This is a genomic window from Flavobacterium reichenbachii, from assembly GCF_002217435.1.
GTDB lineage: Bacteria > Bacteroidota > Bacteroidia > Flavobacteriales > Flavobacteriaceae > Flavobacterium > Flavobacterium reichenbachii.
Genome location: NZ_MUHF01000027.1, coordinates 1 through 57,671 on the forward strand (window position 1 = coordinate 1; position 57,671 = coordinate 57,671).

Annotated in this window: 53 protein-coding genes (1 of these 53 running past the window's edge); 35 read left to right on the top strand and 18 right to left on the bottom strand. The window is 34.0% G+C overall.

Annotated features, from left to right (window positions below; genetic code table 11):
* Positions 1 to 270 precede the first annotated feature (270 nt).
* The 5 genes from B0A68_RS20585 (at position 271) to B0A68_RS20605 (ending at position 8,715) form a co-directional block, all read left to right on the top strand.
* Positions 271 to 2,532 (top strand): acyl-CoA dehydrogenase family protein, encoded by a 2,262-nt coding sequence (locus B0A68_RS20585; RefSeq protein ID WP_035680554.1) that lies wholly within the window; start codon positions 271 to 273, stop codon positions 2,530 to 2,532.
* Positions 2,533 to 2,618: 86 nt separating this feature from the next.
* Positions 2,619 to 4,262: a DUF6377 domain-containing protein gene (locus B0A68_RS20590; RefSeq protein ID WP_035680551.1), complete on the top strand. Its 1,644-nt coding sequence runs from the start codon at positions 2,619 to 2,621 to the stop codon at positions 4,260 to 4,262.
* Positions 4,263 to 4,468: 206 nt separating this feature from the next.
* Positions 4,469 to 6,685: a glycoside hydrolase family 3 C-terminal domain-containing protein gene (locus B0A68_RS20595; RefSeq protein WP_035680548.1), complete on the top strand. Its 2,217-nt coding sequence runs from the start codon at positions 4,469 to 4,471 to the stop codon at positions 6,683 to 6,685.
* 128 nt (positions 6,686 to 6,813) lie between these two features.
* Positions 6,814 to 7,461, top strand: coding sequence for a DUF1349 domain-containing protein (locus B0A68_RS20600; protein ID WP_035680546.1), 648 nt, complete (start codon positions 6,814 to 6,816; stop codon positions 7,459 to 7,461).
* 126 nt (positions 7,462 to 7,587) lie between these two features.
* Positions 7,588 to 8,715, top strand: a complete 1,128-nt coding sequence (locus B0A68_RS20605; protein ID WP_035680543.1) for an acyltransferase family protein — start codon at positions 7,588 to 7,590, stop codon at positions 8,713 to 8,715.
* 251 nt (positions 8,716 to 8,966) lie between these two features.
* On the opposite strand, the gene B0A68_RS20610 is transcribed toward B0A68_RS20605, so the two are convergent.
* On the bottom strand, positions 8,967 to 10,073 hold the full coding sequence (locus B0A68_RS20610; protein ID WP_035680542.1) for an NADH:flavin oxidoreductase: 1,107 nt from the start codon (positions 10,071 to 10,073) through the stop codon (positions 8,967 to 8,969).
* A 7-nt stretch (positions 10,074 to 10,080) separates the two neighbouring features.
* Entirely contained in the window at positions 10,081 to 10,383 is a 303-nt protein-coding gene (locus B0A68_RS20615) for an ArsR/SmtB family transcription factor (protein WP_035680540.1), read from the bottom strand.
* A gap of 303 nt (positions 10,384 to 10,686) precedes the next feature.
* Here B0A68_RS20615 and B0A68_RS20620 point away from each other — a divergent pair, with 303 nt between their 5' ends.
* The 4 genes from B0A68_RS20620 (at position 10,687) to B0A68_RS20635 (ending at position 13,275) form a co-directional block, all read left to right on the top strand.
* On the top strand, positions 10,687 to 11,178 hold the full coding sequence (locus B0A68_RS20620) for a TlpA family protein disulfide reductase (protein WP_035680537.1): 492 nt from the start codon (positions 10,687 to 10,689) through the stop codon (positions 11,176 to 11,178).
* Positions 11,179 to 11,188: 10 nt separating this feature from the next.
* Positions 11,189 to 11,548 (top strand): hypothetical protein, encoded by a 360-nt coding sequence (locus B0A68_RS20625; protein WP_035680534.1) that lies wholly within the window; start codon positions 11,189 to 11,191, stop codon positions 11,546 to 11,548.
* Positions 11,549 to 11,603: 55 nt separating this feature from the next.
* A complete protein-coding gene (locus tag B0A68_RS20630) occupies positions 11,604 to 12,077 on the top strand; it encodes a hypothetical protein (RefSeq protein ID WP_035680531.1) in 474 nt (157 codons plus the stop codon).
* A 106-nt stretch (positions 12,078 to 12,183) separates the two neighbouring features.
* A complete protein-coding gene (locus B0A68_RS20635) occupies positions 12,184 to 13,275 on the top strand; it encodes a hypothetical protein (RefSeq protein ID WP_035680529.1) in 1,092 nt (363 codons plus the stop codon).
* A gap of 167 nt (positions 13,276 to 13,442) precedes the next feature.
* Here the strand turns inward: B0A68_RS20635 and B0A68_RS20640 are convergent, their stop codons facing one another.
* A complete protein-coding gene (locus B0A68_RS20640; RefSeq protein ID WP_035680527.1) occupies positions 13,443 to 13,826 on the bottom strand; it encodes a hypothetical protein in 384 nt (127 codons plus the stop codon).
* A gap of 206 nt (positions 13,827 to 14,032) precedes the next feature.
* Between B0A68_RS20640 and galA the strand changes: the two genes are divergently transcribed.
* On the top strand, positions 14,033 to 16,852 hold the full coding sequence (gene galA / locus B0A68_RS20645; protein ID WP_035680525.1) for a beta-galactosidase GalA: 2,820 nt from the start codon (positions 14,033 to 14,035) through the stop codon (positions 16,850 to 16,852).
* A gap of 101 nt (positions 16,853 to 16,953) precedes the next feature.
* Here galA and B0A68_RS20650 read toward each other — a convergent pair whose 3' ends face one another.
* Both B0A68_RS20650 and B0A68_RS20655 read right to left on the bottom strand, forming a co-directional pair.
* A complete protein-coding gene (locus B0A68_RS20650; protein WP_035680523.1) occupies positions 16,954 to 17,934 on the bottom strand; it encodes an SMP-30/gluconolactonase/LRE family protein in 981 nt (326 codons plus the stop codon).
* Positions 17,935 to 18,034: 100 nt separating this feature from the next.
* Positions 18,035 to 18,622, bottom strand: a complete 588-nt coding sequence (locus B0A68_RS20655; RefSeq protein WP_035680520.1) for a Crp/Fnr family transcriptional regulator — start codon at positions 18,620 to 18,622, stop codon at positions 18,035 to 18,037.
* Between the two features lie 110 nt (positions 18,623 to 18,732).
* On the opposite strand from B0A68_RS20655, the gene B0A68_RS20660 reads away from it, so the two are divergent.
* Together B0A68_RS20660 and B0A68_RS20665 are read left to right on the top strand one after the other, a co-directional pair.
* The gene (locus tag B0A68_RS20660) at positions 18,733 to 19,605 is read left to right on the top strand and encodes a helix-turn-helix domain-containing protein (protein ID WP_035680517.1); all 873 of its coding nucleotides are present in this window, start codon (positions 18,733 to 18,735) and stop codon (positions 19,603 to 19,605) included.
* 239 nt (positions 19,606 to 19,844) lie between these two features.
* Complete coding sequence (locus B0A68_RS20665) at positions 19,845 to 20,252, top strand: AraC family ligand binding domain-containing protein (RefSeq protein ID WP_035680514.1); 408 nt, start codon at positions 19,845 to 19,847, stop codon at positions 20,250 to 20,252.
* A 99-nt stretch (positions 20,253 to 20,351) separates the two neighbouring features.
* On the opposite strand, the gene B0A68_RS20670 is transcribed toward B0A68_RS20665, so the two are convergent.
* The gene (locus B0A68_RS20670) at positions 20,352 to 20,939 is read right to left on the bottom strand and encodes a DUF4142 domain-containing protein (protein WP_035680510.1); all 588 of its coding nucleotides are present in this window, start codon (positions 20,937 to 20,939) and stop codon (positions 20,352 to 20,354) included.
* A 291-nt stretch (positions 20,940 to 21,230) separates the two neighbouring features.
* On the opposite strand from B0A68_RS20670, the gene B0A68_RS20675 reads away from it, so the two are divergent.
* From B0A68_RS20675 to B0A68_RS20705, 7 genes are all read left to right on the top strand, one after another.
* Complete coding sequence (locus B0A68_RS20675; RefSeq protein WP_035680508.1) at positions 21,231 to 21,527, top strand: hypothetical protein; 297 nt, start codon at positions 21,231 to 21,233, stop codon at positions 21,525 to 21,527.
* 10 nt (positions 21,528 to 21,537) lie between these two features.
* Positions 21,538 to 21,909: a YbbC/YhhH family protein gene (locus B0A68_RS20680; protein ID WP_051892427.1), complete on the top strand. Its 372-nt coding sequence runs from the start codon at positions 21,538 to 21,540 to the stop codon at positions 21,907 to 21,909.
* Positions 21,910 to 21,933: 24 nt separating this feature from the next.
* On the top strand, positions 21,934 to 22,500 hold the full coding sequence (locus B0A68_RS20685; RefSeq protein ID WP_123947534.1) for a hypothetical protein: 567 nt from the start codon (positions 21,934 to 21,936) through the stop codon (positions 22,498 to 22,500).
* A 197-nt stretch (positions 22,501 to 22,697) separates the two neighbouring features.
* Positions 22,698 to 22,937: a hypothetical protein gene (locus tag B0A68_RS20690; RefSeq protein ID WP_035680501.1), complete on the top strand. Its 240-nt coding sequence runs from the start codon at positions 22,698 to 22,700 to the stop codon at positions 22,935 to 22,937.
* A 5-nt stretch (positions 22,938 to 22,942) separates the two neighbouring features.
* Positions 22,943 to 24,028 carry a DNA topoisomerase IB gene (locus B0A68_RS20695; RefSeq protein ID WP_035680499.1) on the top strand — a complete coding sequence of 362 codons (1,086 nt, stop codon included), beginning with the start codon at positions 22,943 to 22,945 and terminating at the stop codon, positions 24,026 to 24,028.
* A 77-nt stretch (positions 24,029 to 24,105) separates the two neighbouring features.
* A complete protein-coding gene (locus tag B0A68_RS20700; RefSeq protein WP_084678966.1) occupies positions 24,106 to 24,267 on the top strand; it encodes a DUF1328 domain-containing protein in 162 nt (53 codons plus the stop codon).
* A gap of 86 nt (positions 24,268 to 24,353) precedes the next feature.
* A complete protein-coding gene (locus tag B0A68_RS20705) occupies positions 24,354 to 25,001 on the top strand; it encodes a DUF5661 family protein (protein WP_051892426.1) in 648 nt (215 codons plus the stop codon).
* A gap of 77 nt (positions 25,002 to 25,078) precedes the next feature.
* Here the strand turns inward: B0A68_RS20705 and B0A68_RS20710 are convergent, their stop codons facing one another.
* The gene (locus tag B0A68_RS20710; protein WP_051892425.1) at positions 25,079 to 25,630 is read right to left on the bottom strand and encodes a hypothetical protein; all 552 of its coding nucleotides are present in this window, start codon (positions 25,628 to 25,630) and stop codon (positions 25,079 to 25,081) included.
* Between the two features lie 187 nt (positions 25,631 to 25,817).
* Between B0A68_RS20710 and B0A68_RS20715 the strand changes: the two genes are divergently transcribed.
* From B0A68_RS20715 to B0A68_RS20725, 3 genes are all read left to right on the top strand, one after another.
* On the top strand, positions 25,818 to 26,390 hold the full coding sequence (locus B0A68_RS20715) for a YciE/YciF ferroxidase family protein (RefSeq protein WP_035680496.1): 573 nt from the start codon (positions 25,818 to 25,820) through the stop codon (positions 26,388 to 26,390).
* A gap of 73 nt (positions 26,391 to 26,463) precedes the next feature.
* Positions 26,464 to 27,195 carry a DNA-formamidopyrimidine glycosylase family protein gene (locus B0A68_RS20720; protein WP_035680494.1) on the top strand — a complete coding sequence of 244 codons (732 nt, stop codon included), beginning with the start codon at positions 26,464 to 26,466 and terminating at the stop codon, positions 27,193 to 27,195.
* Complete coding sequence (locus B0A68_RS20725) at positions 27,192 to 27,932, top strand: DUF72 domain-containing protein (protein WP_035680492.1); 741 nt, start codon at positions 27,192 to 27,194, stop codon at positions 27,930 to 27,932. Before B0A68_RS20720 ends, B0A68_RS20725 begins: the two co-directional genes overlap by 4 nt.
* Before the next feature lie 84 nt (positions 27,933 to 28,016).
* On the opposite strand, the gene B0A68_RS20730 is transcribed toward B0A68_RS20725, so the two are convergent.
* Positions 28,017 to 28,517 carry a pyridoxamine 5'-phosphate oxidase family protein gene (locus tag B0A68_RS20730; protein ID WP_035680489.1) on the bottom strand — a complete coding sequence of 167 codons (501 nt, stop codon included), beginning with the start codon at positions 28,515 to 28,517 and terminating at the stop codon, positions 28,017 to 28,019.
* A 197-nt stretch (positions 28,518 to 28,714) separates the two neighbouring features.
* Here B0A68_RS20730 and B0A68_RS20735 point away from each other — a divergent pair, with 197 nt between their 5' ends.
* Positions 28,715 to 29,179, top strand: coding sequence for a response regulator (locus B0A68_RS20735; protein WP_051892424.1), 465 nt, complete (start codon positions 28,715 to 28,717; stop codon positions 29,177 to 29,179).
* 51 nt (positions 29,180 to 29,230) lie between these two features.
* Here the strand turns inward: B0A68_RS20735 and B0A68_RS20740 are convergent, their stop codons facing one another.
* Positions 29,231 to 32,437 (bottom strand): PAS domain-containing protein, encoded by a 3,207-nt coding sequence (locus B0A68_RS20740; RefSeq protein WP_035680482.1) that lies wholly within the window; start codon positions 32,435 to 32,437, stop codon positions 29,231 to 29,233.
* A gap of 202 nt (positions 32,438 to 32,639) precedes the next feature.
* On the opposite strand from B0A68_RS20740, the gene B0A68_RS20745 reads away from it, so the two are divergent.
* Together B0A68_RS20745 and B0A68_RS20750 are read left to right on the top strand one after the other, a co-directional pair.
* Complete coding sequence (locus tag B0A68_RS20745) at positions 32,640 to 32,981, top strand: hypothetical protein (protein ID WP_035680480.1); 342 nt, start codon at positions 32,640 to 32,642, stop codon at positions 32,979 to 32,981.
* A 292-nt stretch (positions 32,982 to 33,273) separates the two neighbouring features.
* Positions 33,274 to 34,104 (top strand): hypothetical protein, encoded by an 831-nt coding sequence (locus tag B0A68_RS20750; protein ID WP_035680477.1) that lies wholly within the window; start codon positions 33,274 to 33,276, stop codon positions 34,102 to 34,104.
* 77 nt (positions 34,105 to 34,181) lie between these two features.
* On the opposite strand, the gene B0A68_RS20755 is transcribed toward B0A68_RS20750, so the two are convergent.
* Together B0A68_RS20755 and B0A68_RS20760 are read right to left on the bottom strand one after the other, a co-directional pair.
* On the bottom strand, positions 34,182 to 34,442 hold the full coding sequence (locus tag B0A68_RS20755) for a SemiSWEET family sugar transporter (protein WP_035680475.1): 261 nt from the start codon (positions 34,440 to 34,442) through the stop codon (positions 34,182 to 34,184).
* 49 nt (positions 34,443 to 34,491) lie between these two features.
* Entirely contained in the window at positions 34,492 to 35,349 is an 858-nt protein-coding gene (locus tag B0A68_RS20760) for an SDR family oxidoreductase (protein ID WP_035680472.1), read from the bottom strand.
* A gap of 346 nt (positions 35,350 to 35,695) precedes the next feature.
* Here B0A68_RS20760 and B0A68_RS20765 point away from each other — a divergent pair, with 346 nt between their 5' ends.
* The 5 genes from B0A68_RS20765 to B0A68_RS20785 are packed head-to-tail and all read left to right on the top strand — an operon-like array spanning position 35,696 to position 42,279.
* Positions 35,696 to 36,904 (top strand): hybrid sensor histidine kinase/response regulator, encoded by a 1,209-nt coding sequence (locus B0A68_RS20765; RefSeq protein ID WP_035680470.1) that lies wholly within the window; start codon positions 35,696 to 35,698, stop codon positions 36,902 to 36,904.
* Positions 36,905 to 36,929: 25 nt separating this feature from the next.
* Complete coding sequence (locus B0A68_RS20770; RefSeq protein WP_035680467.1) at positions 36,930 to 40,493, top strand: response regulator; 3,564 nt, start codon at positions 36,930 to 36,932, stop codon at positions 40,491 to 40,493.
* A 17-nt stretch (positions 40,494 to 40,510) separates the two neighbouring features.
* Complete coding sequence (locus B0A68_RS20775; RefSeq protein ID WP_035680465.1) at positions 40,511 to 40,876, top strand: response regulator; 366 nt, start codon at positions 40,511 to 40,513, stop codon at positions 40,874 to 40,876.
* 18 nt (positions 40,877 to 40,894) lie between these two features.
* Entirely contained in the window at positions 40,895 to 41,704 is an 810-nt protein-coding gene (locus B0A68_RS20780; protein ID WP_035680464.1) for a CheR family methyltransferase, read from the top strand.
* On the top strand, positions 41,686 to 42,279 hold the full coding sequence (locus tag B0A68_RS20785) for a chemotaxis protein CheB (protein ID WP_035680462.1): 594 nt from the start codon (positions 41,686 to 41,688) through the stop codon (positions 42,277 to 42,279). The genes B0A68_RS20780 and B0A68_RS20785 overlap by 19 nt, the downstream gene beginning before the upstream one ends.
* Here the strand turns inward: B0A68_RS20785 and B0A68_RS20790 are convergent, their stop codons facing one another.
* Both B0A68_RS20790 and B0A68_RS20795 read right to left on the bottom strand, forming a co-directional pair.
* Positions 42,280 to 43,041, bottom strand: a complete 762-nt coding sequence (locus B0A68_RS20790) for a porin family protein (protein ID WP_035680458.1) — start codon at positions 43,039 to 43,041, stop codon at positions 42,280 to 42,282.
* Positions 43,042 to 43,053: 12 nt separating this feature from the next.
* Positions 43,054 to 44,175, bottom strand: coding sequence for a hypothetical protein (locus B0A68_RS20795; protein WP_035680453.1), 1,122 nt, complete (start codon positions 44,173 to 44,175; stop codon positions 43,054 to 43,056).
* 253 nt (positions 44,176 to 44,428) lie between these two features.
* On the opposite strand from B0A68_RS20795, the gene B0A68_RS20800 reads away from it, so the two are divergent.
* The 5 genes from B0A68_RS20800 (at position 44,429) to B0A68_RS20820 (ending at position 52,922) form a co-directional block, all read left to right on the top strand.
* Positions 44,429 to 44,752: a DUF6660 family protein gene (locus B0A68_RS20800; RefSeq protein WP_035680451.1), complete on the top strand. Its 324-nt coding sequence runs from the start codon at positions 44,429 to 44,431 to the stop codon at positions 44,750 to 44,752.
* 107 nt (positions 44,753 to 44,859) lie between these two features.
* Positions 44,860 to 47,997: an efflux RND transporter permease subunit gene (locus tag B0A68_RS20805; protein ID WP_035680448.1), complete on the top strand. Its 3,138-nt coding sequence runs from the start codon at positions 44,860 to 44,862 to the stop codon at positions 47,995 to 47,997.
* Between the two features lie 20 nt (positions 47,998 to 48,017).
* Positions 48,018 to 49,268: a TolC family protein gene (locus tag B0A68_RS20810; protein WP_035680445.1), complete on the top strand. Its 1,251-nt coding sequence runs from the start codon at positions 48,018 to 48,020 to the stop codon at positions 49,266 to 49,268.
* A 2-nt stretch (positions 49,269 to 49,270) separates the two neighbouring features.
* Positions 49,271 to 50,539 carry an efflux RND transporter periplasmic adaptor subunit gene (locus tag B0A68_RS20815; protein ID WP_084679103.1) on the top strand — a complete coding sequence of 423 codons (1,269 nt, stop codon included), beginning with the start codon at positions 49,271 to 49,273 and terminating at the stop codon, positions 50,537 to 50,539.
* 385 nt (positions 50,540 to 50,924) lie between these two features.
* Positions 50,925 to 52,922 (top strand): heavy metal translocating P-type ATPase, encoded by a 1,998-nt coding sequence (locus B0A68_RS20820; RefSeq protein ID WP_035680444.1) that lies wholly within the window; start codon positions 50,925 to 50,927, stop codon positions 52,920 to 52,922.
* 31 nt (positions 52,923 to 52,953) lie between these two features.
* Here the strand turns inward: B0A68_RS20820 and B0A68_RS20825 are convergent, their stop codons facing one another.
* From B0A68_RS20825 to B0A68_RS20845, 5 genes are all read right to left on the bottom strand, one after another.
* Positions 52,954 to 54,549, bottom strand: a complete 1,596-nt coding sequence (locus B0A68_RS20825; protein ID WP_035680441.1) for a hypothetical protein — start codon at positions 54,547 to 54,549, stop codon at positions 52,954 to 52,956.
* 150 nt (positions 54,550 to 54,699) lie between these two features.
* On the bottom strand, positions 54,700 to 55,350 hold the full coding sequence (locus B0A68_RS20830; RefSeq protein WP_035680439.1) for a VOC family protein: 651 nt from the start codon (positions 55,348 to 55,350) through the stop codon (positions 54,700 to 54,702).
* Between the two features lie 219 nt (positions 55,351 to 55,569).
* Positions 55,570 to 55,986, bottom strand: coding sequence for a hypothetical protein (locus B0A68_RS20835; protein WP_035680435.1), 417 nt, complete (start codon positions 55,984 to 55,986; stop codon positions 55,570 to 55,572).
* A gap of 191 nt (positions 55,987 to 56,177) precedes the next feature.
* Complete coding sequence (locus tag B0A68_RS20840; protein WP_035687658.1) at positions 56,178 to 57,320, bottom strand: cytochrome-c peroxidase; 1,143 nt, start codon at positions 57,318 to 57,320, stop codon at positions 56,178 to 56,180.
* A gap of 221 nt (positions 57,321 to 57,541) precedes the next feature.
* A protein-coding gene (locus B0A68_RS20845; RefSeq protein WP_123947535.1) for a hypothetical protein crosses the window boundary here: on the bottom strand, positions 57,542 to 57,671 show its end. It continues 1,337 nt past the right edge of the window; only the last 130 of its 1,467 coding nucleotides appear in the window; its start codon lies off the right edge, out of view; it ends in the stop codon at positions 57,542 to 57,544.

The following is a 57,671-nucleotide window of genomic DNA, read 5'->3' on the forward strand; positions in this document are numbered from 1 at the left end:
TTGCAGATTGCAGCTTACAGTATTATTTTTATCGCAGTTTTGGTTTTTAATTCACATCACTTTATCGCGGTCAAACAAAAATATAATCTGTCGTCTAAAGAATCTCTTTAAAAGTAATTTTGATATTTTTTATTGGTTTAAAATTATAAAATTACGAGAATCTTAACAGGTTTATACAGCAGGAATGAGTATTTTTCATTCCTGTTTTTTTTTGCTCAAAACAGAAAAATAAAAAGAAAAGATTCCATACCCAAAATAGATTTATATTTTATGAAAAATACTAAACTTCAAGCCTTTATTCCTTTATTTTATTTAGTGTGGTCAGACGATCATTTAACCCAGAAAGAGTTTGCTACTTTAAAAGAATTTATTGTTTCCAAAACCGGAATTTCTGTTGAAGATCAGGATTTTCTTTTATCAAAAATAGATATTTCTAATCCGCCTTCGCGAAATGAACTTGCGCAATGGAAATCGGATATTGAGAAAATCATTCAAAACAAACCTTTTATAAAAAGCGTTTTTGAACTTGCCGGAGCACTTTCAGAAAAAGATTCAGACATTTATGTATCAGAATCTGACTTTTTACAGTTAGAAAATGATCTTGGAATTTTAGGCGAAGAAGTAATTCAGAACTTTAAAACCAAAGCCAATTCTTTTACAGCCAATTCGCAGACTACTTCTAATTTTGATATTCAAAAAATAACAGCACTATTAGACGGCAGAGAAGCAGCAATAATAAAAAAAGTAAAATCGGTAATTTCCAGACCCGAATTTGCTTACGAAACTTCTACCGATATTCATGTTTTCAGAGAAACTGTTTACAAGTGGTGCAAAATCCTGGCCGATGAAAATCTCGGAAATATGGCGTATCCAAAGCAATATGGAGGAGGCGAAAACATAGCCGACTATTTTGCAATTATGGAGACGCTGAGTTACCACGATTTAAGCTTAGTGATTAAATTTGGCGTTCAGTTTGGACTTTGGGGAATGAGTGTTCAATCGTTAGGAACAGAAAAACATTATGCAAAATACCTAAAAGATATTGGATCTCTGAAACTTCCGGGCTGTTTTGCCATGACCGAAACACACCACGGATCTAATGTAAAAGGCTTAGAAACCACTGCAACATACAATCATAATGATCAGACTTTTACCATTCATACACCCAATAAAAATGCTCAAAAAGAATATATAGGAAACGCAGCCGTTCACGGACAAATGGCGACTGTTTTTGCTAAATTAATTATAGACGATCATGATTACGGTGTAAACGCTTTTGTAGTTCCGTTACGTGATTCTAATGGAAAAGTAGTCGATGGCGTTACCATTGGCGACTGCGGGCATAAAATGGGCTTAAATGGTGTAGATAACGGAACAATAAGTTTTGATCAGGTTAAAATTCCGAAAGAAAATATGCTCGATCGTTTTGCTTCTGTAAACGAAAAAGGAGAATTCGAAAGTCCGATCCCGAGTGATAATCGTAGATTTTTTACCATGTTAGGAACTTTGGTTGGAGGAAGAATAGGAATTCCGCGTTCGGCATTAGCAGCAGCAAAATCCGGATTAACAATTGCGATTCGATACAGCGACCAGCGCAGACAGTTTGGTCCTGAAGGCGGTGCCGAAGTGCCGATTTTAAACTACAGAATGCATCAACGCAGACTCTTACCGCCATTGGCAAAAACCTATGCCGTTCATTTTGCACTGCAATATCTTACCAATAGATTTTTGAATAAAACAGAAGCCGAAATGCAGGAAATAGAAGCTCTTGCTGCAGGAATGAAATCGTATTCGACCTGGAGTACCAGAGATATTCTGCAGGAATGCCGAGAAGCTTGCGGCGGAAAAGGATATTTGTCTGAAAACCGAATCGATGCTTTAAAAAATGACACCGAAATTTATACCACTTTTGAAGGTGATAATACTGTTTTAATGCAGCTTACAGCCAAAAACCGATTGTCAGAATTTAGAAAGTCATTTGGAGAAATGGGATCTCTGGGCATCATTAATTATGTATATGAAAATGCCAAAACCGCAATTTCAGAAAAGAACCCAATTGCAACACGAAAAACTGACGAAGAGCATTTGCTGGACGGAGAATTTCATCTTCAGGCTTTCGTTCACAGAGAAAAGACAATTTTAGCATCGGCTGCAAGACGTATCAAAAAGTTAGTAGACAGCGGTTTAGAACCTTATGATGCCGTAAATGTGGTACAGCATCAAATGATAGATGTTTCTCAGGCTTATTTAGAGCGAGTAGTTTTAGAGCAATTTCAAAAAGCAATAGAAACAATTGAAGATCAGCAGGTAAAAAATATTCTGCAAAAACTGAATCAATTATATGCACTTTCGCAAATCGAAAAAAACAAAGCCTGGTATCTTGAAGATGGTTATATGGAGGCAGTAAAAACCAAAGCAATCCGTAAAATGGTCAATCAGCTTTGCTGGGACATAAGACCAGATGCCGTTGCACTTGTAAATGCATTTGATATTCCGGAAAGTTGTCTTGCAGCACCAATTGCAGCACTTTAAATATTAGCTTCAGCAAAAATAAAAGATTAAATAAATCTTTTATTTTTGCTTGAAAAAAAACTTAGAACCTTAGCATCTCAGCACCTTTGAAAAAAAAATTACTGCTTTTTTTTATTATACTACTCAACTTTCCAGTTTTTGCCTCGGATGGTTCAGCTGTTATTTTGTCAAAATTAAATGATGCCTTAAAAAACAAGCCTCATTACGTAAGACTTAAAGAAGAGCGGATTTTAAATTTCAAAAAAATAAAATCAGACAACTTAACAAAAGAGCAGGAGTATAATTATAATAAAAGTCTGTATTTCGAATATCAAAAATTCAATTCAGATTCAGCAATTCGATATGTAAAAAAGAACCTCAAAATTGCAGATGAACTTAAAAATATTGATTTACTCAATTTGGCTCAATTGCAATTAGTTACACTTTATTCCTCATCGGGAAAGTACCGGGAATCTGAAGCTCTTTTAAAAAGTGTCAATAAAAAAACATTAAATAAAGCACTGCTTCCTAATTATTATGTGTCTTATAGAGAATTCTTTGAGCATTATGCGGCCAATAGTTATGATGAGGTGTATAGAGAGCAGATTATTAAGTATAGGGATTCTCTCTTAACGATTTTAGATCCTAAAACTTTAGATTTTAAAATAAATCGAATTCAGCAGGACATTTCTCAAAAAAAATACGGAAACAGCGAAAAACAGTTACTCGGTTTATTAAAAATTACCAAAGATGATAATCCGCAATATGCAATGATTACGTATCTTTTGGGTAAACTCTACGAAGCCACAAACCAATTAGAATTAAGAAAGAAATATTATGCTCTTTCTGCTTCTTCTGATTTAAAAAATGCTAATAAAGACAATGCTTCACTGCAGGAATTGGCTCTTGTTTTTTACGAAATCGGCGATGTAGATATGGCGTATAAACTGACACAATCGGCAATTGAAGATGCGCTGTATTGCAATGTGCAGTTTCGCACGCTTTTAATGTCCGAAGTTTATTCGATTATAAATACAGTATATTTAGAAAAAGAAGCCAAACGTAAGACAGAATTACAGCTTTATCTGTTGTGTATCAGTCTGCTTTCTGCATTTTTATTTGCAGCGATTATTTACGTTTACATCCAAATGAAAAAGGTTTCAAAAATTAGAAGTGAACTTTATGAAACCAGTCAGAAATTGGCCGAGTTAAATAAAGATATTACAGAAACCAACCAGCAGCTGCAGGAAACAAATTCTCAATTATCAGAATCCAATCACGTTAAGGAAGAATACATTGCGCATTTTTTCAGCCTGTGTTCGACTTATATCAATAAACTGGAAAATTACCGAATCATATTAAACAAAAAAGCAGCAGCAAAACAGTTTGATGAGATTTATAAAATTTTAAAATCAACTACTTTGGTTGATAATGAATTGGAGGAATTGTATAAAAACTTTGATATTATCTTTTTGAATTTGTATCCCACTTTCGTGAAAGACTTCAACACACTTTTGATTAAGGAAGAACAAATTGTTTTAAAACAAGGAGAATTACTAAATACTGAACTTCGCATTTTTGCTTTGATCCGACTTGGGATTACTGACAGCGTAAAAATAGCGGCGTTTTTAAGATATTCTTTAAGCACAATTTACAATTACCGCACAAGGGCACGAAATAAAGCGGCAGTTTCACGAAATGATTTTGAAGAAATGGTTATAAAAATTGGCACTTTTTCGTCAAATAAGTAAAAAATAATTTCAAAATCACTACTTTTTTTAGCTTTTATTTTTATTTAAAATACTGTAAATTAGTATTTTAATTTTTTAAGTCACTACTTTTTTACGTTTAAAAATCTAACGTGAACTATAACGTTTTAGTTTTACAATATTATTAAAAGGTACTTTTGACCACTAGTACCTTTGTTGTAAATTAATGCTTTAATAAATTACTTATTATGTTTAAAAACGTTAAAACAATTGTTGTTTTACTTTTGCTGAGCTCTTTTGGAATAAATGCACAGAGCAAACTTCCGGTTTATCTAGATGATAAAAAACCAATGGACGAACGTGTGGAAGATGCGCTTAAGCGAATGACAACCGAAGAGAAAATTGCCATTATTCACGCGCAGTCTAAATTTAGTTCTCCCGGTGTAAAACGTCTTGGAATTCCAGAAAACTGGATGACCGACGGACCGCACGGAATTCGTACCGAAGTAAAATGGGACGAGTGGGATCAGGCAGGATGGACAAACGATTCTTGTATTGCTTTTCCGGCGCTTACGGCACTTTCTTCTACCTGGAACAAAGAATTAGCTTCTTTATATGGTAAATCTATTGGAGAAGAAGCACGTTACAGAAATAAAAATGTATTATTAGGACCTGGAGTTAATATTTACAGAAGTCCGCTAAACGGACGTAACTTTGAATACATGGGAGAAGACCCGTTTTTGGCTTCAAAAATGGTCGTTCCTTATATTAAAGGAGTTCAGTCCAATGGAGTTGCAGCCTGTGTGAAGCATTTTGCATTAAACAATCAGGAAACAAACCGTAATTCGGTAAACGTAATTGTTGACGATCGTGCGTTGTACGAAATTTATCTTCCGGCTTTTAAAGCTGCAGTTCAGGAAGGTGATGTATGGTCGATTATGGGATCTTACAATAAATACAAAGGTCAGCAATGCTGCCACAACGAATATTTATTAAACGATATTCTTCGCGGAGAATGGGGTTTTAAAGGTGTTGTGGTTTCAGACTGGGGAGGAGTAAACGATACCAAACAATCTATTCATAATGGTTTGGATATGGAATTTGGTTCTTGGACAAACGGACTTTCTTGGGGAACAAGCAACGCTTACGATAACTATTATCTGGCAAAACCTTACTCTGAAATGATTAGAAAAGGCGAAATTGGAACAAAAGAATTAGATGAAAAAGTACGTCGCGTGCTGCGTTTGTCTTTCTTGACTACAATGGACAGAAATCGTCCTTTTGGATCTTTTGGAACAGAAGAACATGCGATTGCAGGCCGTAAAATTGCTGAAGAAGGAATCGTATTGCTGCAAAACAATAATAACGTTCTTCCAATCAATCTTTCTAAAACTAAAAAAATTGCTGTAATTGGCGAAAATGCAATCAAAATGATGACTGTTGGAGGAGGAAGTTCTTCTCTTAAAGCAAGATACGAAATTACACCTCTTGAAGGTTTAAAGAAAAAGATTGGCAATCAGGCAGAAATAGTCTATGCTCGTGGTTATGTTGGAGATCCAACAAGTAATTATAACGGAGTTATTGCAAAAGTAAGTCTGGAAGAAAAACGTTCTCAGGCTGAGTTAACTGCAGAAGCTTTAAAAGCAGCTAAAGATGCTGATATTGTGCTTTTTATTGGAGGTTTGAATAAAAGTGAAAATCAGGATGATGAAGGACATGATCGTAAAGAACTGGGATTGCCATACGGTCAGGATAAATTGATCAGCGAATTGGCGAAAGTAAATAAAAATATTGTTTTCATTAATATTTCAGGAAATGCTGTAGCAATGCCGTGGATTAAAGAAGTTCCGGGAATTGTTCAGGGATGGTTTTTAGGTACAGAAGCAGGAAACGCATTGGCAAATGTTTTGGTTGGAGATGTAAATCCGTCTGGAAAACTTTCTTTTACTTTCCCTGTAAAACTGGCTGATAACGGTGCTCACGCTTTAGGAGAGTTTCCTGGAGGAGATGAAGTAAAATACAACGAAGGAATTTTTGTAGGTTACCGCTGGGCAGACAAACAGAAAGTAAAACCGTTGTTTTCTTTTGGACACGGATTAAGCTACACTACTTTTGCTTATGGAAAAGTTACTGCCGATAAAAAACAAATTAATGCAGGAGATAAAATCACATTTTCAGTTTCTGTAAAAAATACAGGAAGTCGCGAAGGTTCAGAAGTTGTACAGCTTTATATTAGCGATTTAAAATCATCACTGCCTCGTCCGATAAAAGAATTAAAAGGATTTGAGAAAATTTCGCTTAAAGCGGGAGAAGAAAAAACAGTCACTTTTACAATTGACAAAACAGCTTTGAGTTTCTTTGATGATAAAAAACACGAATGGGTTGCTGAACCAGGTGATTTTGAAGCAATTATTGGAGCTTCTTCTACAGACATAAAATCTAAAGTGAATTTCTCACTTAAATAAGTTTTTATATTTCTAAATTGGTTGGTTTGTAAAGCTGCAATTTTTATCATTGCAGCTTTGCTTTATATTTTAAATTGAATGTAAAATAATAGATGTTAGAAGTTTTCATCTATAAACAATAAATTTTTATGAAACGAATAGTACTATTTACAGCCGTGTTTTTTTTAATTCAAAATCTTTCGGCTCAAAGTCTCAATAAAATGCAATGGTTTAATGAACCTGAAAAATGGGAAATTAAAAACAATGCTTTAATCATGAATGTAACTGCAAACAGCGATTATTGGAGAATTTCGCATTACGGCTTTACAGTGGATGATGCACCTTTTTATTACGCCAATTACGGAGGTGAGTTTGAAGCAAAAGTAAAACTGACGGGAAATTATATCGCTCGTTTTGATCAAATGGGATTGATGATTCGTGTTGACGAAAAAAATTACATCAAAACAGGAGTGGAGTTTGTAGACGGTAAATTCAACATTAGTACCGTAGTAACTCACGACAAAAGCGATTGGAGCGTAACAACTTTGGAAAAAGCACCGCCATATATTTGGATAAAAGTGGTAAGAAGATTAGACGCAGTCGAAGTATTTTTTTCCTATGATGATAAAACGTATATCATGACCAGAAATGCTCCACTGCAGGATAATACGCCAGTAATGGTTGGCTTAATGGCAGCTTCTCCAGACGGCAAAGGTTTTGAAGCAAAATTTGAAAACTTTTCTGTTAAACATTTACCAGATCAACGTCGTGCAGAATGGCTTAAAAATCATCAGTAATCATTTTAGTTATAAATTAATTTATAGCTAAATCGCTTTGATTGTAGTTAAATACGATATCATAATCTAAAATTATAAGTCTTAATTAAACCAAATTCTAATTTAAACTAACCTTCTAATTTAACCATGACCGAAATTAAACCAAAAAAACATTATGAAATTTTAGACGGCTTACGCGGTGTTGCGGCAATTATAGTAGTTGCATTTCACATTTTCGAAGCCTTTGCCGGCGGCAACCGATTTGTACAAATTATCAATCACGGTTATCTTGCCGTTGATTTCTTTTTTCTTTTATCCGGATTTGTAGTCGCTTATGCTTACGATGATCGCTGGGGTCAACTTACGCAATGGGAATTTTACAAACGACGTTTAATTCGATTGCAGCCCATGGTAATTATGGGAATGATTATCGGTGCGGCATTTTATTATTTTCAGGCTTCAGATATTTTATTTCCGCAGATTGCCACAATGCCGGTTTGGAAATTAATTTTGGTTATGTTCATCGGATTTACTTTAATTCCGCTCACGCCGTCAACAGAAATTAGAGGCTGGGGCGAAATGCATCCGTTAAACGGTCCCGCGTGGTCATTATTTTTCGAATATATAGCAAACATTTTATATGCTTTAATCTTCAGGAGATTTTCAAAAAAAGTAATGGGAATATTTGTTTTACTATTTGCCGGAATGTTAATCAATTATACTGTTTTTGGACCAAAAGGTGATGTTATTGGCGGTTGGTCTCTTAATCTGGAACAGCTTAATGTTGGTTTTACCCGTTTATTATATCCCTTCTTTGCCGGAGTTTTGCTTTCCCGTTTAGGAAAACTAATTCATATAAAAGGAGCTTTTTGGGTTTGCAGTTTATTTATCACTATTATTTTGTGCGTTCCAAGAATTGGAGATGAGAACAGTTTATGGATGAATGGTATTTACGAATCGGTTTGTATTATTCTTTTATTTCCGCTGATTGTTTCAATTGGAGCAGGAGGAGAGATTAAAAATCCGTTTTCGCTAAAAATCTGCAAGGTTTTAGGAGATATTTCATATCCGATTTATATTACCCATTATCCGCTTATTTATTGGTTTACAGTTTGGGTTGTAGATAATAAAGTATCGATGGAAAATGGTTATCTACAGGGAATCGGAGTTTTATTGGCGAGTATTGTATTGGCTTACTTATGTTTGAAATTGTACGATGAACCTGTACGCAGATGGCTTCAGAATAAATTTCAAAAAAGAAAAGTTTCTTTGTAGGTTCAAAGGGGCAAAAGGGCAAAGGTTCAGAGGAACAAAGGTTCAGAGGTTGAAGGAAAAAACCTTTGTTCCTTTGAACCTTTGCCACTCTGAACCTTAAATAAATAAGACAATCAAAGAAAAACCTCTGCTCCTTTGAAATGATATTAAAAAAAAGGGATGAAACTATAAAAGTTTCATCCCTTTTGTATTTAGTTCAATCGGAGAAAACCTCAGTCACTTTGAACCTTTGTCTCTCAGAGCCTTAAAATTTATTCTAAAACCAATTCTGCTAACGCTTCTTTGGTAAAGCCTTTTAGCTCATCTGTTTTTCCTGCTTTAATTTTAGCTGCCCAGTTCGGGTCAGATAATAGAGGTCTTCCAACGGCAACCAAATCAAAATCGCCTCTGTCAAAACGTCTGTTTAATTCTTCTAAAGAAGTTGGTTGTGAACTTTCTCCGGCAAATGCACCAAAGAAATCACCAGAAAGCCCAACAGAACCAACTGTAATTGTTGGCGCTCCAGTTACTTTTTTAGCCCATCCTGCAAAATTCAAATCAGAATCTTCAAATTCAGGTTCCCAGAATCTGCGTTGTGAAGCATGTATAATATCAACTCCGGCATCTACAAGAGGAGTAAGCCAAGCTTCTAATTCCTGCGGATTTTTTGCCAGTTTATAATTGTAATCAGAAGGTTTAAATTGAGAAAAGCGCATAATAACAGCAAAATCATTTCCCACTTGTTTTCTAATTTCTTTTACCACTTCAATAGCAAAACGGTTACGTTCCGGTAATGTTTTTCCGCCGTAAATATCTTCACGTAAATTAGTTTCAGCTCTAAAAAACTGGTCAATTAAATAACCATGGGCACCGTGAATTTCGATTGTATCAAAACCTAATCTTTTTGCATCAGCAGCAGCTTTTCCAAAAGCAATAATAGTATCTTCAATATCTTTTTCAGACATCGCAATTCCGTTTCTAAAATCAGGTCTGTTTAATCCAGAAGGACCTTCAAAAGGAACGGGAGGAACCCACCCAGAATGGTGATTATCCATAATTCCCATATGCCAGATCTGCGGTCCCATTTGTCCGCCCGCAGCGTGAACTTCGTCAATTACTTTCTTCCATCCGTTTAGAGCTAAATCTCCGTGAAAATGCGGTACATTAGCATCATTAGAAGAAGATTTTCTGTCGATAACAGTTCCTTCAGACAATATTAATCCAACTTCTCCTGCAGCTCTTTTTTCGTAGTAAGCTGCTACATCTTCGGTTGGAACTCCGTTTGGAGAAAATGAGCGCGTCATTGGCGCCATTACGATTCGGTTTTTAAGATTTAACGTTTTTAAGTTAAATGGCGAAAACAGGTTGTTTGTACTCATAGTAATTTTACAAATTTGATTGAATTAATTTACTGAGTGCTTCAAAGGCACCTTCGTTGCGTTTATAGTAAGTCCATTGGCCAACACGTTTTGCTTCGATGAAACCAGCACGTTGTAAAATAGACAAGTATTCAGAAACTGTCGATTGTGTTAAGCCGGCTTTGGCCTGAATCTGCCCAACACAAACTCCATGTTCAAATCCTGCATGCTGGAGTTGATCCGGAAAGTTAATTTCGGGTTCTTTGAGCCATTCCAGCATTTGCAATCTGGACTTATTGGACAATGCTTTAAATATTTCTATAGCTTCCATGCTGCAAATATATCGACTTTTCCCGATATACCAATTTAAAGAAATTTTTTTAGCAAAAAATTAAGATGCAGGAGGTAAAAAGTAGAAGATTTTAGTAAAGAAAATTTATATTTGCTTTGTATTAATCTTGCAGAGTTTAACACAAACACGTCATTTTTACGAAGAAGAAATCATATTAGCAGATAGATATATATTTATGATCTTCTTTGAGGATTTTGAATTTGATTCTACTTCATTAAAATGATAAAAAATGAAAAAACAGCAAGATTTTAAGCAAGCCCCAATAAATAACTTAATCATACTATGAAGAAAACTGTACTTATTTTAGGATTTTTATTTTGCATAATTACGAGTTCACAAGCTCAGGTTGTAGGAACAGATGTTGGTGATATTGCACCAGAAATTGATCTTCCTGATGCAAAAGGAAATATGATTGCGCTGTCGTCTTTAAGAGGCTCAATTGTTTTGGTTGATTTTTGGGCTTCCTGGTGCGGACCCTGCATTAAAGAACAGCCTGGATTAATAAAACTGCACAATACTTATCTGGATAAATTTTCGATTTACGGAGTTTCTATGGATACGAAGAAACCGCTTTGGACGGGTGCAATCGCAAAAGCAAAATTACCTTGGACAAATGTAAGCGATTTGAAATATTGGAAATCTCCGGTGATTGGAGATTATATGCTGCAATCGGTGCCGCTTAATTTTCTGTTGGATAAAAACGGAATTATCTTAGCAAAAAACATTCACGGAAAAGCTTTGGAAGATATGGTTAACGGCTTGTTGGTTAAGTAAATATCATTAAATGAAATTTCACAATTTATGTATAGGTACCAATGGCTCTTTTGAAGTTTATCAAAAGATAACTAATTTATTAGGTGTAAATCCTAATGAAGAAGAAGGTTTTGAAATATGGACTTATCAAGTTGTAACTTATGAAGAAGATGAGTATTTTGATTATATAAATGCGTTTTTAAATTTGCTGGAACCAAACTTCGAAAAACTTAAGGATTTAAATATTTATCAAGAAGATGTAACTATTTGGCTTTTTTATGAATATGAAAAACAATGCTCAATGTCATTTAATCCGCAAGAAACGAAAAGATTGGGAGAAAGTGGAGTCTCATTGAATATTGATTGTATAAAGAAAGAAATTTATAAATAAAAACAACATTGACTTTAAAATAAGGCAATTTTAAAAAACAATATTTTAAAGTAAAATGAAATCAAAACTCAGTATAACAGAATTCAGAGCGAGATTAAATAACAATATAGAAATTGGTTCTGTAAAAGTAAAATTAAGTACGTTTAGATTATTTCCTAGATTTGGAGGATCAAAGCCTTTTTATGGTCATTTTGATGATACTGATTTTCGTTTAACCCTAAATTCAGAACTATCACCAACAATTTTTGTTGTAAAAGGAAAATATAAAAGTGTTGATAATTTACTTAAATTAGATTACATAGTTGAACCAAACAGTAAATTTCAGTCGATTTGGGTGGAATATTTTCCAATAGTTTTAATTGTTGCGATTAATTTATTTTTTCTTTTTTTTGGAAAAGGTTTACGAAGAGCTTCTACAATTGTCAACTTGTTTTTACTTTTTATGGCTTTTTATTCCAGATGGAAAGAGAATAGAAAAAAGAAAAAATTAGAGCAAAAATTTTTAAGGATTTTTGAGATAATAGAATAAGAAAATCAATCTGGAATTTCTAACCTGAAACCTGAAACCTGAAACAAAGAAAACCTGAAACAAACCTTTAGAAAAATAATTCTAAACAAAGTCATCAAAAAAATAAATGGAAGAGAATTTAAAAATTTACGAAAAGACAATTAAGAAAAAACATAGTTTCGCTTCACCAAAATTTACAGAAGAATTTCGTACCGCATTGAGTAAAACAGTTTTTATTCCTATCGCTGAAAAAACAATTTCAAAATTAGATTGGGATATCGTCTATAAAAACGAAAACTCAATCGAGGCAAAAAGAAAAGTAAGCTCATTTGGACTTGATCAATACACTGAAACAGTTACGATAACGTATAATCACGGAAATGTTGAAGTAAAAAGCGAATCGTTAGGGAGTGAAATTTGGGATAATGGGCGTAATTCTAAAAGAGCAAGATTATTTATTTATGCTTTTAAGGAAACTGAAGCTGAATTTGATAAAGAAGCATTAAACGAACTTGAAAGGGAAACTGAAAAGAAAAATAATTGGGACGATTATATAGTTCCAGAAGATTTACCACAGCCCAACGAAGTAAAAAAGAAAAATTTTTCAATTTTACTAATTGGAGGTTTGTTTATCTCGTTATTGCTTGGTTTTATAGTAGCAGAACTTTCAGTACATTTTATATATTTTATTGGAGTTTATGAGGTTTTAGTTGGAATTGCAATCTCTCTTTTATTGAAACATGTAATCAAATTGTCCAATTTTACAGAAATACCTAAAATTCAGTATCTTTTAATGGGAATGGTATTTTTGACATACCTTTCAAATCAATATTTTCAAATGGAAATTATTTTAAGTGAAAATAATTATGAGAGAATCAGTTTTTTTGAATTTTTAAAAATCAGGCTTGAAGAAGGTTTGACAATAAAAACTTTAAATACAGGATGGATTGGGATGATAATAAGCTGGATTCTTCAATTAGTTTTAACCTATTATGTTGCATTTTTACGAGTACTTTCTGTTGTAACCACTTATCAGCTTGAGAGAATTCCCGTTGAAGTTTTAGATTTCAGTACGTACCATTTTATAAAAGGAAAATCTGAAGTTGAAGTTAGAAATGAACTTTCTCAGAAAGGTTGGGCAACAATCGAAAATCAAGATGAAGTTTTTGAGGCACTTGGTGCAGTTTATGGAAAAATAGAATTGATTAGATTAAAATAATATTTTAAGTTTTTTGTTTCAAGTTTCAGGTTTCAAGTTTTGCAAAACTTTGCGTTCATTGTGTTAACCTTTGCGATCTGTGCGGTTAAATTAAAGGCAAAGCATATCAACCTGAAACAAAGAAAACCTTAAACAAAAAAAGTCCATTATAATGGACTTTTTTTTAATTATTCTTCTTCTGTACTTGCCTTTTTAACGCCTCCAAAACTCGTTTTCATCATTTCTCTAATCTGGAATTGTGTTTTATTTCTCGTAACATTCTTCCATTCTTTTAAATCGTAAATATGTATTCCGTCCGAATATGGATTGGTAACAAATGAAATTCTCGAAATAGTATACTTATAGTATTTTAATTCCTGAGAAACATGACGATCCGGAACTACAATAAGAATGTTTTCCCATTTTAAAAAATCCTTTGGGATATCATCTCTTTCTAGTAATCCGAGAGATTCAAAAAAAGCATTGATCTTTTGATCATTAAGTTGGTTTATCTTATGATCAATAGTTTTAAATGTGCTATGAAGTCTATTTTCATTAATAATAGCACTCATGATAATTGTCTTTTTTATTATATTTTAATATAAAGTTACATCAAAAGAGATTGAATTTTAAAATTTAAACCGCATAGAATGATTCTAAATTTTAAAACGTGTTTTCTTCTCTATTTTTACGGCATAGTAATTAGGTTTTGATAAAATACTATTAATATTTTTTCATTAAAAGCTTTAATTTTATCCTTCTAACTACCACCACATTTATGAAAACTATTTTTACCAAAAAATTATTGCTCTCGTTTATTTTTTTAGTGTCCAGTTTTGCATTTGCACAAAAACCGGTGAGAGAATTGATACTGCTGGATAAAGACTGGCGATTTTCTTTTGGTCATTTGTACGACACTCAAAAAGATTTTGGTCATGCCGAAGGTTATTTTTCCTATTTAACCAAAACCGGATTTGGCGATGGTCCCGCAGCTCCGGGATTTGACGATCGTGCCTGGAGAAAACTGGATTTACCGCACGATTGGGCAGTAGAACAGCCTTTTAGCAAAAACGGAAGTTTCAGCCACGGATTTAAAACTTCGGGTAAAAATTTTCCTGAGAAAAGCATTGGCTGGTACAGAAAGAAGATCAATATTACAGAAAAGGATCTGGGACGAATTATTTCTCTAAAATTTGATGGTGTATTTAGAAATTCAAAAGTGTTTTTTAACGGGCATTTTCTGGGAACACAAGAAAGCGGTTATAACGGATTTGAATATGATGTTACGGCATATGTAAATTATGGAGGCGAAAACACAATTGTTGTCCGCGTTGATGCTTCTATGGAAGAAGGCTGGTTTTATGAAGGAGCCGGAATTTACAGGCACGTTTATCTGCAGAAAACAAATCCGATTCATATTGTTCAAAATGGAACTTATGTGACCACAGTGATAGAAAATAATACTGCAGAAATAACTATAGAAACCACACTAGAAAACAAAGGGAATTATAAAGGTCCGATTAAAGTTGTACAAACAATTGTTGATAAAAATGGAGTAGAATATACACAACTTTCGGAGCAGTTTGCAGCACCGGATTTTTATAAAACAACAAAACATCTTGTAAAAATTAAACCCGATAAGCCAATTTTTTTATGGAGTATTGAGACTCCTGATTTATACGAATTGATTACTGAGGTGGTGCAAGATGGAAAAAATATTGATGTTTACAAAACAACTTTCGGAATCAGATCTATGCGGTTTGATGCAGAAAAAGGTTTCTTTTTGAATGGAAAACCATTAAAACTTAAAGGAACAAACAATCATCAGGATCATGCGGGAATTGGTACGGCGCTGCCAGATGATATTCAATATTACAGAATTAAGAAATTAAAAGAAATGGGTTCCAATGCCTACCGTTGTTCGCACCATCCGCCAACACCGGAATTGCTTGATGCCTGCGATAAACTCGGAATGCTGGTAATTGACGAAACGCGATTAATGGGAATTAACGATTATCATCTCAATGATTTAAAACGAATGATTGAACGGGACCGCAATCATCCAAGTATTTTCTGCTGGTCTGTAGGTAATGAAGAATGGAATATTGAAGGCGGTATTGCAGGTGAGAGAATTACAAATGTAATGCAGCATTTTGCAAAAAGTATAGATTCTACACGACCAGTTACGGTAGGAATAAGCAGTGGTTTTAAAAGTGGTATTTCGTCGGTTGTAGAAATTATGGGTTACAATTATCTCGGAAACGGTGATATCGATGCGCATAGAAATCAATTTAAACAGCAGCCGGGAATGGGAACAGAGGAAGGTTCTACTTTTGCAACGCGAGGTGTTTATTTTACTGATGAAGCAAAACAGTATCAAAGTGCTTACGATAAAAAACCGCGTCCGACTTTTTACAGTATTGAAGAAGGATGGAAATTTTATGCCGAAAGACCTTATCTGGCCGGAATGTTTATCTGGACAGGTTTTGATTATCGCGGTGAACCAACTCCGTATGGCTGGCCTTCGGTTACGTCTTATTTCGGAATGATGGATGTATGCGGCTTCCCGAAAGACAATGTATATTATTTAAAATCATGGTGGGGAAATGAACCTGTTTTGCATTTGCTTCCGCATTGGAACTGGACTGGCTCGGAAGGAAAAGAAATTGAGGTTTGGGCGTATTCGAATTGTGATGAAGTGGAGCTTTTCTTAAACAATAAGAGTTTTGGCAAAAAGAAAATGGAACAAAACGGACATCTGGAATGGAAAGTAAATTATAAACCGGGAACTCTGAAAGCAGTCGGTTATAAAAATGGCAAAAAAATATTGACAGAAATCCAGAAAACTACAGGAAAATCAGAAAGCATAAATTTATCTGTCGATAAAGAAAACTATTCTGGGAAAGTTTCAGTTGTAACGGTTGAAACTCTGGATAAAAATGATCTGCATGTGCCAACGGACAATGATGAAATTACATTTTCTATAAAAGGAGGAAAAATTTTAGGTGTAGGAAACGGCGATCCGACTTCGTTAGAAAAAGATCAGTTTATTGATGCTGTTTCTTTGGTTGCAATAACAAATCTGCAGGAACAAAAAGGAACAAATGCTCTTCCTCAACAACTTTCAAATTATGAAGAAAAGGAGTGGAGAGAAGCTTTTAAAGATCGTGATTATAAAAAACAAGCACCGTCTTATATTTATAGAGGAGAATTTGATTTAAATAATGTTTCACCGTCAAATGTTATTAGTTTCTTTTATAAGAAAATCGGAGTAGAAACTGTCGTTTTTATTAACGGAAATAAAATTGAACCAAGCGCAGAGGACCCTCAAAAATATGCTTTGAATCCGGCAATTTTAAAAGAAGGTAAAAACTCAATTTATATTGCTGCAACACCTTTACAAAAAATAAAAGACTGGGATGTAATGAATACAGATCCCGGAATTATTCAGGTTATTACTCCGGCTGAATCTTGGAAAAGAAAGCTTTTTAATGGATACGCCCAGATCATTATTCAAAAAGATGAAAATACAGCTGAAGTTCTCTTAACTGCTTCTGGCAAAGGATTACGAACTGGAAAATTAATTATTAAAAATTAGTTTCAAATTTTATTTTTAAACCCGACAGGTTTTTAAAACTGTCGGGTTTACTTTGCAGTAAAACAACCTGAAACCTGAAACCTGAAACCTGAAACAAAAAATTACTCAATCCTTTGAATAGTATAACTGGATTGTGTTTTATCTCCTGCCAATAATTTACCCAATTTAGAATTGACTACATAAACATTTCCATCAGAAGCCAAAGCTGCGGTTGTTGGAAAATCTTCTTTTCCTATATTGGTTTCGCTTATTTTTGAAGCACTTATCCATTTATTTGTGCTTGATAAAGTATAGGTTTTGCCCAGACCAAGTCCATTTTCTACCAATACTAAATTATTGTTTTTGTCGAATTCAATACCATCGGGAGCGCTGAATGTAGTTCCGGTAACGGTAGTAATAGCCGCAGGATTAGAAAGTGATATTTTAAACAACTTCGAATCATCTGTTTTTACAGCCAGTAAATAACCATCAGGATGAAAGACAATTCCGTTTAAACCAAATTGATTGGGAGCAGGCTGAAACAAGACATTGGTTAAAAATAAAGAGGGAATATAATTTTCATCAATCTTATAAATATTTGGAGAAAATGAATCGGTAATGTAAATATTTCCTTTGGCATCTACCGCGATATCATTTAAACAAGATCCTGCATTTGGTGTAAAATTTTTCAAATCAATTTCTTTGATTAATTCACCAGATGTAAGATTGAAAATGCTTACTGATGCAATACTTCCGGCGCTTGCTGCAGTACTTCTCTGAGAAATACCCAAATCGGCATTAGCGACTATTAAGCGGTTTCTGAGTTCATCAGTATAAATTCCGGTTGGTAAAACCAGTTTACCGCTTGTAGCAAAAACGGTGGCCTGACCATTTGCATTCATTGTATAAACAGCTCCCTTATATAAGGAACTAAACAGGAATTTTTCATTTTTAGAATCGTAATCAATTCCTTCAGGATAAAGACCAATATCAGTAATGGTGTATTTACTTTGAAAAGAAGCTGAGGTGTTACCCGATTTTTTTTCGCTGTCGCAAGCTATGAACAGAATTGAAAGTGCTGTAATTAAGATGATCTTTTTCATTTTTATTTTTTTAAATTATTTGTCAGTATTGACACTGCAAATCTGGGACAGAATAAGAAAAATAAAAATGAACTGGTTTAGGAAATAAGGTTGAACTGGTTTAACTTTTTGATGTTTTGCCGTTGCGTATTTTGCTTAAATATTCGGTACTGAAACCCAAATAAGAAGCCAGCGCATATTGAGGAACGCGTTTTGCAATTGCAGCATATTTGCTCATAAATTCGTCGTAGCGTTCTTCGGCTGTTTTGGTAAAATTTGATAATAATCTTTTTTGCTGAAAAGCTAACGAACGCTGGGTTATAATGCGCTCAAATTTTTCGAGTTTCGGAATATCTGCCAGAAACTTTTGTTCGTCTTCGTATGTAATTTGAATAAGAACAGAATCTTCAAGGGCTTCTACAAACAAAGTTGCAGGTTCCTGATAAATGAGACTGCTGTAATCAGAAATCCACCAGTCTTCTATCGCAAAAGACAAAGTATGTTCTCTGCCTTCTTTATCTACCAGATACCCTCTAAAAGCGCCTTTTACCACATAACTTTTATGGCTGCATACAAAACCGGGCTGTACAATAAATTGTCTTTTTTTGACCTTGGTAATTTTCAAAAAAGAAGCGAGATGATTTTTTTCTTCATCTGATAAATCTACATATCGTTCTATATAATGTATGACCGGTAGTACGTCTCCCATTCAACAAAGATAAAGATTTTTAAAATTCAATAGTAAGAAATCCTAATAGTGAAATTCTAAATATTAAAATTTAAATTATTTTTTATGTTTGAATTTCATAACTTTGTCCCATGAACGAATATAATGCTTCTGAGCCAATAGACTTTAATACTTCTGAGTTAAAACTCAAGGGGTTCAAAGTCTATCAAATAGGAACAGACTGCAGTGTTATCCCCACTTACAACCGCAGGGATTTCTATAAAATCAGTATTATTACCGGCGAGAGCATTATTCATTATGCAGACAGAGGAATTGAAACTAACGGTACTACCTTGTTTTTTGGTAATCCTCACATTCCATATTCCTGGGAGCTTCTTTCAGAATCTTATAATGGGTTTGCGTGTGTTTTTACAGAGGAATTTTTAAGGGTAAATGATCGTTCAGAAAGTCTTCATGAATGTCCGTTGTTTAAGATAAGCGGCACGCCGATATTTTATTTATCGGCTGAGCAAAAGACTTTTATAACTTCTTTGTTTCAGAAAATGATTGTGGAGCAGGATACCGATTATGTTTTTAAAGATGATTTAATGCGAAATTATATCAATCTGATTATTCATGAATCGATGAAGATGCAGCCTTCAGAAAATTTCTTCAGACATAAAAATGCTTCTTCCAGAATTACCTCTTTATTTTTAGATCTTCTCGAAAGACAATTTCCTATTGAGACCAAAGACCAGCCTTTAAAACTAAAAACGCCTCAGGATTATGCACAAAACCTTGCTGTTCACGTAAATCACCTGAATCGTTCGGTAAAAGAAATCAGTGGAAAATCTACAACAGCGCATATTAGCGAGAGAATTATAGGCGAAGCAAAAGCTTTATTGCAGCATACCGATTGGAGCGTTGCAGATATAGGATTTTCGTTAGGATTTGAGTATCCGAGTTATTTTAATAATTACTTCAAAAGGCTTACAGGAACGATTCCGAAATCGTTAAGAATGTAAATTGTTTGAAAATCATAATTTTTTGTTTGAATTTCATTATTTCTGATCCTGTTTACTGCTGTAAATTTGCACTCAGATAATTCATCTTATATCAGATTTATTGCCGGCTAAAATAACTTCATAAGCAGATTCGCAGCTTGGTTTAGTATCAGCAATAAATAGCTTTATAACATTTAAGGCAAAAGGTATTACTCAAATAAATTTTAAATAAAAACTAACTTAATTTAATAACTAATTTTATGTCAGCAAAATACACAACAGTTACTGAAGAAGGTAAAATTCCGAATACGTATATGACAGGAGATGTTTTTTATAAAAAACAAACCAGTGATATACATCCCGAAAATACAATCATCAAGGATGTTGCATTTGAGCCTGGATCAAGATCTAACTGGCACAGCAATGCAAGCCTGCAATTAATCATTGCTACAAACGGAGATGGATATTATCAAGAAAGAGGAGGAGCGGTAAATCTAATTAAAAAGGGTCAGGTTATTACTGTTCTGCCGGGCGTTGAACATTGGTATGGAGCAACTCCGTACAGTTCCTATTCGCACATTTCTATAAGCACAGAAATTGATAAAGGACACGGAATCTGGCTTGAAAGTGTAACAGATGAGGAATATTATAATTATACTAAATCTTAAATTATAATAAGTAAGATACAGCAGTGGTAAAAAAAACAAACCCCCTTAAGCAATTCAACTCTTAAAGGGGTTTTAAAAATAAATAATAACCAATTAAATTTATTTTTTGTTTAAGCTTTCTTTAAGCAACTTGGCGTGTTCTAAATGCGCGGTCAATCCTGCGATATTATTAGAAGCCCAAAGTTTAAGATCTTGATCAGTTGCTTTGTCAGCTGTTTTTTGCAATTTGTCTATTGCTTTTTCGTGTCCATCCACCATCATATCAGCGAATTTTTTATCGAAATCAGCACCAGACTTTTCGTTTAATTTATTGTATTCGTCTTTACCTTCGTCAGTTAAAGAAGCAGGAAGCGAGTAGTTTTTTGTTTTTGCCAAAGCACTTACCTCAGAAGCTAATTTTGTATGATCGTCTACTATCATTTTACCAAATTTTTTCACTTCAGGATTTGTACCTTTTGACTGAGCCAATTTTCCTAATTCAATTTCAGCTAAATTTATTTCAGCGATATCAACTACAAATTCAGCATCGTCTTCTTTATCATCAACAGAGTCAAATTTTACTTCGTTATTGTCTTCTGCAACTTCTTTTGGATCTTCCTGTTTTGTTTCGTTTTTACAAGAATTTAAAGAGATAATAATAAGTAATGCTCCTAAAGCAGCTTTTCCGGCTAATAATAACTTTTTCATGATTTGTATGGTTTTAATGTTATAATGTAAAATTATTTAGAATGTAGATGATTATTTTACAGCATTTTAAAATAATGTTATAGGATTTAGATGCAGGAATAGACTGAATAATACTATGGGATAAAAATTAATTCTATATTAGCCTAAAAGAATTTGACAAGCCAAATTTCAATAATTACGATGCAATCAATATGAAAATTATTAAAATAATCTATGCCGTTTTGTTTGTACTGGCGTTTTTTGTGTATCTAAATTTTTTCTCAAGTTTTGTTATGCCGTGGCAGAAAGAAAATGCAATTCAATCTGTTTTGCTGGTGGGGAGGACTTAAACAATTTCCAAAAGATTCAGAAATAATTAGCATTAGAAAATACGGCAGCGCTTTTACCCAACAGTACAAAATTGAATTTACAAGTTCAAAATACGAAATTGAAAAATGGATTCTATTAAGTAAAAGGCTGAAAAATAATAATCCGCAAATTAAAGGAAAGACAAAAATATATCAAGTTCATCCCGGTGAAAATAATTCCTTGGGAGGAGAAGTAATAATAGACGGGAATAAAGTTTTTATCAGTATGAGCTGGATTTAGTACAAATAATATGAAGAAAATAGCAATAATTTTATCTTTTACTCTAATAAGCTGTAATGAAGTTACACATTCAAAATTAGGAAAAGAGTATGCAGTACAAGAACTTCAGGAAACATTAGCAAACCCCCAAGACAACAATTTTGTAGACAACAAAGAATTTATAATTAAGGACAAAAAAACCGCCATAGCAGTATCAGAACCAATTCTATTCGAAATTTATGGCAAATCGCATATAGAAGATCAAAAACCTTATGAAGTTTATTTAATTAAAAATTATTGGGTAATCAGAGGAACGCTGATGCATCTTTCATTTGGAGGCACTTTTTTAATTATAATTGATGCTCGAAATTCCAGAGTCTTGAGAATAATTCATGGAAAATAAAATTAATTTAAAATCAAATCATAAATGAAATCTAAAAATACTTTTACCATATTACCTTTCTTGTTCATCTTTTTTACCTGTATCTCTTATTCGCAAATGGGAGAAGGCCATAAGTTTTGTGACGAATTAAAAGATGGAAAATACTTTCCGCTGTCTTATGAGTTTAAGAAAAAAATATTATGGTCTAAGTCTTTTTACTGGGAAACCAGAGAAGGTACTAAAGTAATAAACGGAAAAACTTATGTCGAAATTAAACAGGAATGGGAAGATAAAAGTATTGTTTTACTTTATTGCAGAGAGGAAAACGGAGTGGTGTATCAATATGATGAGGAATTAAAAAGAGATGATATCAGATTTGATGAAAATTTCAAGGAAAACAAAAATTGGAAATTAGCAGACGGTAAAACTACTTATAAAATTATATCTTATAATGGAGTATTGAGGACGCCTTACTGCGAATATAAAAATTTGTTGGTAATTGATGCTGTGATGAATTATGGTCACTTTAATTTTTATTATTTAAAAGGCCATGGTTATATTGGAGCAACCAAAGACGGACATCTTATTTCTTGTTTAACTCCAGAATGGTAATTCTGATGTACCAATAAACATAAAATAATAACCTAAAAACCCAATTCGACGAATTGGGTTTTTTTATGCCTGTAACCCAATTAATTGATAGAGTTAATTATAGAATTTCCAGTTGTAATTATGTAACAAAATTCTTGGATTTTTGAGGGAACTTTGATTTACACCAAACAATTTAAATCTAAGATAAATCACGAATCATGCAAAATTCATCAATAAGAACCGAGAGTCAGTACAAAGGACTTTTGAAAGAGGGATATAAAAAAGCGAAGTCTGATGTAATTGTAAAATCATCAGATACAGCAGAAAAAGGACAAAAGAATAAACCATATGATCTTTGGACAAAAGAAGAATTGTATGAGGAAGCTAGAAAAGCAGGTATTCCGGGACGTTCTTACATGAATAAAAAAAACCTAATTAAATCATTACAAAATAAATAAATATCATGAATGCAGCAGCGAGAAAAGCAAACTTAATGACTCAGCTTATAAAAACGCCGCATTTAGTAATTGACAAGCTTGATCTGGCTTACGTAAACGATCATCAGCTTACTATTGTGCGCTGTCGTGAAGGAGAAGAATTTGTTTATAAAAAAAACGGGCGTCACGTAAAGAATAAAAAAGAAATAGAACGTTTTAATAGTCTGGTACTTCCTCCGGCATGGCAAAATGTACGTATTACAGATTTGACCAACGGACATCTTCAGGCAATTGGAACTGATGATAAAAATAGAAAACAATACCGATACCATCCGAGATGGAATATGATTCGGAATCAGACTAAGTTTTATAAAATCGCAGAATTTGGAAGCAAACTGCCTTTGATCCGAAAACGAGTTGATGAAGATCTGGAACAAAAAGATTGGTCTAAAGAAAAGGTAACGGCGCTGGTAATTAGGTTAATGGAAGAAACACATATTAGAATCGGAAACGAAAAATATGCCAAAGACAATAAATCATATGGGCTTTCTACCTTAAGAAAAAGGCATATTAATATCAATAAAAATACGCTTCGTTTTGAATTTATAGGTAAAAAAGGAAAACAACATACCATTACGACAAAGAACAAACAATTGGTAAAACTAGTGAGCCGATGTGAAGAGATTCCGGGGCAGCAGGTTTTTAAATATTATGATAATAATGGCGAAAGAAAGATTTTAGACAGTCATATGGTAAATGAATATCTGCATCAGATATCAGGAGAATACTTTAGTGCAAAAGACTTTAGAACCTGGGCCGCATCTATTATTTTTTTTGAAAGTCTCATTGATCTGGGAATTACAACTGACGAAAAAGAAATTAAGAAAAACATTTTGTCAGCCTTTGACTGCACTGCAGAAGCTTTGGGAAATACAAGAAATGTATGTCGAAATTATTACGTTCATCCGTTATTGATTTCGACTTATGAAGACGGATCAATTGGAAAATATTTTGATATGGTAAAAAAAAGCCGAAGCAATAAGAAATATTTTTCGCGCACAGAAACTGCTTTTTCAGAATTGATTGAAAATTATCAAATTAATCTGGTTTAATTCAGATTTATATATAGAACAGAGTTGAGGTTCTCTTGTAAAAGCCTAAAATAAGTATTAACTAAAAAACTATTATTATGTTACGATGGACAGTCACATTTATTATTCTAGCCATAGTGGCGGGAATATTTGGATTTGGTGGAATTGCCGCCGGAGCCGCGAGTATAGCTAAAGTTTTATTTTTTATATTCTTAGTCTTATTTGTTATTTCACTAATAAGCGGAAGAACAAGAGTTTAAAAATAAAATCAGTAAATAATATCAAATAAAAACGACACATCTACAATCTGTACATGTGTCGTTTGACTTTTAAAAAAAAATAAAATATGGGAACAAAAAGCGGTGCTTACCAAGACGTTTACATCAAAAGAGAAAATGAAATGGTAAGCTTAAAAAATGATGTTACAGATTTTTGCGAGAAATATATAAAACCCGTACATCCTGAAAACTGGGATTGGTCGGTTCGGGATTTTGAAAATCCGGATAATGATCCTACAATCGAAGAAGCAAGAGCCATTGGCCGAGTTGTTTTTAGAGATTTGTGTGATACATTAGAAACTGATGTTGATCTGTCGACAATGAATAATGTTGAAGCAATAAAGGCTTATCTGCATCCCGATGGTAAATATGAAGCTTTTAATATGGAAGAGTTTGCTTTTGCATTAAAAGTTGAACTCGAACATGGAAAAATAAAAGATGTGAATGTGACCAATAATCACCCGTTTTTGACTGCAATGATTGCATTGGCACACATGACAGAAAGTTTAACGTATTATAAAAGACTGAAAGTAATGGAGGCAGAGGGCGAGATTTACGAGATTCTTCGTAAAATTGAAAGCTCATCTCAAGGGAAAGAAGATTGGTATATAGAATTAGGAAAAGCCGAACAAGAACTAAGCGAAGCAAAAGCTGGATTGGAAGAGCGTCTGGCCAAAATGGACGATATTCCTGCACTGGAAATAATTGGAGATTAAATACTGTTTTGATTCTGCAAAAAAAGAGAGGTTTGTCTAAAAACAAACCTCTCTTTTTTTGAATATCATATAATGATTTAAAATTTTCTTGGATCATTTTCAGGATATTCTTCCTTATCATTATCTTCCTGAACATCATCTTCGATATAATCATCGTCCTGATCAATATCTTCCAGATCGTCTTCGGTTTCGTCAAAATCCTCATCTTCACGAGCATCAGAAGGATTGTCAAGTTCGTCATTTTCGTCTTCCTCCAAATCCTCTTCTACATAATCTTCTTCCTCGTCAAGATCTTCGTCGTCCAGATCATCATCGCTTTCCAATTCAACTACATAGATATCTTCATTAGTATCGTCAAGGTCTCTGTCTTTATGGAAATCATCGTCCAGATCGTCCAGATCATCATCGTATCCTATTGCTTCATCTGGGTTAGGAGTATCAGGATTGTGGCCGTTTCGTACTGTAAAACCACGCTCTGCTATTTCTCTATTGTCGTTATCAGACTCTTTTTCATTATCAATTTCATTAAAAAATCCGTTGATACGACCACTTCTATTGGTGTTAAAATTTTGATTTTTTGAATCTATATTTTCTCCCACCATGCTGTTTTTATTATCAATATTGCTCATGACGTGTGTTTTTTATATTTATATATACAAAGCTAGCTCTAAAGTAAAAGGATTTATTATAGAATTTTTTTGTCTAATTGCATAATTAACAGATGTTTAGAATGGAACTTTAAACGCATAATAGTATAACTTAATTGATGCTCTGCAGTAGTAATTTTAAAAATTATAAATCAATAAAACTAGTACCATGAAAACTACAAACAACAATAAAGAAACCGCACCTAAACAAGATACAATAAAAGGAGCAGTAAAACCAAAAGCAGATGCTGCAAGCGGATTAACAGAATTATTTGAAGATGGATTAAAAGACATATACTGGGCAGAAAAAGCATTAACTAAAGCACTGCCGACTATGAGTAAAAATGCAACTTCTCCAGAACTAAAAGACGCGATTGATAATCATTTGACTGAAACTGAAGATCAAATTATACGTTTGGAGCAGGTTTTTAAAATTATAGGAAAAAAAGCCACCGCCAAAAAGTGCGATGCAATGGAAGGTTTAATAGAGGAAGCTAAAGGAATTCTGGAAGAAACCGAAATTGGAGTAGTGCGTGATGCAGGAATAATTGCTGCAAGCCAAAAAATTGAGCATTACGAAATTGCAACATACGGAACTCTAAGACAATTTGCAGAAACACTTGGACTTCCAGATGCTGCAGCAATACTTGAAGAAATCCTGGACGAAGAAAAAGGAGCTGACAAAAAACTAACAGAAGTTGCTGTAAATGCAGTTAATCTTGAAGCTGCTGAATTAGAATAGAAGAAAAGAAAGTAATATAAGTTTATAAAAGTGCAGTTGAGGCTGCACTTTTTGACTGTCAAAAAAAAACAGTATGCCTGAAGGTCCATCAATAGTAATTTTAAAAGAGGAAACACAGCATTTTACCGGGCAGAAAATTATTTCTGTTTCTGGAAATGCTAGTATTGATATTAACAGACTGCAGGACCAGACGATACGTGAATTTAGGACTTGGGGAAAACATTTTTTGATTTGTTTTAACGATTTTACAGTCAAAATTCACCTGTTGATGTTTGGTACTTATCGCATTAATGAGCGAAAGGAGCTTGCACCGCGTTTGAGTTTAGGCTTTTCTGACGGTGAACTTAATTTCTATACCTGCTCTGTCAAAATCTTAGAAGGAGATATCAATACACATTACGATTGGAGTATTGATGTCATGAATGAAAACTGGAATCCAAAAAAAGCAAAACTAAGTTTGGATAAAGTAAAAAATAAAATGATCTGCGACGCTGTTTTAGAACAGGATATATTTTCTGGAGTAGGCAACATCATTAAAAATGAAGTGCTTTACCGATGTTATATTCATCCGGAATCTTTGGTGGGTAAAATTCCAGATGAAGAACTCAATCAGCTTATCAGCGAATGTTCCATCTACAGCTTTGAATTTTTGTATTGGAAGAAAAAATTCGAACTGAAACAGCATTGGCTTGCTCACACCAAAAAGACCTGTCTGAGATGTAATCTTCCCTTTCACAAAAAACAAACAGGCGGTAAAAAACGCCGTAGTTTTTTCTGTACCAACTGTCAAAAATTATACGAATGAAAAATGATATTTTAATAGGATGTTCGAGTTACAATAACCGCTTTTGGAAAAGTATTTTTTATCCCGAAAATATACCCGTATCGAAATGGTTTGATTATTACTGCCAGCATTTTGATACTTATGAGATGAATGGAACTTTTTATAAATTCCCGACCCTAAAAGTGCTGGAAAACTGGTATAAAAAGGCTCCGGAGAACTTTCTGTTTTCTGTAAAAGCACCAAAAGAAATCACACACATTAAAAAATTTATAGATTGCGAAGATCGCTTAAATGAATTTTATGATTGCTGTGAGGAAGGACTAAAAGAAAAACTAGGTTGTATATTGTTTCAATTTCCTCCGAGTTATGATTTTAGCACAGAAAAACTTCAGAATATAATTGGAAAATTAAATCCAAAATTCAAAAACGTGATCGAATTCAGACATAAAAGCTGGTGGAATCAGGAAGTTTGGGATGCTTTTTCAGAAAATAATATTACATTCTGCAGTGTGAGTTATCCTGGTCTGCCCAATACAATTTTTTACGCATTTCCACTTTTATACATTCGCATGCATGGAGATATAAAGTTGTTTTATTCCAGTTATTCATCAGAAGAATTAGAAATTGTAAAAAACATGCTCGCGCTGCGCCACCAAAACGCTTTTGTGTATTTTAATAATACCGCCAGCACCGCAGGAATTCTTAATGCTTTGGAGTTAAAAGCAAGTGCTGTTAATTTAGAAACAGCTTCATTATAAATATAAAAAAGTATATGCCGGTCTGCAAGTTTTAATTCTTTGCATTCCGGCATATACTTTTTATATATTTTTATAATTGAAATATTACAATTCCAATGTTCCCTCAATACCGTCATCCATTGTCTTTCCGGTAACAAGAGCAGCAGTCATTTTTGCAATTGCAACTAATTTCCCGTTTTTATTATTCCAGTAATAACCATCTTCTGGAACAACTTTAATGACACTTAAATTTGGATCGTCAATACCGCCCGGCATCCAGACTTTTATGATCGGATCATATAATTCTTCAATAATTTCACGTTTGTATAGAATAGATGCAGTTCCGTGCAATGTTAAAAACTTATCTTGTGGTGCAGAAAAAAATAATTCTACTACAGGATTCTGAGTAATTTCAGCATTTTGGCTGCTGTTTCTGTCTGATAAAAACCAGAGATTTCCCAATTCGTCAACTTTCTGAACAGACATTGGTCTTGATTGCAGTCTGGTTTCATTATATGTACAAAACATACATGTTTTAATATCTTCTGCAAGATCTTTTATCTTATCTGCAGCAAGATTATCACTAAGGTCTTTATGATCTCCCATAACGTTATATTTTAGTTTGTTATTAAAAAAATGCGGAATCTTTCCTTTAGGAAATACTTTATTTCTCTAAAAATTCCTGAATTGTAAAGTTCACTTTTTACGTTTTTTTCCGGTTATAGAATTTGATTTTAAAATTATGAGATTTCAATTTATACCTTAATTTAAAGGAGCATTAAAATTAAATATTTTGACTATCTTTGAAAAGAAATAACATCTCGCCACTAATTTACACAATGACAGATTTGACCATTTTTTACACAGATGATGATGAAGATGACTTGAACATTTTTACAGATGCAGTAGAGTCTATACCAGAAAAAATACAATTACTGACTTACACTGGAGGAGAAAAATTACTAGACGCAATTTACAATCCTCCGCCGACTCCTCATATGGTATTTTTAGATTTAAACATGCCGGGAAAAAATGGGTTTGATGTATTATCGGAATTAAGAAATTCTGGAGAAAATAATATTCCCGTTATAATTTTTTCGACTTCTAGTGAGCCGGGCATTATAGAAAAATGCCGCTTTTTGGGAGCCAATTTATTTATTACAAAACCAATTTTAATGAAGGATATTGTAAAATCTATTCAGCATGCTTTGGCAATAAATTGGAAAGAATTTGTACCAAATTCTAATAACTTCGTTTATAAAGCTTAAAAAAATAAACCACATAAGTTACAGCTGTAATTTATGTGGTTTAAAAATATACTACAATTCAGGCAGGAAAATTTCAAATGCTGCACCTTTTCCTTTTTCGCCTTCTGCCCGAATAATTCCTTTATGGTTTTCTACAATTTTCTTAACTATTGCTAAGCCTATTCCGGTTCCCAGAAATTCTGTCTCCGTATTTAAGCGCTGAAAAACTTCAAATATCCTTTCTTTATATTCTGGATCAAAACCAATTCCGTTATCTGAAATTTTAAGATGATAATATACTTTTTCCGGAAAATCTACCGGAAAGTTCAACAAATCTCCTTTTATTCTCTTTCCTGTTATTTCGACATGCGGAGGCTGGTCTTTTTTAGAAAATTTCAATGCATTTCCAATCAAATTATGCAGCAGCTGTCTGATCTGAAACGGCATAACAATGGCTTCACCAAGCGTGTCAGAATGCACAACAGCCTTTGTTTCTATAATTCGCTCAGAAAAGTCGCTTATTACTTCTTCGGCGATTTCGTCTAAATTTACTTTTACAAAAATCCTTTCGGCAGAATTTGTTCTGGAATACGTCAGCAGATCTTGTATTAAAGTCTGCATTTTTTTGGCAGAAACTTCAATACGGCTTAAGTAAGTTTTGGCTTTCGCCGAAATATTCTGTTCGTCTAATTCTGTTAAACGGCTTGCAAAAGTCTGAATTTTACGAAGCGGTTCCTGTAAATCGTGACTTGAGATATAAGCAAACGACTGCAGTTCTATATTCATATTAATTAGATCTTTGTTTTTAAGTTCCAATTCTGCAGTACGCTCCGAAACCTGATTTTCTAATTGTGTTGCAAAATTCTTCTGATCCTGAATATCGGTACTTGTGCCAACCCACATTTGTATATTTCCGTCATTATCTTTTTGTGCGATAGCGCGGGTCAAATGCCAGCGGTATTGATTGTCATGTCTAAGAAAACGGTGCTCCAGCAAAAAGTCATTTCCTGTTTTTAAGGCTTCAATCCAATGATTGATGCTTTTTTTACGGTCTTCGGGATGTACAATCTGCAGCCACCCGTTTTTCTTGATTTTTTTTATCGGAATTCCAGAATAAGTATTTACAGATTTATTGAAATAATTGATATTTCCCAAAGCATCGCTGGTCCAGATGTGCTGCGGCATAGAGTCGGAGAGAAGCCTGAACTTTTCTTCGTTTTTCATCAACACGTGACGGCTGTTTTTTTCATCCGTAATGTCCATAACCGTTCCAACCATTTTTATTGGAGTTTCATTTTCGTCAAAAAATATTTTGCCGTGCGCTTTTATCCACGAAAGTGAATTATCATTTTTTATAATACGGGATTCATATTTGTAAATACTTGTTTTAAGAGCTTTTGCATAAGCTTCCTGCAAAATATGAAAATCATCATGATGTATTAAACTCTGAAGTTCAGGTCTTGTCACTTTTGCATTCTTCTCAAAACCAAAAATCTTAAGTAAATTTTCAGAATAAATAATATCCTGAGTAATCAGATCTACATCCCAGGTTCCGACTTCGGCAATTTCAGAAGCTAAACGGGCTCTCTGCTCTGCATCTTCCACTTTTTTCCTCGCTTCCACTTTATCGGTGACATCGCTTACAGTAACCATAACACCAGATATTTCTCCTTCTTTTTCAAATAAAGGAGTATATTGATAATCAAGATAAAATTTTTCTATTATGCCTTTAACTTCAACATAAGCAAGAGATTCTTTTTCTCTGACAGTTTTACCATTTATAAAAACATCATTAAGTAATTCGGGATATTTTTGTTCTTTTAATTCAGGAAATACTTCCACTATTGGTCTTCCAATTACTTCACTTTCCTCTTTTTCCCAAATTACATCAAGCATTGTGGTATTTGCCATTTCAATAACATGGTTTTTACCTCTTAATATGGTCATCGCAATAGGAGATTCCATAATTAAATTTCTAAATGCATTTTTGCTTTCGGTCAAAAGATGGCGCGCATTTACAGATTCTGTAACTTCATATGCTGTAATTATTACGCCCGATATTACACCGTTTTCTTCCCTTAACGGATTAGAAATCAAATTAAAATAACAAACTTCCTGTTTACCATAACGGTGTAATTGTATAGGAAATTCATCTGCAGCGTATTCTGCGCCTTCTTCGTAAACTTTAGAAAGAAAAGGATAAATTGTTTGTTTGATCTCTGGTACAGAATCAAATATCGGTTTGCCTAAGATGTCTTTTTCCTGTTTATCGACAATTTCCAGATAGGCATTATTTGCCATTTCTATAACTAATTCTTTTCCTTTTAAAATTGCGATTCCAAGGGGTACCTGTTTTACGGTATTTCTAAATTTTAAATCATTTTCTTCTACCAGGAGGCGGGCTTTAACCTGAGCAGTAACATCATTTGCAATTGCTGTAATGCCAGAAATAGTTCCGTCTGGTTCCTTTAAGGCATCGTAAATAAAATTAACATAGATATCTTCGATTCTGCCGTTTCTATTCAGTTTTACAAGTCGTTCGTGAGCTTCAAATTTTACGCCGGTTGTGTAAACATTTTCAAGTACTATTTCTAATCCCTGACCTTTTACTTCTGGTAATGCTTCAAATACGGGTTTGTCTAAAACTTCATGTATTTTTCTTCCCCATAATTCGAGCATATGTTTGTTGGCAATTTCTACCGTAAAATCATCACCTCTAAAAATGCACATGGCATTTGGTGTCTGGAGAATGTTGTTAAGATAACGTGTATTACTGTCTTCGAGTTTTCTTACCAGTTCTATCTTATCGGTAGATTCATTGCAGAGTACTAATACTCCCGACGGTTTTCCAGCTTCATCAAATACGGGACTATAGCTAAATGTCCAGTAAACATCATCCATTTTTCCGTCACGATATATAGAAAGATATTGATCTTCATGCAGTATAGATTCTCCTTCACTAAGAACCTGATCTATTAAGGGTTTTACAGAGTCCCAGATTTCCGGCCATGATTCTGCACCTTTCTGACCTAAAATTGCAGGATGTTTTCCTTCATTTCCAAGACTTGGTCTGTAAGCATCATTATAAAAACAAATATGGTCCGGTCCCCAAAATAAAAACATGGGGAATTTAGAATTTAATAATATCCCTAATGTAGTGCGTAAACTCTGAGGCCAGAAATCAACCGAACCCAAACTGGTTTTGTTCCAGTCAAAGTCACGTGTTAATTTACCCATTTCGCCTCCATTGGCAAGAAAAATTAGATTTGAGGTATCCATTAAAAGCTTATTTGTCTTTGTATAAAGGTATTAATCTCCCTAAAATTTATTATTAATTGCTAAAATTAAGCAATTAAATTTTGAAAATTATTTTGTTTAGTGAATGAGATAAAAATTAAATCATTAGAGTTAAAGTTATAGCTTATCAATGATGAAATTTGAATATCAATAGATTTAAAAAAAATCTTAATACGATGAAATCATGAAAAAAGAACTCTCAAAACACGAAACCGACTATATAAAAAAGTATCAGGAAGAAGGTTATACTGTAAACTTTTTGTTTCAGAATAATACTTTAATAGATTCAGAAACAAAAAATGCTTACCAGCCCGACCAGATTTTTATTGTGGCGCACCATCGCTACGAAGGAATGAGTGATCCGGACGATATGTCTATATTGTATGTAATAGAAACAGAAGACAAAAGAAAAGGTACACATTTAATAGGATACGGCCCTACAGCGGATTTAGAAGAAGCTGAATTTTTTAAGGATATTCCGAAAGATAATTATTCTAAAAATGCCGACATAAGCGAACTTACATAAAATAAAATAGATTGATATTTTTATTTTGCTGATGAGCAGTTGTTTCAGATTTATCTGAGGCAGCTGCTTTTTCAGTTTGTATTTAATATGAAAGTGTTTGTAAAGGCATCAAACAGCTAAAAATCAAGGTTTTATTGGGCTAGATTTTAATTATGAAATATCTGACGAAAATTCTGTAATATTTTGATTAGCAATATATGCGAAATTTGAATTAAGAAAATAAGATATAAATCATATATACGGTTTGATACATAAATGAGTAAAAAACCGCTTTTTTTAAACCAAAACCGAAATGAAAAAACTTTACTTAAATACAGGAAAATTTGATGTTATTTTTAACGATCTTAAAGATACATTTGGAGGTAAGATGACCACCAATGCAAACGAATATAAATTGACTTTTAAATCTAAATGGGCAAATGGAACAATAAGCGGCGCTCGTTTTGAAAAAGAAATGACTTATCTAAATTTTGACCTGACTTTTGATGTCGATGTAAATTTAAGCATAGAGTCTAATCCGTTTGCTCCTATATATTTTGCTTATTGCCAAAAAGGAAGTTTTACACACAGTTTTGGTATAAATGGCCAGGCTCAAATTTTAAAACAGAATCAAACTGGTATTATGAACAATACATCTGCAATTAACAGTGTATTGCATTTTGAAAGCCATAAACATATTCAATTCTCATTGGTTGGAGTACCAACATTTGCAGAAGAAAGTGCTTATAATTTTGATTTTACTACAGAGTTAAAGAAAAAATTTACACATGAATCTGGAAACTTTATTTATGTAGGCGGACAGCACTTAAAAATTAGTCAAAAAATGCAGGAATTAAATACAATTCCGCAACAAGGAACAGTTCGTACTTTGTTGATGAGAAGTATTTTAAGAGATATATTAGAGCTTGAGATTGCACAGCACAGTTACAATTATCTTAACGCTTTTAACCCAATCGTAAATTTGGCAGTAAGACAGTTAAATGAGATCAAGAGAATCTCTCATATGAATTTCTCAGAAGTTGTATACGCTGCAGGATCTGCAAGCAGAAAATTTGTACCACGTATTTTTAAAGAAAAATACCATTTATCATACAAGCCATACGGCCAAAAATTAGCTAGCTAGTAAGCAATCCATACCATTCACTTCCAAAAACAGCTTTTCCGGCTGTTTTTTTTTGTTTAATATTCAAGAAAATTTAATTATTCCTTTTCATAATAAATAATGAAGTAAACCATAGTAAGATTGAAACAAAACGAAACACTATTAGTGATAATTATGGGCAGATCACTTTTTAGAATGCCATAAACAATCCAAACCGCGAGGCCGAAAGTTAGAGTGCCAAACATTTTTAGCGAAATAGCTCTAACTTTCTTGGTTTTATAAACTTTTACAATCTGCGGAATAACAGATATTGTAACACATGCGCCTGCAAAGAGGCCGAGAATATCAACGTAATTCATAAGTTCTATTTTGTTTCTGGATGGCTTTTGATTTAAGATAAATTAAGAATTATCCGTTAACCAATTCCCCTCCGTTTATATGAATAAATTGTCCGGTGATATAACTGCTGTCTTCAGAAGCCAAAAATACGTAGGCTGGTCCAACTTCAGACGGCTGTCCGGCTCTTTCCATCGGATTGTCTTTTCCAAAATCAGAAAGTGTGTCAAAACTTGCCACTATTAGCGGCGTCCAGATAGGACCGGGAGCAACACCGTTTACTCTTATTTTGCGTTTGGCCAGCATTGTAGATAATGATCTGGTAAAACTTACAATAGCACCTTTTGTACTAGAATAATCGACCAAGTGCTCGCTGCCGCGGTATGCCGTAACAGAACTGGTATTAATTATAGTATCGCCTTCGTTAAGCAGGGGCAAGGCCGCTTTTGTAATATAAAAATAAGGATAGATATTGGTCTCAAAAGTTTTATGAAGCTGTGCTGTTGTTACCTTTTCAAATTCTTTTTGAGGAAACTGAACAGCAGCATTATTAACCAATATGTTTATTTTCTTAAAATGCGATTGACATTTTTTGATTGCAGCTTTGCAAAATTTCTCGTCTTTTAAATCGCCGCTGATGATCAGACACTGTCTTCCTTCTTTTTCAATCATTGCTTTGGTTTCCAGCGCATCTTTATCTTCGTTGAGATAGACAATAGCAACATCAGCACCTTCTCTTGCAAAATGTACGGCAGCACTGCGTCCAATGCCGCTGTCGCCTCCGGTAATAAAAGCGACTTTTCCTAAAAGTTTCCCGCTGCCAACATAATTTTCTCGTATAATTTCAGGTTCTGGGTTCATTTTATGTTCATTACCTGGAAGATTCTGTTTTTGTTCGGAAAATGTCTTTTTCTTATTTTTTGTATCCATTTTAAAGTAATTTTAGACTTACTAAGGTATTTCTCAAATCCCAAAAACTGTAACCTGAAAAAAAATAAAAATAGCGCGATCAAGCAATTAGATTGTTTTTTAAAAGAAAAATCTTTCAAATTAAACAAATAGCAAAATAAGAGCAGAAAACTGCCACAAGCAGCGTACTTGCTATTAGAAAGTTAAGTTGAAACATGGGAATTTTGAAACTTTTTTAATTTTATTTAAAAAAGGTGTTCCATCTTTTTTATTTAAATTTGAAATTCGCATGTCTTTTTTAAACCTAAAAATTTAAAGAGGATAATTATTACAACCACCCCTAAAAACGCATTAACCACCAAAAAGCATGGTATTAATTGTAGACGATATTCAGGCAAATATAATTGCCTTAAAAAAAACATTAGAGCTTCATAACATAGATGTAGATACCGCAGAATCTGGTGAAGAAGCTTTAAAGAAAATTTTAAAAACCGATTACTGTCTTATTATCATGGATGTTCAGATGCCTGGACTTGATGGTTTTGAAGTTGTAAAAATCCTTTCGGGAAACAAGCGGACAAAAGACATTCCTGTCATTTTTCTCTCTGCACTTAATATTGAGAAAAAATATATTTTTAAAGGATACGAAACGGGTGCGGTAGAATATATTACAAAACCTGTAGACAGCGATCTGCTTATTCTTAAAGTAAAAACATTCATAAAATTATATGAACAGCAAAGAGAATTAAAAGCGACAAAAGATCTTCTTTCTAAAGAAATAAAAATAAGAAAAGAGGCGCAGGACAATCTCGAAATTAAAATTGCGGAACGAACAAAAGAGCTAGTTCAGAAAAATGAAGAACTGGAACTTAGAAATCATGAATTGCAGCAATTTTCATGGGTTGTTTCTCATGATTTGAATGAACCAATACGGAAGATTCAGATCTTTATAAAAATCATAAAAGACTTATATTTAAAAGCAGACGAAAAAGGAGTTGATTATGTAGACAGAACTATAAAATCTGCAGAAAGAATGCAGACTTTAATTACAGATCTGCTGGCGTATTCAAGACTTTCTTCTCAGGTAAAACCCGAAACTACAGATCTCAATATTGTACTGCAGGAAGTGCTTTCTGATTTTGATTATCTGATAGAACGTAAAAATGCTGTTATTAAAACTACAGAACTTCCTATAGTTAGCAGCATTCCGAGTCAGATGCGTCAGGTATTTCAGAATTTGATAGGAAACGCACTTAAGTTTTCCGGAGCAGTTTCTGAGCCTAAAATTGAAATTACATCAGAAATAATTGCAGAAAAAGATTTTGACAGCCCTGTTGATTCAAATGGAAAATTTTGCAGGATTACAGTAAAAGATAACGGAATTGGTTTTGATGAAATTTATCTGGACAGAATCTTCATTATTTTTCAAAGTCTTAACGACCGCCAGACTTATGAAGGAACCGGAATTGGATTGGCAATTGCTAAGAAAATAATCGATAAACATAACGGCCTTATTACTGCAAAAAGCAAACCAGGCGAAGGCGCAAGTTTTATTATAATTCTCCCATCTATATAAGCTACACTTAATTTTAAATCAAAAAATGAAGAACAATTTTAAACGAAATTTATTATTCAGCTCGACCGTTTCGATGCTGATTTTAATGATTAGTTCTACAGCATCTTTTTTAAGCATAAAAAGTCTGCTCGAAAGTAATTCCTGGGTCAATCACACCCAAGAAGTTATTTACAATCTAAATGCGGGATCGTCTGTTCTTACAGATGCGCAAACCAGCATGAGAGGTTATATAATTACAGGAAATCAGGATTTTTTGAACGAGCATTACGATGCCGAAAAAATTTCGAAAGGTTATTTTGAAAAATTAGATGAATTAACAATTGATAATAGTTCGCAGCAAAAAAGATTAAAAGAATTAAAACCGCTTCGCGAAAACTTTTTTAAATACCTGCACAATCAAGTTGTTAAGAAGCAATTAAATAAAGATGCTGTCAATTTTGACCTTGAAGAAGGAAAAAAAATGATGGACGAATTGCGAAGTAAATTTAGAAGCATAGAAAATACAGAGCAAGTGCTTTTAAAAGAGCGTGTGGCTAACTCTGAGCGTTATGGCAACTATAGTTTTGTTTTAATTATAACAGCGTTTGTGATCGCTTTTGTGATCACGCTGGTGTTTTTTGCCAGAATTTTAAAAGATCATAATGAGCGTACTCTGCTGCAGGAAGAGCTGGAAGTAAATAAGGTTGAAACTGCCGAAAGAATTGAAGTAATCAGCGGTATTGCCAGCAATATTTCTAAAGGAAATTATGATGTTCATATTGACGATAAAAAATCGGATACTTTAGGAGCGCTAGGAAGTTCTCTGCACGAAATGAGAGATTCGCTTAAGACTTCATTCGAATTATTATCAGAGAAACAATGGCTTCAAACTGGTGTTGCCAGTCTAAACGAGAAAATGCTGGGCGATAAATCTATTGAGAAATTATCAAAAGACGTAATCGAATTTTTATGTCAATATACCAACAGCAGTGCAGGAGTTTTGTATGTACTCGACGGAGAAGAACTGGCAGTTTCCGGAGGATACAGCTATATAGCAAGTAAAAACCGAGAAAGAATTAAAAAAGGCGAAGGACTGATTGGCCAGGCTATTACATCTGGAAAAATGTTAGAGTTAAAAGCGTTATCGGCAGATGATATCCAGATAAATTATGCTTTAGGTCAAATTAAACCAACACATATTGTAGCAATTCCGCTAATTGATTTTAAAGTTGAAGGAGCAGTAGAATTGGCTAGTATTTACGGATTTTCTCAGCTGCATTTAGAATTTTTAAATCTTGTTGCTAATAATATTGGAGTTGCTATTAAATCGGTACAAAACAAAAGACGTGTTCTGGAATTATTAGAAGAAACCAAAGCGCAGTCTGAAGAACTTCAGGAACAACATACCGAATTGGAGGCAATCAATGCCGAATTGGAAGCACAAACTGAAAAACTGCAGGCTTCTGAAGAAGAATTGAGAGTGCAGCAGGAAGAATTAGAGCAGACTAATGAAGAATTGTCTGAACGAAGCGTTCTGTTGGAAGAAAAAAATACTGAAATCCAGAAAAAATCGGAAGCATTAGAACTAACGACACGATATAAATCTGAGTTTTTGGCCAATATGTCGCACGAATTAAGAACTCCGTTAAACTCTATTTTATTGTTGAGCAGATTATTGTCTGAAAACAACAACAATACAATGATCGGCGAAGAAATCGAATTTGCAAAAGTTATTCAGAGTTCAGGAAACAGTTTACTTGGTTTAATAGACGAAATTCTTGATTTATCTAAGATCGAAGCAGGAAAAATGGAGTTGGAGTTTCTGGATGTTTCTACAAAAGAAATTACAGACAACTTATATAGTTTATTTAACCAGCTTGCTAAAGAAAAAGGAATCAATTTTGAAATCATTGCCAACGAAGCGCCAATTGTTATTAAAACAGACAAAATGCGTTTGGAGCAAATTCTAAAAAATCTGATTTCTAATGCAATTAAATTTACAGAAAAAGGAACAGTCAGTCTGGAAATAAAAGTAGATTCAGACGATGATAAAATCATTTGCTTTATTGTAAAAGATACCGGTATCGGAATTCCTGTAAACAAACAACCGCTTATTTTTGAAGCTTTTCAACAAGCAGACGGTTCTACAAAACGTAAATACGGCGGTACAGGTTTAGGATTATCAATCAGCAGGGAATTGGCTAAATTACTTAGAGGAGAAATTATTCTTCACAGTAAAGAAAATGAAGGAAGTACTTTTACTTTGTGTGTTCCTGTTTTAGGATATGCAATAAGCAGAGTGGCAGCAGATAAAATTCCGCATGCAGAAATAATTACTGAAGAATCTGAAGAGCCGGCACAGCCAAAATATATTAGTGATTTAATTCCGGACGAAATTGAAGACGACAGAAATAATATTGCAGAAGGCGATAAAGTAATTTTAATTGTAGAAGACGATATAAATTTTGCAAAATCTCTTTTGGCTTTTACCCAGAAAAAAGGATATAAAGCCGTTGTTGCCGTAAGAGGAGATTATGCCCTTAATTTTGCTTCAATCTACAAACCGGCAGGAATTCTGCTGGATATAGAACTTCCTATTAAGAGCGGGTGGCAGGTACTTGAAGAGTTAAAAAATAATTCTCAGACCAAACACATACCGGTGCACATCATGTCATCGCACAAATTAAAACAAGAAAGTTTGTTAAAAGGTGCTGTTGACTTTTTAGACAAACCTGTTGCTTTTGATAAAATGCCTGAGGTTTTCAGCCGAATTGAACATATTATTACAAAAGAATCTCAAAAAGTTCTAATTATAGAAGATAATCCAAAACATGCAAAAGCTCTGGCTTATTTTCTGGAAACATATAATATAAATTCTGAGATTAAAAGTGAAGTTTCTGAGGGATTATCTGCTTTAGGCAAAAGCGATGTAGACTGCGTAATTCTGGATATGGGAATTCCGGACAAACAAGCTTACGAGATTTTAGACAGTGTAAAGAAAAACCCTGGATTAGAGAATCTTCCTGTAATTGTTTTTACAGGGAAAAGTTTATCTATAAAAGAAGAACTTAAAATAAGAAAATATGCAGATTCTATTATCGTAAAAACCGCTCATTCTTACCAAAGAATGCTCGACGAAGTTTCGCTTTTCCTGCATTTGGTTGAAGAAAAGAAAAAAGGGAATTCGCCTCAGGAAAGTCATAAAAAACTGAATTCTTTAAATAATATTTTATTTGAAAAAAAGGTATTAATTGTAGATGATGATGTGCGTAATATTTACTCTTTATCTAAAGCTTTAGAAGCATTTAAGATGAATGTTATTACGGCTTTTGACGGAAAAGAAGCAATAAAAATATTAGACGAAAATCCTGATACTGATGTTGTTTTGTTAGATATGATGATGCCAAATATGGACGGATATGAAACTGCAGAAAAGATAAGAAGCAATCCGAAATTTCTTAACTTAGCTGTAATTGCCGTAACGGCTAAAGCAATGACTGGCGACAGAGAAAAATGCATCAAAGCAGGAGCCTCAGATTATATTACAAAACCAGTCGATGTAGATCAGTTATTATCATTACTGCGTGTCTGGCTTTATGACAAATTCTAATTTTTAAAGTATTTCAAATGAATAAAAAACGATTATTGATTATAGACGACGATTCGAGAAATATTTTTGCTTTGGTGAATACGCTAAAAGCAAGATCTTTTGAATGTTCCTCTTGCCTGAGTGCCGAAGAAGCTTTGAAAATACTAGCAGAAGATAAAACATTTGATGCTGTTTTGATCGATATGATGATGCCGGAAATGGACGGATATGAAGCCATTCCGTTGATAAAAGAACTGCCTTCGCAAGAATCTGCTTATGTAATTGCAGTAACAGCGCAGGCTATGAAAGGAGATAAAGAAAAATGCTTAGAAGCCGGGGCAGATGCTTACATCTCAAAACCTGTAGATGTAGATAAATTACTTCAGATTTTAAATGAAATTTGATTGAAATTGAAATGAATTATGATTGAAGATATTGAGTTAGAAACTCTAATAAATGACGTTTATGAATATTATGGTTTTGATTTTGGAAGCTACTCTAAAGCCTCTCTTAAAAGACGTGTAAACAGGATTTTTCATTTAGATGGATTTACGCATTTTCACGATTTTCTTTCTAAAGTGCGCACAGATCCTGAATATTATAAAAAAATGGTTGACGAAATTACGGTAAATGTAACCGAGATGTTTCGTGATCCTTCTTTTTATATGGTTTTAAGAAAAGAAATTCTACCATTATTAGGAACAAAACCATTTATAAGAATTTGGCATGCAGGCTGTTCTACCGGAGAAGAAGTTTATTCTATGGCTATTTTATTAAAAGAAGCCGGATTACTGCATAAATCTATATTGTACGCTACAGATGTCAATGCAACAGTTTTGGAAACTGCAAAAAAAGGAATTTTTCCTTTAAGAATGATAAAAGACTATGCCGATAATTATCGCGATTCTGGCGGACAGCAGGACTTTTCTAATTTTTACATTGCCAATTACGGCTTTGCAAAATTTAATGAAGATCTGGCAGAAAAGATGGTTTTTTCGCAGCATAATTTAGTTTCAGACAATTCGTTTAATGAGTTTGATCTTATTTTATGTCGTAATGTTTTGATTTATTTTGATAATAAACTGCAGCAAAGAGTCATCAATTTATTCGATGACAGTTTAGCAATTTTAGGTTTTTTGGCTTTAGGAACTAAAGAAACTATAAAATATTCTATTTCTACAAGCAAATACAAACAGATTGAGAAAGAGAAAATATGGAGGAAAATAAAATAATTACAGGCTGTAAAGTCATAATAATAGGAGGATCGGCAGGGAGTCTGTACGCCCTCATACAAATATTGCCAGAAATTGTTAAGGTAAATTCTTTTGCGATTGTTATTGTCGTGCACAGAAAAAGCTCAGACGAACAAACCTTAGAAGATCTGCTAACTTTAAAATCAAAACTAGAAGTAAAACCTGTTGAAGACAAAGTGCCGCTTTTGCCCAATTATATTTATATAGCACCGTCAAATTATCATTTATTATTCGAAAAAGAAGAAACGCTGTCTTTAGATACATCAGAAAAAATAAATTACAGCAGGCCTAGTATCGATGTTTCTTTTGAATCTGCTGCAGAAGTGTATGGCAGTTCTCTGATCGGAATATTATTATCAGGCTCTAATAAAGACGGAACTTTAGGTCTGCAAGCCATTCAGGCAGCCGGAGGTACAGTTGTAGTGCAGAATCCGCTTTCTGCAGAAATGCCGTTTATGCCCAATAACGCCATTTTAAATATGACACCCGATTTTATTTTAAATGTGCAGGAAATATTAGAATTTATACTCTCTGTAAATAGTACAGAAATATAACTACTTTTCATCTTCAGGAAGTGGTATTTTATTCAGTTCCTCTTCCTTTTCAGCTTTTCGTTTCGCCGCTTTTCCTTTTCCTATCGGAATTCCTGCAGTTAAATAAAGGGATCTGTTATACTGCGTCGGGCTTGAATCTCCTTTTAATAAAGGAACCAGTCCATAATAATACTGAACCGTTATATTTAAACCGTACCCTATATTCAGATGATATCCTGCGCCTACAGCAATACCCGCATCGATAACATGAAATTGATCTTTGATTGTTTTTTTGTAAACAATATTGTCTTTGTCAATGTCTTTAGAAAATTTATCAAAAGCCGTTGCCAATAAACCTACCTCCGGTCCCGCTTTAAAATAAATATTATTTTTAAACTGATATTTTATCAAAATGGGAACATTAAAATAACGGATTTCGCGGTCCACAGTTCCTCCTTCAAAAGTGGCATCCAGCCCGGCATCATTCAAAGAATACACAGGAATATTATTGGCTCCCATGGGAGATTTTACGATTACTCCCGTATTAATCATCCAGACCGGATTTTTTTTAGATCTGAAATCGAAGTAAAAACCCAAATTAAAACCAACATTTGTTCCCGAAGATTCCTGATTAGAAATACTCGAAAAATTTGTACCGCCTTCTAAACCAAATTCCAAAAAAGGCGAATTGAGTTTGTCTCCAAAAATTAAAGAAATTAAGACCTGAGATTGTACAGCAGTTGTAGAAATCAATACGATAAAAAGAAGTGAAATCTTTTTCATGATAATAAAGATTTAAAGTCCAAAACGATATTGCAAACCTCCAAGAACTTGAGTTCTGCTTGCCAAAAAGCCACATTCTAATCTAAACATCAAGTGTTTATTGTATTGAAATTGAGTTCCCACAATAAAATTCCACATATCTTTTGGTCTCTTTTGAAGCGAATACTGGATCGAAGAAGAATCTACTGTACTCAAAGCTCCATCTATTGTGGTTAGAAAATTTCCCGCACTCTCAAGTGCTCTGTTTGCAGTATTATGTTTGGCAATATTTGCCGGATTATTTTGCTGAGCAGGAGTTAAGCCATTCCACCAATTATCTACTTTCTCTTGATTATCAGCAACTTTTGTAAATCCTTCATCTACTTTTGCCTGTGTATCTGCTGTCGAAAATACTTGTGATAACGGAATATCTCCGTTAGTATCTCCACTAATATGCACGCGAAAACCTCCAACCCAAACCGCTATATTTCTGTCTTGTTTAGGAAGATTAAATGTTTTACCCAGTCTTGGCCCAAACACATACGAAAAAGCAGGTTTATCAAGAGAACTAATATCAGTCCAGGCTACATTCATGTCCAGAGCCAGCCAGCCGCCGCCAATACCAATTGTCGGCGTCATACCCAAACCAAAAGTGGTAGCATCAAAATCGGCATGCGTATTAAAATCGGCGATTTTTGACCAGTTATTAGCATCATCTGGAATCCATATTCCAGCATTGATCTTTGTTGAGGTTTTGGCTTTTCCAAAAACACCGTAAATATTTAAGAAAGGAAGAAGCCAGATATCCGGTCGAATAGAGATAGAACTTGCAGCAACAGACGATTTTTCAAATCGCACAATTTCATCCAGATTAAATTTGGGGCCGTTATTAAAACCTACTTCTAAATCGCTGATTACAATTTCTGAATCCTGCCAGAAATAATTTATTGATAATCCTGCGGAGTAAGGTAATTTATACCCTTTTTGAGCTACTTTTTTACCCCATATAGGTAATGCGTAAGGATACTCTGCAACCTTGAGGCTGTCTTTTAGTTCTTGATTTTTCTGACCCACAATTTTTTCTGTGTAAACCTGACCCGACATTTGAAAAACTATGAATAATAAAAAGGCTGTTATTAGTTTAGAATATTTCATAGACTTGGTGCTAAAAGTTAATAATAAATCATGTTTAATAATAGTACTTGCAGCGGTGTAAAAAAAGGAGAGTAGGGCTTTTAGGAAATGATATTAAACCTGCTTATAGATAATTTATGAGTTTAATAGTGTTAAAGATAGTGAAAATTTCCTCATTAATTGTTTTAAGTACTTGTTTATGAATGTTGTAAGTGGTTTTTGGTGGTTTTTTAGATTTTAAATTTTGTAAAAGAATAAATCTTACTTTTGTAATATGAAATGGATCGCAGCCCTCTTATCAATTTATTTGATGGCACTTTCAAATATGCCCTGCGCAGATATGGAAGTGGACAGCGCCGTTCATAATACCGCTCAATTTTCTTCAGAAGCAAATCATTCGCACGATAAAGACAATGATTTATGTTCTCCATTTTGTGCTTGTAATTGCTGTGGAGCTCAGGTTTTAAGTTATCAGTCTTCTATAAGTTTTGAGTTTCCTAAAACGTATCATATAATTTCAATTCCGTTACCCAATTATAATTCTGTTTTTGCTTCCAATTTCTACGGAAGTATCTGGCAGCCTCCTCAAATAGCATAATGATTTATGCCCGTTCCGATTTTTCGGAATTCGGGCCAGAGAGTTGTGGAATTTCCACACATTTACGGCACTAATCTGCCCAATTTCTCATTTCATTATACAATCAAATGTTAGATAAAATCATTCAATTTAGTATAAAGAACAAATTCATTATACTATTATTTACCCTCGTGCTTATTGCATGGGGAAGCTATTCGCTTAAAAAATTACCGCTCGATGCGCTGCCCGATGTAACCAATAATCAGGTTCAGATTATTACAACAGCCCCAACTTTGGCCAGTCAGGAAGTAGAACAATTAATTACCTATCCGTTGGAACGCGCTGTAAAAACCGTTCCGGAAATTATAGAACTTCGAAGTATATCCCGCTTTGGATTATCTGTTGTTACAGTTGTTTTTGAGGACGATGTAGATATTTACTGGGCTCGCGAACAGATATTTCAACGTTTAAAACAAGCAGAGGAAAACATCCCGGATTATGTAGATTCTCCAGAATTAGCACCAATTACAACAGGTTTAGGTGAAATTTACCAATACGACGTTTACGCCAAAAAAGGCTACGAAAACAAATACAGTGCAGTAGAACTGAGAACCATTCAGGACTGGATTATCGTGCCGCAATTGCAGGGAATAAAAGGTGTTGCAGATGTAAGTACCTGGGGCGGAAAACTTAAACAATACGAAATCGCCGTTAATCCAAACATGCTCAACAGTCTGGGAGTAACAATTACCGAAATCTTCGACGCTTTAGAAAAAAACAATCAAAACACAGGCGGTGCCTATATTGAAAAAGACCAATATACCTATTTTATCCGTGGTGTCGGAATGGCAAAAGGGGTTAAAGATCTGGAAAATGTAGTAGTAAAAAACAGAAATGGTTCGCCGGTTTTAGTTCGTAATCTGGCACAGGTTCGTGAGGGTGTGGCACTGCGTTACGGAGCTTCTACAAAAGACGGTAAAGGAGAAATTGTTTCTGGTTTGGTTTTAATGCTAAAAGGAGAAAACTCGAGTGCTGTCGTTAACCGAATTCACGAAAAAATGGCTCAGATCAATAAAACGCTGCCAGAAGGAGTTACTGCAGAAGCATTTATTGACAGAGGAAAACTGGTCGATAATTCGATCAAAACAGTTGCAAAGAATTTATTAGAAGGAGCCTTAATCGTCATTTTTGTATTGATTTTATTTCTCGGAAATCTTCGTGCCGGATTAATCGTTGCCTCGGTTATTCCGCTTGCAATGTTATTTGCTGTAATTCTAATGAATGCTTTTGGCGTAAGCGGCAACCTAATGAGTCTCGGAGCTATAGATTTTGGGATCATAGTGGATGGCGCCGTAATTATTGTCGAAGCCACGATGCATCATCTGCAGAAAATCAAAAATAAAAAGGAATTAACGCAGGAAGAAATGGATGATGAAGTTTATAATTCGGCTTCAAAAATCAGAAACAGTGCGGCTTTTGGAGAAATCATTATTTTAATAGTATATCTGCCTATTCTCGCTTTGATTGGAACAGAAGGAAAAATGTTTAAACCAATGGCCATGACAGTTGGTTTTGCAATCATTGGTGCTTTTATTCTTTCCCTGACTTATATCCCGATGATGAGCGCTTTATTTCTTTCGAAAAAGACTGAGCATAAACCCAATTTTAGCGACCGAATGATATCTTGGTTACAAAACCGTTATACGCCTTTTTTGAATAAAGCTTTGGCGTTTAAAAAAGCAGTTCTATCTGTTGCAGTTGGATTATTTGTTTTGGCACTTGTAGTTTTCCAGAATATGGGAGGAGAATTTATTCCCACAATAGAAGAAGGAGATTTGGCTATAAATGCTACAATTATGACCGGAAGCTCACTTACGCAGATGGTTGAAACGACGACCAAATACGAACAGCTTCTAAAAGCTAAATTTCCCGAAATCCAAACCATTGTTACCAAAATAGGAAGCGGCGAAATCCCAACCGATCCAATGCCTATCGAAAGCGGTGATTTGATTATTGTTCTGAAAGACAAAAAAGAGTGGAAAGGCAAATACCATAATTGGGAAGATCTTGCAAACGCCATGAAAGAGGAAATGGAAATAATTCCTGGAGCCAATATCGAAATTTCGCAGCCCATTCAGATGCGTTTTAACGAATTGATGACCGGAAGCCGATCTGATATTGCGATTAAGATTTTTGGCGATGATCTGGAGATTCTGGATTCTAAAGCGGCAGAATTAATTTCGAAAATAAAAAACATCGAAGGAATTGGAGATTTAAAAGCTGATAAAGTTACCGGATTGCCACAGATTACAATTAAATACGATTACGACAAAATCGCCCTTTACGGACTGAATATTTCTGACATTAACCAAATCATCCGTTCGTCATTTGCAGGCGAAAGTGCCGGAAAAATATACGATGAGAGTAAAAGGTTTGATGTCGTGGTGAGAATGGATGAGCAAAATCGCGGAGATATTACAGATGTGAGTAATTTGTTTATTCCGCTTCCAAACGGCCAGCAGGTTCCACTTTCTCAAGTAGCTTCGGTTGAATATGAGCAAGGTCCAGTGCAGGTCATCCGCGAAGACGGAAAACGAAGAATTACAGTTGGATTAAATGTTAGAGGAAGAGATATTAAAAGTGTTGTTGAGGAAATTCAGGAAAAATTAGATCAAAACTTAAAACTTCCTGCGGGCTATTATGTTACGTACGGCGGACAGTTTGAGAATTTAATCGAAGCAACCAAAAGACTTTCGGCTGCACTGCCTATTGCTTTAGGATTAATTCTGGTCTTGCTTTATTTTACGTTTAAAAGTATAAAACAAGCATTTCTAATTTTTACGGCAATCCCATTATCTGCAATTGGAGGTGTTTTTGCACTTTCATTAAGAGGAATGCCTTTTAGTATTTCTGCGGGAATTGGTTTTATTGCTTTATTTGGAATTGCGGTTTTAAACGGAATCGTACTTATTTCCTATTTCAATCAGCTAAAAGCAGAAGGTATTTTAGATCCGCTGCAAAGAATTCTTATCGGAACCAAAACCAGATTACGTCCTGTTTTAATGACGGCAGCAGTGGCATCATTAGGATTTTTGCCAATGGCATTGTCCACAAGCGGCGGGGCAGAAGTGCAGAAGCCTCTGGCAACCGTTGTAATCGGCGGATTAATTTCTGCAACATTATTAACCTTAATCGTTTTGCCGATTCTGTATTTAATGTTAGAGAAGTTTAGCAGCAAAAGTAAATTAGAAAATGAGAAAATTTGATAATTAGAAAATTATAGCAGATGACAAATTCAACATATAAAATCAGCACAATTTCCTTTGCCGACTTTGCGGAAAATCTTTCGCGAGCTTTGCGATTAAGTGCACTCTTATTCGTTACAGTTGCTTCACAAGCACAACAAAAAGTTACTTTAGAAAAAGCAATAGAACTTGCCAAATCAAATAATATCGATCTAAAAATTGCCGATAAAGAAATAGAAAAACAAAACGTTTTAAGGAAAACTGCTTTCCAGCCCGATGCGTTGCAGGTGCAGTATCAGGGAGGGCAATTTAACAGTGTAGACTTTGATCATAACATTTCGGTACAGCAGTTTTTTCCATTAGGAAATGTTACAAAAGCCAATAGACAACTGCAGGAAGAATTGGCAAAACTGGCAGAAAAAAGAAAAGCTTTATCTTCTTATGAATTAGAAAAAGCAGTGACTTTGGCATATTATCAATATTTGTATGGGATTTCGATTCGGACTTTAAACTCAGAATTAAATGAGATTTATACCAAATTCTTAAGAAATGCAGAACTCCGTTTTAGAACCGGAGAAAGCGGGAATATCGAAGTAATAAGTGCCAAAGCGAAAGTAAAGGAAATTGAAACTCAAAAAGAACAATTAAATTTTGATTTGGCGATTTACCAAAAACAGCTTCAGTTTTTTGTTCAGACTGATGAAAATATTATTCCAGATGAAAACACAAAGCTTCAGTATTTTTTTGTAGAAAATCAGGAAAACTCAAAATTAGAAAATTTGATAACAGATTTTTATCAGCAGCAGATTTCGGTTTATCAAAAAGAGGCGGTAACGTTTAAAGCTTTACGAACACCAAAAGTTGGTTTAGGTTATTTTGCACAAACTATAAATACAGAATCGTTGTTTCAGGGTTTTACGGCCGGATTGCAGATTCCGCTATTTGGAGGCGTCAATACGACAAAAGCAAAAGCTGCAGCAATTAGCATTTCGCAGTCGCAATTGACTTTAGATAAAAACAAAATCATTTTGAATCTGCAGAAAGAAGAGCTGCAAAACAACTTTCAAAAACAACAGAAAAATCTGAATTATTATCAAAATGAGGGATTGCAATACGCCAATCAGATTATCGATACCGCACAAAAAAGTTATGCCAACGGCGATATGAGTTATTGGTCGTACATCAGTTTTTTGAATCAGGCAATCGACATTAAAAAACAACTTGCCGAAGCCACGCACAGCTACAATCAAAGTGCTGTTGAACTTCAATTTCCAACTATCAAAAACAATTAATGATGAAAAATATATTTAAAAGTTTAACCGCAGATTTAACCACAAAGAGCGCAAAGGCTACGCAAGGGAAGCAAAGTTTAATTTCCTTGCGTGCCTTGCACTTTGTCCTTGCGTGCCTTGCGGTTATCTTAGTCGCATGTAATGAAAAGAAAGCAGAGGAAAGCCACGAAGAAGAAAAATCAAGTACGGAAGTTGCATTAACCGAATCGCAATACAAAACCGTTGGAATTGAAACAGGATTTGTAGAAGATAGAAATCTAAATAAAATCATCAAAGCAAACGGCTACACTACAGTTCCGCCTCAAAATTCTGCAGAAGTTTCGACTTTAATTGGCGGAACGGTAAAGGATATTTATGTTTTGGAAGGAACATTTGTTAATAAAGGAAAAGTTTTAGCAACCATTCAGAATCTGGAAGTGATAGAAATGCAGGAAGATTATCATTCGGCTGCAGCCAATGTAGAGTACTTGCAGTTAGAATACAACCGTCAGAAAACGCTGAGCGACGAAAATGTAAATCCGAGGAAAACGTTTCAGGAAGTAAAAGCCAGGTTAGCCGCCGAAAGAGCGCGTATGCAGGCTGCAAAAAATAAGCTTGAAGCGCTGCATGTCAGTACAAAAGGAAGTACCTCTTTGGTTCCGGTTGTGTCGCCGATAAGTGGTTTTGTAGGCAAAATTAATATAGCTAAAGGCGCTTTTGCCAATACAGGAATTTCGCTTTTTGAAGTTGTAGATAACAGTCAGATGCATTTGGATTTGAATGTTTATGAGAAAGATTTAGGTTCAATTTCAGTTGGTCAGGTAATTGATTTTGTATTGACAAATCAGTCTAATAAATCGATTAAAGGAAAGATTTTTGGAATCAATAAATCTTTTTCTAACGAAAGTAAAACTGTTGCAGTTCATGCCAAAATTGATCCGGCCGATGCCAAAGGGCTTATTCCCGGAATGTATGTTTCTGCAAATATCAATATCGTAAATACTACAGTTCCGGCTTTGCCAAAAGATGCGGTAGTAAGAAATGCCGATAAATATTTTGTATTTGTGCAGGAAGAAGGACAAGAAAAACATGCTGATGTATCGGGCAAAAATGAAGGAAATCATGAAAAAGAAGTTCATTTTAAAGCGATAGAAATTATTCCGGGAACTACAGATTTAGGTTTTACAGAAATTAAATTTGTAGATAAAATTGCTGCAGATGCAAGAATAGTTACAAAAGGAGCTTTTTATTTAGTCTCTGCCATGAAAGGCGGGGGAGAACATGAACATTGATTTTTTAAAAGGTTCTATCCCGAAGCTTCGGGACTGAGCTGCTAAGGGACTGAGGTTTGTCGCTGGTAAAGATTGTGACATAGCCAATGGTTTCAACCATTGGGACACAATATATCCACGATTCGTTTCCCACGGTTAAAACCGTGGGCTATGTTTCAAATGGTATGGACTAAAAGATTTGCGATTATGTTTACAGAATTACTTGTGTTATTCTTCGTTCCTCAAGAATTACAAACAATATTCTTAAGCATAACTTTGAAAAAACTTAGCGACTTAGTGCCTTTGCGGCATTAAACTTTGCCACAAAAGCCGTAAATTTAGGACATTATTTTAAACAAAGTTTCTAGTGCCTAAGACTTGAAACTTTAAACCCTGAAATTCTAAAATGATACACCAAGATAAAGAAATAAAAAATACAAAAATCAAACCCAAATCAGCATGCTGCTGTTCGCATGACGAACCCGCGCACTCTGATAATGACGGGCATGATCACGGACACGATCACGAAAACAATGCAGATGGCAGTTTGTTCAAAATATTTTTACCAGCCATAATATCCTTTGTATTACTGCTTATCGCGATAGTTTTTGATAATTATTATGCTAAAAATTGGTTTTCAGAGTATATTAGAATTCCGTGGTATATAATTGCTTATCTGCCAGTTGGACTTCCTGTTTTAAGAGAAGCTTATGAAAGTATTGTAAAAGGCGATTTTTTCTCAGAATTTCTGCTCATGTGCATTGCTACAATCGGAGCCTTTGCAATTGGTGAATATCCTGAGGGAGTTGCCGTAATGTTGTTTTATACTATTGGAGAAAACTTTCAGGGTCTGGCAGTAAGCAGAGCAAAATCGAATATTAAAAGTCTGCTTGATCAGCGTCCTGATGAGGTCAATATTTTAGAAGATACTATTGCTGTAAAAATCAAAGCCTCTGATGTTAAAATTGGATCCGTGATTCAGCTTAAAGCAGGAGAAAAACTAGGGTTAGATGGTGAATTGCTATCAGATAATGCTTCTTTTAATACAGCTGCTCTTACGGGCGAAAGCAAACCGGATACAAAGGTAAAAGGAGAAACTGTTTTGGCCGGAATGATTAACGGAAATACAGTTGCTCTGGTAAAAGTAACCGCAGCTTATAATGACAGTAAACTTTCTAAAATTTTAGAAATGGTTCAGAATGCCACGACTAAAAAGGCGCCTGCAGAATTGTTCATCAGGAAATTTGCTAAAATCTATACACCAATTGTAGTTTATCTCGCAATTGCAATTTGTTTATTGCCAATGCTTTTTGTTACTAATTATGTTTTTAGCGATTGGTTGTATCGTGCTTTGGTTTTTCTGGTAATTTCTTGTCCGTGTGCATTAGTTATCAGTATTCCGCTGGGTTATTTTGGCGGAATCGGTGCTGCGAGTAAAAACGGAATTCTCTTTAAAGGCAGTAATTTTCTCGATAGTATTTCGACCATTCAGAATGTTGTGGTAGACAAAACCGGAACCATGACCGAAGGTGTTTTTAAAGTTCAGGAAGTCATTATAAAACCAGAATTTGATAAAGAGGAAATCCTCAAATTGGTAAATGCTTTAGAAAGCAGAAGTACACACCCAGTTGCAACAGCCATTCATAACCATGTTGGACAAATCGATTCTTCTATTGAATTGAGTGATATTGAAGAAATTTCCGGACATGGATTAAGAGCTTCTTTCAACGAAAAAGAACTTCATGCAGGGAATTTTAAACTTCTGGAAAAATTTAATATTAAATACGATATTGATCCGACTTCAATAGTTTACACCACAATTGCGATTGCTTACGACGGAAAATTTGCAGGCTATCTGACAATTGCAGATGAAATTAAAGAAGATGCAAAAGAGACGGTTTCTAAACTAAAATCATTAGGTGTAAAATTAACTATGCTGAGCGGTGATAAAACCAATGTAGTTCAATTTGTGGCAGACCAGCTCAGAATCACAAATGCCTTTGGAGATTTGCTTCCGGAAGATAAAGTCAATAAAATAAACGAGATTTTAGCCAAAAATGAAACTGCGGCTTTTGTGGGCGATGGTGTAAACGATGCGCCTGTTATTGCGCTCAGTACTGTTGGAATCGCGATGGGAGGTTTAGGAAGCGACGTCGCAATCGAAACCGCAGATATTGTAATTCAGGATGATAAACCTAGTAAAATTGCAATGGCAATCAATATCGGAAAACAAACTAAAAAAATTGTCTGGCAGAATATTACTTTAGCCTTTGTCGTAAAAGCATTTGTATTGATTCTTGGTGCAGGCGGACTTGCCACAATGTGGGAAGCTGTTTTTGCAGATGTCGGTGTGGCGCTGTTAGCGATTCTAAATGCCGTTAGAATTCAGAAGATGAGGTTTTAAAATCAGTAAATTAAGCGATTGAAGAAGAGTATTAGTCTTCTTCAATCAATTTATCATCCCAGAAAATCAAAAGTTTATTTGCTCTAATATAATCGTATTGTTCTTTTGTAAAATAGACAACTTGTGCATCCTGACCGCCTGTGTACAATTCGTAAAACTGACCTTTGAGTTTATTTTCTTTGACAATTGATTTTACAAAATCAAAAAAATCAACGTCGATCCAGTCATTATTGATTTTAAAAACTTTAGAATAGGATTTAGTTCCGAGCTTGAATTTTAAAGTCGTTTTTTTACTTTTTTCAATATCAAATTTGTTAATAATTTGTGTTGGATTAAATTCATTTTTCGAAATAACAGAAAATTCTTTAAGCAATTCTGCATAAGGATCTTCAAGGTTTCCAAGTTCTGTATCGTACCAATAAATCATGTTCGGAAAAGCAGAAAGCACTTCATTATAATCCCTGTTTTCCTGTTCCGCAACTTTTTCTTTTGCCTCATTAATCTGCAGTGGAGACAGATGGGCAAACAAACCAATTTTCTGGTATTCTTCGATTACTTTTTCAATTTGTGCAGTAGTCGGCTTATTTTTAAAATCTTCATAACTTGGCCTGAAATAAGATTCAGATTCCTGGAGGGCTTTTTCCTGTTCTTTGGTTAATGCCATTATTCCAAAAACCTTTTCATCCAGATTATCATTATCACTATAAACTTCAATTTCATGAAGTCTGTAAGGAGAGTGCAGGTCGGTAAGGATTTTATTGAATATTTTATAATATTGCTGAGAGTCTATTCCGCCAGCAGAATATTTTCCTGTAGAAGGCGTATATAGTCGATAGAAGCTGTTTTGTTTGTAATTTTTTCCGCCTGATTGAATAGAAACAATAAAATCATAAAATTTAGTATCTTCATCAGACATTTTGCTGTCTTCCACAATTTTAAATTCAAAATTAGAAAAAGCCAGTTCCGGCATTATTTCGGCAGTTTTTTTATGAATTAACTCGAGATAGTTTTCCGGCTCTTTTGAATAATTTTTTTTATCTATGATTACGGATTTACTGCAATAGGATAGAAGATCAATAGGATTCTTTATTTTTTCATTGTCTATAGCAGCAATAAGTTCTTTGTATTGAGTTTCTACTATTCCGTTGTTTTTTAATTTATCAGCAAATCTTTTTAATTTTTCAGGTGCCATATAGTCAACTTTCATTGCCTCAAATGTAATTTCACTCAGAAGTTTAAGTTTGTAGCTATAAGAATTCGCATTTATCTTTTTTTGAAATTCATTAAATTGTTTTTCAGTAACAAGGTCACATTTTTTCAGTTTGATAAGATATTCAGTAAGTTCCTGATTTTCTTTTTTTTGTTCTTCTTCGGTTAGTTTCTCGTTATCAAAAATGTCATGAGACCCCATTTCAGAAAAGAAACCTCCGGTAATATTTTTATATTGACATTGAAATAATCCATATAAGTAGGAAGTAGCATTTTTCGTTTTTATACGATCCTGATTTTCTTTAAAATCTTTTACCTGTTTTTGTTCAATAAGATTAAGGTCCAGAATTTTTTGTAATGTATTATCTTGATTTTGTCCTTTTACAAAACTGGTTGTGAATAAAATTAAGAATAACATCGGTTTAAAGATTTTTTTGATATTCATATTTCCACTGAAATAGAGATTGTTTGATTCTTTTTTGTGATCAAAAGATATATCAAATAAAAGAATAAATTTTTAAGTTTTAATATTTTATTTCTTCAAATGGTTCAAAAAATGAAGATGTATTTAAAATTTCAACTCAATTATATTTTCGTTATTTTCTAAACTTATTTCTGTAGTATTACTTTGTGATGGAATTTGTGTCGGATACCAATTTCTGTTTGGATGTACCAAGATCAATAAACCTTCGTCGTCACCAAGTGCAGCAAAAGTTTCGCTGTTATTATTTTTCGAAAAGAAATGAAGCCCATGTTCTGAAATTAATTGATTGCCTAATTCTAAAGGATTTTCAGTAACAATTCCGATTTCGCTTATATTTAAAATAGATTGAGAATTAAATTCACCAACCTGTTCATTATTAAGATCATGTCTGGCGATAAATTCCAATAAATTTCCGTTTGTATCGTAGAAATAAATAGCATGTGAATTCCATTTTTCAAAATCAGTAATAACATTTTTATCTTCAATTATAATTAAATCTACTTTGTTTTTGCACCATTCAATTGCTTCTTCAAGCTGGTTTTCAGGAATATTAAAAGCAAAATGGTAAATGGAATTAAATTGAGAATCTTCGACAAATTTTAAAATTGAGCTGCCAGCCTGAATCGTGATTGATTTTTGATCCTCTTCGAGAATAAAAAGACCTAATGTATTTTGATAAAACGCCTTTGCTTTCTCAATATCGTTTGTTTTAAGCTGAATCTGATCTATTTTCATAAGGATATTTTTTTGTGAATAAAAAAGCTTTTTTGGGATACAAACAAATTTAAAAGATTAGGATAAGCTTCTGTTTAAAGTATTATTTTATGCTTCAATAAAGGTATAGTAATTTAATATTAAACTGTTATTTAAAATTAGATTTTGGTTTGGTATTCAATAAAAAAAGTTCATTTCAAAAATATGAAATGAACTTCTGGATTATAAAAACGGCTTGTTTTAAGCCATGTCGATTAATCCTCTTTTTACAACATAATGATCGTCATTTTTTACCAGATAAAATTGTGCCGCAAATCCTGAAGGTTCCTCCATATACGTTACGCTTACATCAAGATATCTTGAACTGCCTTTTTCTTCTCCCCACATAAAATCATCCAGAATACCTAAATTTTGTGTCCATTCTAAATTGTTGATCCATTCTCTGCCTTCAAAAGATTCATCTTGTGCAGTTTCGTGAATAAGATAGTGATCGCGCCAGATTACATGAATAGATTCTTCCCAATCATCATAAAGATGATCTACACTATTTTTTGCATTGTCTAATTCGCCTTTTTTTAAATAAGCAAAAAAATCTTCTACTACATTTTGAACTTCAAGTTCTGTTGGTTTTTCCTTCCAGGTTTTAAAGGTTGTCATAAATTTTTACTGTTATTAGATTTTTATTTAATGATCTTTCATTTACTGATAATCAGGTAATATTCGCGTTAAATGTATAAAAAAATAATATTCATTTTTTAATTTTTTAAGCATAAAAAAAAGTCCATTTCAAAAAAGAAATGGACTTTTGGATTTGTAAAATTTTGGGGCAATATACAAATCGTTTGTAATTATTTCGGCATTTCCGGCGCCATGATTCTTCTGGTCGGCGTGCTTAAAGTTTCTATAAACGCTAATAAATCACTTATTTCTTCTTTGTTCAGATTTAGTTTTCTCAACATTGGATCTACTTTTGGAATTAAAGAATCTCTTGGAGTTCCCAGATATTTTTTCTGAACCGGAGAAGGGTTTCCTAAATTGTACAATTCGACCACATCTAATAAACTTGGAAAATGTCCGTGATGCATCCACGGTCTTGTATTTGCAACTTCTCGAAGTGTCGGCGTTCTGAATTTACCAATATCTTTTACCTCTTTCGTCACATTGTAACGTCCGAAATCTTCATTTTTTGTTCCGAATAAAGTCTGTCCGTCATTATGAAACTGATTGTCGCTGAAATAAGGCGTATTGTGGCAATTGATGCATTGTGCTTTGGTTCGGAATAGATGAAGTCCTTTTACCTGCGAATCGGTGTAAACGTCTGATTTTCCGCTTACAAAGTGATCAAATTTGCTTTTCGGACTGTTAATTGATCTTTCGAAGGTAGCAATGGCATATTGAATTCTTTCTAAAGTAACTTTTTTGTCTCCAAAAGCCGAGGAAAATAAAGTATTGTAACCTTTAACTTTGGCAATTTTATCAACAGCAATAGTTAGTTTCTCGTTCATTTCTAAAGGATCTGCAACAGGAAACTGCGCCTGATCTTCAAGACTTTTTGCGCGTCCGTCCCAAAAAAGAGAAGTTGCATATGCGGAGTTTAAAATCGTCATCGAATTGCGTTTTCCGGTTTGGCGGTCGTGTCCAAAAGAACGTGTCAAATTATCTGTCCATCCCAATTCCGGATTATGGCAGGAAGCACAGGCGATCTGTCCACTCACTGATAACCTTGGGTCAAAAAAGAGTATTTTTCCCAAACTTTCTTTTTCCTTAGAGTACGGATTATAAGCTGGATATGGTACAGCAGGAAGTACTCCAATATCCTGAAATTTAGATTTGTCGATACTTTCATGCAATTCTGCCGCAGGCCATTTAGAAACATCGCCGCTCGAATAGAGTTTTCGTAATTCCTGAATGTCGATATATTCTGGTTCTTCAATGCTCTTGTAAGCCGTTAGACTCAGCAGAAATAGGAGAGGGAAGATTAGTTTTTTCAATTCTTTTTTTTTGATTTGTTTCAAGTTTCAGGTTTCAGGTTTCAAGTTGCCATAAACGCGAAACTGAAACTTGAAACTTAACATTATTTTTTACTCCAAAAGCTTTGTCAAAGTTTTAAACTTTGACAAAGCTCGATAGGATCTCTTTTTTGATTTAATTGACAATTGATAATTAACAATTCGCAATTATCAATTTTTAATTATCCATTATCAATTTCAAGTTAAAGCGTAACTTCTTTTGGGCACGGAATGCTTAAAGCAGCTGGCTTTGGATAAACTCTATTGTTGTACATTCTGTATTGTGTCGAAACTGTTCCTCCAAACAGTTTGTCGTTTGTTAGTTTTAGTTCA

Bases quoted from the DNA above. Each gene is read 5' to 3' on its own strand.
- B0A68_RS20585 (WP_035680554.1), top strand. From the start codon at position 271: ATGAAAAATACTAAACTTCAAGCCTTTATTCCTTTATTTTATTTAGTG.
- B0A68_RS20595 (WP_035680548.1), top strand. From the start codon at position 4,469: ATGTTTAAAAACGTTAAAACAATTGTTGTTTTACTTTTGCTGAGCTCT.
- B0A68_RS20600 (WP_035680546.1), top strand. From the start codon at position 6,814: ATGAAACGAATAGTACTATTTACAGCCGTGTTTTTTTTAATTCAAAAT.
- B0A68_RS20605 (WP_035680543.1), top strand. From the start codon at position 7,588: ATGACCGAAATTAAACCAAAAAAACATTATGAAATTTTAGACGGCTTA.
- B0A68_RS20610 (WP_035680542.1), bottom strand. From the start codon at position 10,073: ATGAGTACAAACAACCTGTTTTCGCCATTTAACTTAAAAACGTTAAAT.
- B0A68_RS20615 (WP_035680540.1), bottom strand. From the start codon at position 10,383: ATGGAAGCTATAGAAATATTTAAAGCATTGTCCAATAAGTCCAGATTG.
- B0A68_RS20620 (WP_035680537.1), top strand. From the start codon at position 10,687: ATGAAGAAAACTGTACTTATTTTAGGATTTTTATTTTGCATAATTACG.
- B0A68_RS20625 (WP_035680534.1), top strand. From the start codon at position 11,189: ATGAAATTTCACAATTTATGTATAGGTACCAATGGCTCTTTTGAAGTT.
- B0A68_RS20630 (WP_035680531.1), top strand. From the start codon at position 11,604: ATGAAATCAAAACTCAGTATAACAGAATTCAGAGCGAGATTAAATAAC.
- B0A68_RS20635 (WP_035680529.1), top strand. From the start codon at position 12,184: ATGGAAGAGAATTTAAAAATTTACGAAAAGACAATTAAGAAAAAACAT.
- B0A68_RS20640 (WP_035680527.1), bottom strand. From the start codon at position 13,826: ATGAGTGCTATTATTAATGAAAATAGACTTCATAGCACATTTAAAACT.
- galA (WP_035680525.1), top strand. From the start codon at position 14,033: ATGAAAACTATTTTTACCAAAAAATTATTGCTCTCGTTTATTTTTTTA.
- B0A68_RS20650 (WP_035680523.1), bottom strand. From the start codon at position 17,934: ATGAAAAAGATCATCTTAATTACAGCACTTTCAATTCTGTTCATAGCT.
- B0A68_RS20655 (WP_035680520.1), bottom strand. From the start codon at position 18,622: ATGGGAGACGTACTACCGGTCATACATTATATAGAACGATATGTAGAT.
- B0A68_RS20660 (WP_035680517.1), top strand. From the start codon at position 18,733: ATGAACGAATATAATGCTTCTGAGCCAATAGACTTTAATACTTCTGAG.
- B0A68_RS20665 (WP_035680514.1), top strand. From the start codon at position 19,845: ATGTCAGCAAAATACACAACAGTTACTGAAGAAGGTAAAATTCCGAAT.
- B0A68_RS20670 (WP_035680510.1), bottom strand. From the start codon at position 20,939: ATGAAAAAGTTATTATTAGCCGGAAAAGCTGCTTTAGGAGCATTACTT.
- B0A68_RS20675 (WP_035680508.1), top strand. From the start codon at position 21,231: ATGCAATTCAATCTGTTTTGCTGGTGGGGAGGACTTAAACAATTTCCA.
- B0A68_RS20680 (WP_051892427.1), top strand. From the start codon at position 21,538: ATGAAGAAAATAGCAATAATTTTATCTTTTACTCTAATAAGCTGTAAT.
- B0A68_RS20685 (WP_123947534.1), top strand. From the start codon at position 21,934: ATGAAATCTAAAAATACTTTTACCATATTACCTTTCTTGTTCATCTTT.
- B0A68_RS20690 (WP_035680501.1), top strand. From the start codon at position 22,698: ATGCAAAATTCATCAATAAGAACCGAGAGTCAGTACAAAGGACTTTTG.
- B0A68_RS20695 (WP_035680499.1), top strand. From the start codon at position 22,943: ATGAATGCAGCAGCGAGAAAAGCAAACTTAATGACTCAGCTTATAAAA.
- B0A68_RS20700 (WP_084678966.1), top strand. From the start codon at position 24,106: ATGTTACGATGGACAGTCACATTTATTATTCTAGCCATAGTGGCGGGA.
- B0A68_RS20705 (WP_051892426.1), top strand. From the start codon at position 24,354: ATGGGAACAAAAAGCGGTGCTTACCAAGACGTTTACATCAAAAGAGAA.
- B0A68_RS20710 (WP_051892425.1), bottom strand. From the start codon at position 25,630: ATGAGCAATATTGATAATAAAAACAGCATGGTGGGAGAAAATATAGAT.
- B0A68_RS20715 (WP_035680496.1), top strand. From the start codon at position 25,818: ATGAAAACTACAAACAACAATAAAGAAACCGCACCTAAACAAGATACA.
- B0A68_RS20720 (WP_035680494.1), top strand. From the start codon at position 26,464: ATGCCTGAAGGTCCATCAATAGTAATTTTAAAAGAGGAAACACAGCAT.
- B0A68_RS20725 (WP_035680492.1), top strand. From the start codon at position 27,192: ATGAAAAATGATATTTTAATAGGATGTTCGAGTTACAATAACCGCTTT.
- B0A68_RS20730 (WP_035680489.1), bottom strand. From the start codon at position 28,517: ATGGGAGATCATAAAGACCTTAGTGATAATCTTGCTGCAGATAAGATA.
- B0A68_RS20740 (WP_035680482.1), bottom strand. From the start codon at position 32,437: ATGGATACCTCAAATCTAATTTTTCTTGCCAATGGAGGCGAAATGGGT.
- B0A68_RS20745 (WP_035680480.1), top strand. From the start codon at position 32,640: ATGAAAAAAGAACTCTCAAAACACGAAACCGACTATATAAAAAAGTAT.
- B0A68_RS20750 (WP_035680477.1), top strand. From the start codon at position 33,274: ATGAAAAAACTTTACTTAAATACAGGAAAATTTGATGTTATTTTTAAC.
- B0A68_RS20755 (WP_035680475.1), bottom strand. From the start codon at position 34,442: ATGAATTACGTTGATATTCTCGGCCTCTTTGCAGGCGCATGTGTTACA.
- B0A68_RS20760 (WP_035680472.1), bottom strand. From the start codon at position 35,349: ATGGATACAAAAAATAAGAAAAAGACATTTTCCGAACAAAAACAGAAT.
- B0A68_RS20765 (WP_035680470.1), top strand. From the start codon at position 35,696: ATGGTATTAATTGTAGACGATATTCAGGCAAATATAATTGCCTTAAAA.
- B0A68_RS20770 (WP_035680467.1), top strand. From the start codon at position 36,930: ATGAAGAACAATTTTAAACGAAATTTATTATTCAGCTCGACCGTTTCG.
- B0A68_RS20775 (WP_035680465.1), top strand. From the start codon at position 40,511: ATGAATAAAAAACGATTATTGATTATAGACGACGATTCGAGAAATATT.
- B0A68_RS20780 (WP_035680464.1), top strand. From the start codon at position 40,895: ATGATTGAAGATATTGAGTTAGAAACTCTAATAAATGACGTTTATGAA.
- B0A68_RS20785 (WP_035680462.1), top strand. From the start codon at position 41,686: ATGGAGGAAAATAAAATAATTACAGGCTGTAAAGTCATAATAATAGGA.
- B0A68_RS20790 (WP_035680458.1), bottom strand. From the start codon at position 43,041: ATGAAAAAGATTTCACTTCTTTTTATCGTATTGATTTCTACAACTGCT.
- B0A68_RS20795 (WP_035680453.1), bottom strand. From the start codon at position 44,175: ATGAAATATTCTAAACTAATAACAGCCTTTTTATTATTCATAGTTTTT.
- B0A68_RS20800 (WP_035680451.1), top strand. From the start codon at position 44,429: ATGAAATGGATCGCAGCCCTCTTATCAATTTATTTGATGGCACTTTCA.
- B0A68_RS20805 (WP_035680448.1), top strand. From the start codon at position 44,860: ATGTTAGATAAAATCATTCAATTTAGTATAAAGAACAAATTCATTATA.
- B0A68_RS20810 (WP_035680445.1), top strand. From the start codon at position 48,018: ATGACAAATTCAACATATAAAATCAGCACAATTTCCTTTGCCGACTTT.
- B0A68_RS20815 (WP_084679103.1), top strand. From the start codon at position 49,271: ATGAAAAATATATTTAAAAGTTTAACCGCAGATTTAACCACAAAGAGC.
- B0A68_RS20820 (WP_035680444.1), top strand. From the start codon at position 50,925: ATGATACACCAAGATAAAGAAATAAAAAATACAAAAATCAAACCCAAA.
- B0A68_RS20825 (WP_035680441.1), bottom strand. From the start codon at position 54,549: ATGTTATTCTTAATTTTATTCACAACCAGTTTTGTAAAAGGACAAAAT.
- B0A68_RS20830 (WP_035680439.1), bottom strand. From the start codon at position 55,350: ATGAAAATAGATCAGATTCAGCTTAAAACAAACGATATTGAGAAAGCA.
- B0A68_RS20835 (WP_035680435.1), bottom strand. From the start codon at position 55,986: ATGACAACCTTTAAAACCTGGAAGGAAAAACCAACAGAACTTGAAGTT.